The organism is Herbidospora mongoliensis (assembly GCF_001570545.1).
GTDB lineage: Bacteria > Actinomycetota > Actinomycetes > Streptosporangiales > Streptosporangiaceae > Herbidospora > Herbidospora mongoliensis.
Genome location: NZ_BBXD01000020.1, coordinates 229,196 through 286,866, shown reverse-complemented (window position 1 = coordinate 286,866; position 57,671 = coordinate 229,196). Strand labels below are relative to the sequence as shown.

At 70.0% G+C, this 57,671-nt stretch carries 52 protein-coding genes (2 of these 52 running past the window's edge); 9 read left to right on the top strand and 43 right to left on the bottom strand.

What is annotated here, in order from left to right; genetic code table 11:
* From AW272_RS30575 to argC, 10 genes are all read right to left on the bottom strand, one after another.
* A protein-coding gene (locus AW272_RS30575) for a tetratricopeptide repeat protein (RefSeq protein ID WP_066372552.1) crosses the window boundary here: on the bottom strand, positions 1 to 458 show its 5' portion. 397 nt of this gene lie to the left of the window's left edge; the window shows 458 of its 855 coding nt (coding positions 1-458); it begins with the start codon at positions 456 to 458; its stop codon lies off the left edge, out of view.
* 86 nt (positions 459 to 544) lie between these two features.
* Positions 545 to 1,804 carry a tyrosine--tRNA ligase gene (tyrS, locus tag AW272_RS30570; protein ID WP_066372550.1) on the bottom strand — a complete coding sequence of 420 codons (1,260 nt, stop codon included), beginning with the start codon at positions 1,802 to 1,804 and terminating at the stop codon, positions 545 to 547.
* 76 nt (positions 1,805 to 1,880) lie between these two features.
* Positions 1,881 to 2,486, bottom strand: a complete 606-nt coding sequence (locus AW272_RS30565) for a DNA-3-methyladenine glycosylase (protein ID WP_066372547.1) — start codon at positions 2,484 to 2,486, stop codon at positions 1,881 to 1,883.
* A complete protein-coding gene (gene argH, locus AW272_RS30560; RefSeq protein ID WP_066372544.1) occupies positions 2,468 to 3,916 on the bottom strand; it encodes an argininosuccinate lyase in 1,449 nt (482 codons plus the stop codon). The genes AW272_RS30565 and argH overlap by 19 nt, the downstream gene beginning before the upstream one ends.
* A gap of 32 nt (positions 3,917 to 3,948) precedes the next feature.
* The gene (locus AW272_RS30555) at positions 3,949 to 4,464 is read right to left on the bottom strand and encodes an arginine repressor (protein WP_066372538.1); all 516 of its coding nucleotides are present in this window, start codon (positions 4,462 to 4,464) and stop codon (positions 3,949 to 3,951) included.
* Complete coding sequence (gene argF / locus AW272_RS30550; RefSeq protein WP_066372536.1) at positions 4,461 to 5,378, bottom strand: ornithine carbamoyltransferase; 918 nt, start codon at positions 5,376 to 5,378, stop codon at positions 4,461 to 4,463. Before argF ends, AW272_RS30555 begins: the two co-directional genes overlap by 4 nt.
* Positions 5,371 to 6,543, bottom strand: a complete 1,173-nt coding sequence (locus AW272_RS30545) for an acetylornithine transaminase (protein WP_066372535.1) — start codon at positions 6,541 to 6,543, stop codon at positions 5,371 to 5,373. Before AW272_RS30545 ends, argF begins: the two co-directional genes overlap by 8 nt.
* Positions 6,540 to 7,421, bottom strand: coding sequence for an acetylglutamate kinase (gene argB, locus AW272_RS30540; RefSeq protein ID WP_066372533.1), 882 nt, complete (start codon positions 7,419 to 7,421; stop codon positions 6,540 to 6,542). Before argB ends, AW272_RS30545 begins: the two co-directional genes overlap by 4 nt.
* On the bottom strand, positions 7,418 to 8,569 hold the full coding sequence (gene argJ / locus AW272_RS30535; RefSeq protein ID WP_066372531.1) for a bifunctional glutamate N-acetyltransferase/amino-acid acetyltransferase ArgJ: 1,152 nt from the start codon (positions 8,567 to 8,569) through the stop codon (positions 7,418 to 7,420). The genes argB and argJ overlap by 4 nt, the downstream gene beginning before the upstream one ends.
* A gap of 31 nt (positions 8,570 to 8,600) precedes the next feature.
* Entirely contained in the window at positions 8,601 to 9,647 is a 1,047-nt protein-coding gene (argC, locus tag AW272_RS30530) for an N-acetyl-gamma-glutamyl-phosphate reductase (RefSeq protein ID WP_439649169.1), read from the bottom strand.
* Between the two features lie 161 nt (positions 9,648 to 9,808).
* Between argC and AW272_RS30525 the strand changes: the two genes are divergently transcribed.
* The 4 genes from AW272_RS30525 (at position 9,809) to AW272_RS30510 (ending at position 13,758) form a co-directional block, all read left to right on the top strand.
* Positions 9,809 to 11,446, top strand: coding sequence for a class I adenylate-forming enzyme family protein (locus AW272_RS30525; RefSeq protein ID WP_066372528.1), 1,638 nt, complete (start codon positions 9,809 to 9,811; stop codon positions 11,444 to 11,446).
* Positions 11,447 to 11,567: 121 nt separating this feature from the next.
* Positions 11,568 to 11,915: a nuclear transport factor 2 family protein gene (locus tag AW272_RS30520; RefSeq protein WP_066372526.1), complete on the top strand. Its 348-nt coding sequence runs from the start codon at positions 11,568 to 11,570 to the stop codon at positions 11,913 to 11,915.
* A 45-nt stretch (positions 11,916 to 11,960) separates the two neighbouring features.
* Positions 11,961 to 13,256: an MFS transporter gene (locus AW272_RS30515; RefSeq protein WP_245657801.1), complete on the top strand. Its 1,296-nt coding sequence runs from the start codon at positions 11,961 to 11,963 to the stop codon at positions 13,254 to 13,256.
* A 22-nt stretch (positions 13,257 to 13,278) separates the two neighbouring features.
* Positions 13,279 to 13,758, top strand: a complete 480-nt coding sequence (locus AW272_RS30510) for a RyR domain-containing protein (RefSeq protein ID WP_066372524.1) — start codon at positions 13,279 to 13,281, stop codon at positions 13,756 to 13,758.
* Here AW272_RS30510 and AW272_RS30505 read toward each other — a convergent pair.
* A complete protein-coding gene (locus AW272_RS30505; RefSeq protein ID WP_066372522.1) occupies positions 13,745 to 14,845 on the bottom strand; it encodes a helix-turn-helix domain-containing protein in 1,101 nt (366 codons plus the stop codon). The two genes, AW272_RS30510 and AW272_RS30505, sit on opposite strands and share 14 nt — an antisense overlap.
* A 117-nt stretch (positions 14,846 to 14,962) precedes the next feature.
* On the opposite strand from AW272_RS30505, the gene AW272_RS30500 reads away from it, so the two are divergent.
* Positions 14,963 to 15,448 (top strand): hypothetical protein, encoded by a 486-nt coding sequence (locus AW272_RS30500; RefSeq protein WP_157518890.1) that lies wholly within the window; start codon positions 14,963 to 14,965, stop codon positions 15,446 to 15,448.
* A 4-nt stretch (positions 15,449 to 15,452) separates the two neighbouring features.
* On the opposite strand, the gene AW272_RS30495 is transcribed toward AW272_RS30500, so the two are convergent.
* From AW272_RS30495 to AW272_RS30405, 19 genes are all read right to left on the bottom strand, one after another.
* Positions 15,453 to 17,486, bottom strand: coding sequence for an ATP-binding protein (locus tag AW272_RS30495; RefSeq protein ID WP_066372512.1), 2,034 nt, complete (start codon positions 17,484 to 17,486; stop codon positions 15,453 to 15,455).
* The gene (locus tag AW272_RS30490; protein ID WP_066372509.1) at positions 17,483 to 19,261 is read right to left on the bottom strand and encodes an ATP-binding protein; all 1,779 of its coding nucleotides are present in this window, start codon (positions 19,259 to 19,261) and stop codon (positions 17,483 to 17,485) included. Before AW272_RS30490 ends, AW272_RS30495 begins: the two co-directional genes overlap by 4 nt.
* A 293-nt stretch (positions 19,262 to 19,554) precedes the next feature.
* Positions 19,555 to 22,110 (bottom strand): phenylalanine--tRNA ligase subunit beta, encoded by a 2,556-nt coding sequence (locus tag AW272_RS30485; protein ID WP_066372508.1) that lies wholly within the window; start codon positions 22,108 to 22,110, stop codon positions 19,555 to 19,557.
* Complete coding sequence (pheS, locus tag AW272_RS30480; protein WP_439649168.1) at positions 22,110 to 23,246, bottom strand: phenylalanine--tRNA ligase subunit alpha; 1,137 nt, start codon at positions 23,244 to 23,246, stop codon at positions 22,110 to 22,112. Before pheS ends, AW272_RS30485 begins: the two co-directional genes overlap by 1 nt.
* 237 nt (positions 23,247 to 23,483) lie before the next feature.
* Positions 23,484 to 24,563, bottom strand: coding sequence for a sensor histidine kinase (locus tag AW272_RS30475; protein ID WP_066372502.1), 1,080 nt, complete (start codon positions 24,561 to 24,563; stop codon positions 23,484 to 23,486).
* Between the two features lie 108 nt (positions 24,564 to 24,671).
* Complete coding sequence (locus AW272_RS30470) at positions 24,672 to 25,463, bottom strand: TrmH family RNA methyltransferase (RefSeq protein ID WP_245657800.1); 792 nt, start codon at positions 25,461 to 25,463, stop codon at positions 24,672 to 24,674.
* A 69-nt stretch (positions 25,464 to 25,532) separates the two neighbouring features.
* The gene (rplT, locus tag AW272_RS30465; RefSeq protein ID WP_030456929.1) at positions 25,533 to 25,913 is read right to left on the bottom strand and encodes a 50S ribosomal protein L20; all 381 of its coding nucleotides are present in this window, start codon (positions 25,911 to 25,913) and stop codon (positions 25,533 to 25,535) included.
* A gap of 24 nt (positions 25,914 to 25,937) precedes the next feature.
* On the bottom strand, positions 25,938 to 26,132 hold the full coding sequence (gene rpmI / locus AW272_RS30460; RefSeq protein WP_066372499.1) for a 50S ribosomal protein L35: 195 nt from the start codon (positions 26,130 to 26,132) through the stop codon (positions 25,938 to 25,940).
* Positions 26,133 to 26,256: 124 nt separating this feature from the next.
* Positions 26,257 to 26,850 carry a translation initiation factor IF-3 gene (infC, locus tag AW272_RS30455; protein WP_275527333.1) on the bottom strand — a complete coding sequence of 198 codons (594 nt, stop codon included), beginning with the start codon at positions 26,848 to 26,850 and terminating at the stop codon, positions 26,257 to 26,259.
* 216 nt (positions 26,851 to 27,066) lie between these two features.
* The gene (locus AW272_RS30450) at positions 27,067 to 27,858 is read right to left on the bottom strand and encodes a shikimate dehydrogenase (protein ID WP_439649167.1); all 792 of its coding nucleotides are present in this window, start codon (positions 27,856 to 27,858) and stop codon (positions 27,067 to 27,069) included.
* Positions 27,859 to 27,862: 4 nt separating this feature from the next.
* Positions 27,863 to 28,873, bottom strand: a complete 1,011-nt coding sequence (gene mltG / locus AW272_RS30445; RefSeq protein ID WP_245657799.1) for an endolytic transglycosylase MltG — start codon at positions 28,871 to 28,873, stop codon at positions 27,863 to 27,865.
* 251 nt (positions 28,874 to 29,124) lie between these two features.
* Positions 29,125 to 30,216, bottom strand: coding sequence for an endolytic transglycosylase MltG (gene mltG / locus AW272_RS30440; RefSeq protein ID WP_066372485.1), 1,092 nt, complete (start codon positions 30,214 to 30,216; stop codon positions 29,125 to 29,127).
* Positions 30,213 to 30,701 (bottom strand): Holliday junction resolvase RuvX, encoded by a 489-nt coding sequence (gene ruvX / locus AW272_RS30435; protein ID WP_066372483.1) that lies wholly within the window; start codon positions 30,699 to 30,701, stop codon positions 30,213 to 30,215. The genes mltG (AW272_RS30440) and ruvX overlap by 4 nt, the downstream gene beginning before the upstream one ends.
* A gap of 1 nt (position 30,702) precedes the next feature.
* Positions 30,703 to 33,369 carry an alanine--tRNA ligase gene (alaS, locus tag AW272_RS30430; protein WP_066372481.1) on the bottom strand — a complete coding sequence of 889 codons (2,667 nt, stop codon included), beginning with the start codon at positions 33,367 to 33,369 and terminating at the stop codon, positions 30,703 to 30,705.
* Between the two features lies 1 nt (position 33,370).
* Positions 33,371 to 33,607: a hypothetical protein gene (locus AW272_RS30425; protein WP_066372479.1), complete on the bottom strand. Its 237-nt coding sequence runs from the start codon at positions 33,605 to 33,607 to the stop codon at positions 33,371 to 33,373.
* Complete coding sequence (locus AW272_RS30420) at positions 33,604 to 33,981, bottom strand: DUF948 domain-containing protein (protein WP_066372478.1); 378 nt, start codon at positions 33,979 to 33,981, stop codon at positions 33,604 to 33,606. Before AW272_RS30420 ends, AW272_RS30425 begins: the two co-directional genes overlap by 4 nt.
* 45 nt (positions 33,982 to 34,026) lie before the next feature.
* Positions 34,027 to 35,274 carry a replication-associated recombination protein A gene (locus AW272_RS30415; protein WP_083958853.1) on the bottom strand — a complete coding sequence of 416 codons (1,248 nt, stop codon included), beginning with the start codon at positions 35,272 to 35,274 and terminating at the stop codon, positions 34,027 to 34,029.
* Positions 35,275 to 35,345: 71 nt separating this feature from the next.
* The gene (locus tag AW272_RS30410; protein ID WP_066372474.1) at positions 35,346 to 35,795 is read right to left on the bottom strand and encodes a DUF2231 domain-containing protein; all 450 of its coding nucleotides are present in this window, start codon (positions 35,793 to 35,795) and stop codon (positions 35,346 to 35,348) included.
* 86 nt (positions 35,796 to 35,881) lie between these two features.
* A complete protein-coding gene (locus tag AW272_RS30405; RefSeq protein ID WP_066372471.1) occupies positions 35,882 to 38,995 on the bottom strand; it encodes a S41 family peptidase in 3,114 nt (1,037 codons plus the stop codon).
* A gap of 143 nt (positions 38,996 to 39,138) precedes the next feature.
* On the opposite strand from AW272_RS30405, the gene AW272_RS30400 reads away from it, so the two are divergent.
* Positions 39,139 to 40,005 carry a peptidylprolyl isomerase gene (locus AW272_RS30400; protein WP_066372468.1) on the top strand — a complete coding sequence of 289 codons (867 nt, stop codon included), beginning with the start codon at positions 39,139 to 39,141 and terminating at the stop codon, positions 40,003 to 40,005.
* Between the two features lie 200 nt (positions 40,006 to 40,205).
* Complete coding sequence (locus AW272_RS30395; RefSeq protein ID WP_245657797.1) at positions 40,206 to 41,021, top strand: SAM-dependent methyltransferase; 816 nt, start codon at positions 40,206 to 40,208, stop codon at positions 41,019 to 41,021.
* Between the two features lie 58 nt (positions 41,022 to 41,079).
* On the opposite strand, the gene aspS is transcribed toward AW272_RS30395, so the two are convergent.
* From aspS to AW272_RS30380, 3 genes are read right to left on the bottom strand one after another with little or no spacing between them, the layout of a single operon-like run.
* Positions 41,080 to 42,807 (bottom strand): aspartate--tRNA ligase, encoded by a 1,728-nt coding sequence (gene aspS, locus AW272_RS30390; RefSeq protein ID WP_066372463.1) that lies wholly within the window; start codon positions 42,805 to 42,807, stop codon positions 41,080 to 41,082.
* Positions 42,804 to 44,060 carry a histidine--tRNA ligase gene (gene hisS, locus AW272_RS30385; protein ID WP_066372461.1) on the bottom strand — a complete coding sequence of 419 codons (1,257 nt, stop codon included), beginning with the start codon at positions 44,058 to 44,060 and terminating at the stop codon, positions 42,804 to 42,806. The genes aspS and hisS overlap by 4 nt, the downstream gene beginning before the upstream one ends.
* Positions 44,060 to 44,740, bottom strand: a complete 681-nt coding sequence (locus tag AW272_RS30380; protein ID WP_066372459.1) for an MBL fold metallo-hydrolase — start codon at positions 44,738 to 44,740, stop codon at positions 44,060 to 44,062. The genes hisS and AW272_RS30380 overlap by 1 nt, the downstream gene beginning before the upstream one ends.
* Before the next feature lie 125 nt (positions 44,741 to 44,865).
* On the opposite strand from AW272_RS30380, the gene AW272_RS30375 reads away from it, so the two are divergent.
* Positions 44,866 to 45,729 (top strand): peptidylprolyl isomerase, encoded by an 864-nt coding sequence (locus AW272_RS30375; RefSeq protein WP_245657796.1) that lies wholly within the window; start codon positions 44,866 to 44,868, stop codon positions 45,727 to 45,729.
* A 42-nt stretch (positions 45,730 to 45,771) separates the two neighbouring features.
* Positions 45,772 to 47,010 carry a DUF349 domain-containing protein gene (locus AW272_RS30370; RefSeq protein WP_245657795.1) on the top strand — a complete coding sequence of 413 codons (1,239 nt, stop codon included), beginning with the start codon at positions 45,772 to 45,774 and terminating at the stop codon, positions 47,008 to 47,010.
* Positions 47,011 to 47,045: 35 nt separating this feature from the next.
* On the opposite strand, the gene AW272_RS30365 is transcribed toward AW272_RS30370, so the two are convergent.
* From AW272_RS30365 to AW272_RS30320, 10 genes are all read right to left on the bottom strand, one after another.
* Positions 47,046 to 49,235 (bottom strand): RelA/SpoT family protein, encoded by a 2,190-nt coding sequence (locus AW272_RS30365; RefSeq protein WP_066372637.1) that lies wholly within the window; start codon positions 49,233 to 49,235, stop codon positions 47,046 to 47,048.
* A gap of 184 nt (positions 49,236 to 49,419) precedes the next feature.
* On the bottom strand, positions 49,420 to 49,926 hold the full coding sequence (locus AW272_RS30360) for an adenine phosphoribosyltransferase (protein ID WP_066372446.1): 507 nt from the start codon (positions 49,924 to 49,926) through the stop codon (positions 49,420 to 49,422).
* A gap of 186 nt (positions 49,927 to 50,112) precedes the next feature.
* Positions 50,113 to 51,117 (bottom strand): protein translocase subunit SecF, encoded by a 1,005-nt coding sequence (secF, locus tag AW272_RS30355; RefSeq protein ID WP_066372438.1) that lies wholly within the window; start codon positions 51,115 to 51,117, stop codon positions 50,113 to 50,115.
* The gene (gene secD, locus AW272_RS30350) at positions 51,117 to 52,874 is read right to left on the bottom strand and encodes a protein translocase subunit SecD (RefSeq protein WP_369408788.1); all 1,758 of its coding nucleotides are present in this window, start codon (positions 52,872 to 52,874) and stop codon (positions 51,117 to 51,119) included. Before secD ends, secF begins: the two co-directional genes overlap by 1 nt.
* A 41-nt stretch (positions 52,875 to 52,915) precedes the next feature.
* The gene (gene yajC / locus AW272_RS30345; RefSeq protein ID WP_066372431.1) at positions 52,916 to 53,275 is read right to left on the bottom strand and encodes a preprotein translocase subunit YajC; all 360 of its coding nucleotides are present in this window, start codon (positions 53,273 to 53,275) and stop codon (positions 52,916 to 52,918) included.
* 241 nt (positions 53,276 to 53,516) lie between these two features.
* Entirely contained in the window at positions 53,517 to 54,614 is a 1,098-nt protein-coding gene (gene ruvB / locus AW272_RS30340) for a Holliday junction branch migration DNA helicase RuvB (RefSeq protein ID WP_083958823.1), read from the bottom strand.
* Positions 54,611 to 55,231: a Holliday junction branch migration protein RuvA gene (gene ruvA / locus AW272_RS30335; protein WP_066372428.1), complete on the bottom strand. Its 621-nt coding sequence runs from the start codon at positions 55,229 to 55,231 to the stop codon at positions 54,611 to 54,613. The genes ruvB and ruvA overlap by 4 nt, the downstream gene beginning before the upstream one ends.
* 118 nt (positions 55,232 to 55,349) lie before the next feature.
* Positions 55,350 to 55,880: a crossover junction endodeoxyribonuclease RuvC gene (gene ruvC, locus AW272_RS30330; protein WP_066372426.1), complete on the bottom strand. Its 531-nt coding sequence runs from the start codon at positions 55,878 to 55,880 to the stop codon at positions 55,350 to 55,352.
* A gap of 44 nt (positions 55,881 to 55,924) precedes the next feature.
* Positions 55,925 to 57,073: a GNAT family N-acetyltransferase gene (locus AW272_RS30325; RefSeq protein WP_066372424.1), complete on the bottom strand. Its 1,149-nt coding sequence runs from the start codon at positions 57,071 to 57,073 to the stop codon at positions 55,925 to 55,927.
* A gap of 108 nt (positions 57,074 to 57,181) precedes the next feature.
* Positions 57,182 to 57,671, bottom strand: the 3' portion of a protein-coding gene (locus AW272_RS30320) for a YebC/PmpR family DNA-binding transcriptional regulator (protein ID WP_066372422.1). It continues 290 nt past the right edge of the window; 490 of the gene's 780 nt are visible here — the last part of the coding sequence; its start codon lies beyond the right edge, outside the window; its stop codon occupies positions 57,182 to 57,184.

Here is a 57,671-nt window from a genome sequence, read left to right as displayed (position 1 = left end):
GCTTCCGCCGGGCGGCCCAGGGCGAGGAAGATCCGGCCGCGGACCGCGTGGGCGCTCGTGAACGCCGAGTCGAGCAGCAGTGCGCGTTCGGTGTCGGCCCAGGCGCCCTGGAGGTCGCCGCCGAGGCAGCGGGGCATCGCGCGGGCGGTGTAGGCGGCCGCGGTCAGGCGGAAGACCAGCGACTGCGTGGCGGCGATCTCCGCGGCGGCGTGCTCACCGAGGCGGCAGTACAGGACCGCGCGGCGGCAGTGGGCGGCGGCCAGGTCCTCTTCCGGAAGGTCTCCGGTCACCGCCACGGTCAGCTCCGCGAGCGCGGTGCGGTGATCGTGGGCGGTGCCGTAGGCGATGCCGCGGCGCAGCCGCAGGGCCGGGGAGGGGTCGCCGCCGGCGAGAAGGCGGTTGCATTCGACGAGCTCGGCCATCGCCGGGCCGAGCGTCGCCACATTTCGGTCGAACATGCGCTCACCTATCGTCGCTGGTGGGGAGGGGTGCAGCAACAATAGGCCGGAGCATGGAGAAGTTCTGTGTACGAATTCACACAGGACTAGGCGATCTCGACGCCCCCCAGCGTCTTCTTGCCGCGCCGGAGCACCAGGAAGCGCCCGTGCAGCAGGTCGTCAGAGCCCGGGACGAAGTCCTCGTCGGTGACCTTGACGTTGTTGAGGTAGGCGCCGCCCTCCTTGATGGCGCGGCGCGCCTCCGACTTCGACTTGGCCAGGCCGCTTTCGGCCAGGAGGTCGACGTAGGACGTACCGAGAGAGGCCTTGGCCTTGGGGACCTCGGCCAGGGCGGCGGCGAGCGTCGCGGCGTCGAGATCCTGGATGGAGCCCTGACCGAACAGCGCCTTGGACGCCTCGACGGCGCGGGTGACCTCGTCGGCGCCGTGGACCAGCGTGGTCAGCTCCTCGGCCAGCGCGCGCTGGGCCTCGCGGGCGAACGGGCGCTCGGCCACCGAGACCTCCAGCTCCTCGATGCGCTCACGGCTGAGGAAGGTGAAGACCTTGAGGAAGCGGATCACGTCGCGGTCGTCGGCGTTCAGCCAGTATTGGTAGAACGCGTAGGGCGAGGTCAGCGCCGGGTCGAGCCAGATGGAGCCACCGGCGGTCTTGCCGAACTTGGTGCCGTCGGACTTGGTGATCAGCTTGCCGGTGTAGGCGTGGGTGTGGGCACCCTCGACGCGCCTGATCAGGTCGGTTCCGGCGGTGATGTTGCCCCACTGGTCGCTGCCGCCGACCTGGAGCGTGCAGCCGTTGCGGCGGTAGAGCTCCAGGTAGTCGTTGGCCTGCAGGATCTGGTAGCTGAACTCGGTGTAGCTGAGACCCTCACCGGCCAGGCGCGCCGAGACGGACTCGCGGCCGAGCATGCGGTTCACCGGGAAGTGCTTGCCGATGTCGCGCAGGAAGTCGATGGCCGACATCTCGGACGTCCAGTCGAGGTTGGACACCATCGTGGCGGCGTTGTCGCCCTCGAAGGACAGGAATCGCTCCAGCTGGACGCGGATCCGGCTGACCCAGTCGGCGACGACGTCTTCGCTGTTCAGAGACCGTTCGGTGCTACGCCCCGAGGGGTCGCCGATGAGACCGGTGGCGCCGCCGACCAGGCCGATCGGCTTGTGGCCGGCCCGCTGGAAGCGGGTCAGGATGAGCAGGGTGGCCAGGTTGCCGACGTGGAGCGACGGAGCCGTCGGGTCGAACCCCGAATAGACCGTGACCGGGCCGTCTGCCAGCGCCTTGCGCAGCGCTTCGACGTCGGTGGTCTGCGCGGTCACATCGCGCCATTCGAGCTCATCGAGGATGTCGGTCACGGTTCCTGGCTTTCGCGTGAATAGGGCTGGTAGCCAAAACCCTATCGGCCGGTACGGGACCGCGTCGCCACGATAATCAGCGCCGGGGGACGTGAGCCCGGTAGGGCGACACCGTCGGATCGCCGTCGGCCCAGAAGCGCCAGGGCACATCGGCGCCGGTGGAGACACCGGTGCGCGGTCCTTCCATCACCTTGTCAGGTGGAACCCGCGAACCCTCGTACACGCCGATGTCTCCGGCGATGACGTCTTCGCCGTTGTGCTCCCGCCCGAACCCCATGGCTACTGCCAGCCGGGCGGGTCCCCGTGCCAGGTCGCGCGGCTTGACGGCCGGCCCGCGCCGCTCCGACGCCACGTCGAGCCCCTCGACGATCTCCCCCGCCCGCAGCAGCACCCCCGAGCCCGTTCCCGGCGGCAGGCAGGTGAAGTTGGCGCAGTAATGCATCCCGTACGTGAAGTAGACGTAGAGATGCCCCGGCGGCCCGAACATGACCGCGTTGCGCGGTGTCATCCCCCGGTAGGTGTGGGAGGCCGGGTCCTGGCCGGGGAGCCCGTAGGCCTCCATCTCCGTGATGCGCAGCGCGACCGGCCCATGGACGACCACCCTCCCCAGCAGGGAGGGCGCCACCTCATGGGCCGGCCGGTCGAAGAAGGACCGGTCGAGTTTCAGGCCCCAGTCGCCCATGCGGCCTGGGCGTCGACGAGTTCCCGCAGCGTGGCGAGCTGGTCGCGGACCCGGTCGGGCGCGGTGCCGCCGTGCGCCTTGCGGGCGGCCAGCGCGCCGGGCACGCTCAGCACGTCACGGACGTCGGGCGTGAAGTGCGGTGAGACCTTGAGGAGTTCCTCGTCGGTCAGGTCGCCGAGGTCCTTGTCGTTGACCTGGCACCACACGACGAGATGCCCGACGGCCTCGTGGGCGTCGCGGAAGGCGACCCCCTTGCGGACCAGCAGTTCGGCCAGGTCGGTGGCGAGGGCGAACCCGTCGGGCGCGCTCGACTCCAGCCGCGACTTGTTGACCCGCATCGTGGAGACGAGACCCGCGACCGCCGGCAGCACTAGGTTGAGCGTGTCGACCGCGTCGAACACGGGCTCCTTGTCTTCCTGGAGGTCCCGGTTGTAGGTGAGCGGAAGGCCCTTCAGCGTGGTCAGCATCGTCATGAGCGCGCCGATGAGCCGCCCTGACTTACCTCGCGCCAGCTCGGCCACGTCGGGGTTCTTCTTCTGGGGCATGATCGACGAGCCGGTCGAGTAGGCGTCGTCCATCTCGATCCAGCGGAACTCCTGCGAGGCCCACAGGACGATCTCCTCGCCCAGCCGCGACAGGTGGATGCCGATCATCGCCGCGTCGAAGAGGAACTCGGCCGCGAAGTCGCGGTCGGAGACGGCGTCCATCGAGTTGGGCGCCGCCGAGTCGAAGCCCAGCTCCGCCGCGACGGCGATCGGGTCGAGCGGCAGCGAGGAGCCGGCCAGCGCGCCCGAGCCCAGCGGGGAGACGGCCGCGCGCTTGTCCCAGTCGCGCAGGCGGTCGATGTCGCGGGTCAGCGGGTGCACGTGGGCCAGCAGCTGGTGCCCGAACGACACCGGCTGGGCGTGCTGGAGATGGGTCATGCCGGGGGCGGCCGTGTCGGCGTGCTCCTCGGCCTGGCTCATCAGGGCCGTCTCCAGTTCGACGACGCGGGACACGATGGTCCGCACGTGGTCGCGCAGGTAGAGGCGCAGGTCGGTGGCGATCTGGTCGTTGCGGGAGCGCCCGGCGCGGAGCTTGCCGCCGAGGCTGCCGAGGCGCTCGAGCAGACCACGTTCGAGAGCGGTGTGGACGTCTTCGTCGGCGATCGTCGGGCGGAAGTCGCCGGTCTTGCAGGCGGCCTCCAGATCGTCGATCGCGGCCAGCATGCGGCCCAGTTCGTCGTTGGTGAGCAGACCGGCCCGGTTCAGCACACGGGCATGGGCGCGGGACGCCATCAGGTCATACGGCACCAGCCGCCAGTCGAAGTGAACGCTCACCGACAGGCGGGTCAGCGCGTCGGCCGGCCCCCCTTCGAAACGGCCACCCCACAACCGCATCGGCTTCCGTTCCGAGCTCACCGCAAACGCCCACCCTTCGAATCCGTTCATATCCAATCGGCGACCTTAGCCGATGGCAGAGGTCACTGGTCTTTGTTGCGCGCCGTAAGGCGCAGGAACGCCGCCGCCAGCGCGTCGCCGCCCAGCGGATCCCGGCTGATCACCAGGATCGTGTCGTCGCCGGCGACCGTGCCCAGCACCGAGTGCCAGCCCGCGTGATCGATCGCGGAGGCCAGGAACTGCGCCGCACCCGGCGGGGTGCGGAGGATCAGCATGTTCGCCGACGCCTCGGCCGACACGAGGAGTTCCTCGGCGTGCCTGCGCAGCCGGGCCTCCGGCTGTTCGGTGAACAGGGTGGTCCGGTAGATCGGGATCCGCTCGCCGCCCTCGCCCGGGACCGCGTAGACGAGAGTGCCGTCGTCGGTGCGGAGTTTCAGGGCGCCCAGTTCGTCGAGGTCGCGCGACAGGGTCGCCTGGGTGACCTCGACGCCGCTCTCGGCCAGCAGGCGGGCCAGTTCGGGCTGCGACCTGACCTTGTTGCGGGTCAGCAGCTCGACGATCTTGGCGTGCCTGGCGGCCTTGGTGAGCGGGATGGTCATCGGGTCGCCAGCCAGTGGAGCAGGGCCTTCTGGGCATGGAGACGGTTCTCGGCCTCGTCCCAGACGGCGCTGCGCGGGCCGTCGATCACGTCGGCGGAGATCTCCAGGCCGCGGTAGGCGGGCAGGCAGTGCAGCACGATCGCGTCGGAGGCCGCCAGGGCGACCAGGTTGGCGTTGAGCTGGTAGGGCGTCAGGGCGGCGACGCGGGCGTCCTTGCCGTCCTGGCCCATGCTGATCCACGTGTCGGTGGCCAGGACGTCGGCCCCCGAGGCGGCGGTAAGCGGGTCGTTGAGGATCTCCACCGATCCCCCGGTCTCCGAGGCGATCCGCCTTGCCTCCTCGACCACCGAGGCCAGCGGCGCGTACTCCACAGGTGTCGCGATCCGCACGTGCATCCCGGCCGTGGCGCCGCCCAGCAGGTAGGAGTGGGCCATGTTGTTGGCGCCGTCGCCGAAGTAGGCGAGCGTGATCCCCGACAGGCCGCCCCGGCGTTCACGCACGGTGAGCAGGTCGGCCAGGACCTGGCACGGGTGGAACTCGTCCGTCAGCGCGTTCACCACCGGCACCCGGCTGGCCGAGGCCATCGCCTCGACGCGTTCCTGGCCGGCGGTCCGCCACACGATCGCCGCGCACTGGCGGTCGAGCACGCGCGCGGTGTCCTCGATCGGTTCGCCCCGGCCCATCTGGGAGGTGCCCAGGTCCATGATCAGCGGGTTGCCGCCGAGTTCGGCGATGCCGACCGCGAAGGAGATGCGCGTGCGGGTGGACGGCTTGTCGAACAGGACGGCGACCGTCTGGGGGCCCTCGAAGGGGCGGTGGCCGTACCGGTCCTTCTTCATGGCCTCGGCCAGGTCGAGGACCTCGGCCTGCTCGGCGGGCGACAGATCGTCGTCCCGCAGGAAGTGTCTAGCCATCTGCGGCCTCATCCAGGATCGACGGGAACGCGGTCAGGAAACTCTGGACCTGCGCTGAGGTGATCACGAGCGGCGGTGCGAGCCGGATCGCGTCGGGTTGCAGGGCGTTGACCAGGAAGCCGGCGCGCTGGGCGGCGGCCTGGACCTGGGCGCTCCTGTCTTCGGTGAGAACGGTGGCGAGCCACAGTCCCCTTCCCCGGACCCCCTTCAGCAGGGGGTGGGAGATCGCTTCGAGGCCTTCGCGCAGCTCGGCCGCGACCGTCCGCACGTGGTCCAGGTCGACGTTGTCCAGTACGGCCAGGGCCGCCGCGCACGACACGGCGTTGCCGCCGAAGGTCGAGCCGTGGTCGCCCTTCTCGAAGATCGTCCCGGCTGGGCCGAAGCCGATGCAGGCGCCGATCGGGAGGCCGCCGCCCAGGCCCTTGGCCAGGGTGAGGATGTCGGGCAGGTAGCCGTCGGCCTGGTGGGCGAACCAGTGGCCGGTGCGGCCGATCGCCGACTGGATCTCGTCGGCGACCAGGAGAGCGCCGTGGGAAGAGGTGATCTCGCGGGCCCTGGCCATGTAGCCGTCGGGGGGCGGGACGACTCCGGCCTCGCCTTGTGTGGGCTCCAGGAACACGGCTGCGCAGTCGCCGTCGACGGCTTCGGCCAGGGCGTCCGCATCGCCGTACGGAACAAATCGGACATCGAGCGGGAACGGCCCGAACTGATCGCGGATCGACGGCTTGCCGGTCAGCGACAGCGCGCCCAGAGTCCGGCCGTGGAAGCCCATCTCGGCGGCCACGAAGGAGGTCCGGCCGGTCTGCTTGCCGTATTTGATCGCCAGCTTCAGCGCGGCCTCGTTGGCCTCGGTGCCCGAGTTGGCGAAGAAGACACGGCCCGGCGCCTTCAGCAGGCCCAGCAGCTTCTCGGCCAGTTCGACCTCGCGCGGGTGCACGATCAGGTTCGAGGTGTGGGCCAGCGTCGCGACCTGCTTCGAGACCGCCTCGACGAGCGCCGGGTGGGCGTGGCCGAGCGAGCTGACCGCGATGCCGCCGAACATGTCGAGGTATTCGGTGCCGTCGACGCCCCAGACCACGGAGCCCTCGCCGCGCTCCAGCGCGACCGGGGGCACTCCGTAGTTCGGCATGAACGCCGCCTCGAACCGGTCGAACAGGCTGGTCATGGGGTGACTCCTTCGTCGGGCCGGACCATCGTGCCGATGCCCTCGTCGGTGAAGATCTCCGTCAGCAGTACGTGGGGCTGCCGCCCGTCGACCACATGGGCCTGGGGCACTCCCCCTTGGACGGCGTGCAGGCAGGCCTCCATCTTGGGGACCATGCCGCTGGACAGACCGGGCAGCATGGCCGCCAGCTCCGAAGCGGAGATCTGCCGGATGACCTTGTCGCTGGCGGGCCAGTCGGCGTACAGGCCCTCGACGTCGGTGAGGACCACGAGCTTGGCCGCGCCGAGAGCGGTGGCCAGCGCGGCGGCCGCGGTGTCGGCATTGACGTTGTAGATCTGTCCGTCGTCGCCGCGGGCGATCGACGAGACGACCGGAACCCGCCCGTCGGCCAGCAGAGCGTGCACCGCACCCGGGTTGACCTGGACGATCTCACCGACCTGACCGATGTCGACCGGGATGCCGTCGACGATCGCGTGCTTGCGGACGGCGGTGAACAGGTGGGCGTCCTCTCCCGACAGGCCGACCGCGAACGGGCCGTGCCGGTTGATCAGCCCGACGACGTCGCGGTTGACCTTGCCGACCAGCACCATGCGGACGACCTGCATGGCCTCGGGGGTGGTCACCCGGAGCCCGGCGGTGAAGTGGGACGCGATGCCGTGCAGGTCGAGGGCCGCGTTGATCTGCGGCCCGCCGCCGTGCACGATCACCGGGCGCAGCCCGGCGTAGCGCAGGAAGACGATGTCGTCGGCGAACTTCTCGCGCAGGTGTTCCTCGGTCATGGCGTTGCCGCCGTATTTGATCACGACGACCGCGCCCTGGAACCGGGCCAGCCACGGCAGCGCCTCGATCAGCGCCTCGGACTTCTGGAGCGGGGTCATGAGCTGTACGCCGAGTTCTCGTGCACGTAGTCGGCCGTCAGGTCGGTCGTGTGGATGGTCGCCGAGTGGGGCCCCGCCGACAGGTCGGCGATGACGTGGATGTCGCGCGGGCGCAGGTCGACCTTGCCGCGGTCGTCGCCGGCCGCCCCGCCCCGGCAGATCCAGATGCCGTTGATCGCGACGTTCAGCCGCTCGGGCTCGAACTCGGCCTGGGTGGTGCCGATCGCGGCCAGGACGCGGCCCCAGTTGGGGTCTTCGCCGTGCATGGCGCATTTGAACAGGTTGCTGCGGGAGATGGCCCGGCCGACCTCGACCGCGTCGGCGACCGACGCCGCCCCGACGACCTCGATCGCGATGGCCTTGGAGGCGCCCTCGGCGTCGACGAGGAGCTGGCGGGCCAGGTCGGCGCAGACCTCGGTGAGCTTCTTGGTGAACTCGGCCAGGTCGGGCTTGACCCCGGTCGCGCCGCTGGCCAGCAGCAGGACGGTGTCGTTGGTCGACATGCAGCCGTCGGCGTCGAGCCGGTCGAAGGTGACCTCGGTGGCGGCGCGCAGCGCGGTGTCGCACTCCTCGGAGGTCAGGTCGGCGTCAGTGGTCAGCACCGACAACATCGTGGCCAGGGCGGGCGCGAGCATGCCGGCGCCCTTGGCCATGCCGCCGACCATGTAGCCGGCGCCCCGGCGGAAGGAGATCTTGCTGACCGTGTCGGTGGTGCGGATCGCGTCGGCCGCCGCCACCCCGCCGTCGCGGGAGAGCTGCCCGGCCGCGTCGACGACCCCGGCGAGCAGCGCGTCCATCGGGAGGCGCTCGCCGATGAGCCCGGTGGAGCAGACCACGATCTCGCCGGCGGAGTCGCCGATGACCTCGGCGACCTTCTCCGCGGTGGCGTGGGTGTCCTGGAACCCGGCGGGTCCGGTGCAGGCGTTGGCGCCGCCGGAGTTGAGCACGACGGCCTTGACCCGGCCGCCGCTGACGACCTGCTGCGACCAGATCACCGGGGCGGCCTTCACGCGGTTGCGGGTGAAGACGGCCGCCGCCGAGCGCGAGGGTCCCTCGTTGACGACGAGGGCGAGGTCGCGGTGCTCGCCGGGCTTGATGCCGGCGTTGATCCCGACGGCCCGGAATCCCAGGGGGGCGGTCACGCTCATGACGGGGTCTCCTCAGCTCCAGAACCGGACATCACGGGCTCACCCCGGCGAAGGGGAGGCCAAGCTCTTCGGGCAGGCCGAGCGCGAGGTTGGCGCTCTGGATCGCGCCGCCCGCCGTGCCCTTCGTGAGGTTGTCGATCGCCGCGAGCGCGACGATCTTCCCCGCCCGCTGGTCGAGCGTGACCTGCAGGGCGGCCGTGTTGGCGCCCAGGGTCATCGCGGTCGACGGCCACACACCCTCGGGCAGCAGCGTCAGGAACGGCTCGTTCTTCACCGCTTCCTCGTACGCCTCCCGCAGCGACTCCGGCGTGGTCCCCGGCGCGGCCGGCACGACGCAGGTCGCCAGGATGCCGCGCGGCATGGGCGCGAGAGTGGGCGTGAACGACACCGTCACCGGTGCTTTGAAAACGGCCGAGAGGTTCTGCTCGATCTCCGGCGTGTGCCGGTGCACCCCGCCGACGCCGTAGGCGCTGACCGCGCCCATGACCTCGCTGCCCAGCAGGTTGGTCTTGGGCGACTTGCCCGCGCCGGAGGTGCCGCTCGCGGCGACCACGACGACGTCGGGCTCGGCCAGCCCCGCCGCGAAGGCGGGGAACAGCGCCAGCGTGGCGGTCGTCGGGTAGCAGCCCGGCACGGCGATGCGGGTGGCCTTCGCGAGCTTGTCGCGCTGGCCCGGCAGCTCGGGCAGGCCGTAGGGCCAGGTGCCGGCGTGGGTGCCGCCGTAGAACTCGACCCAGGCGGCCGGGTCGTCGAGCCGGAAGTCGGCGCCGCAGTCGACGATCAGGGTGTCGTCACCGAGTTGGGCCGCCAGTGCGGCCGACTCGCCGTGCGGCAGCGCCAGGAAGACGACGTCGTGGCCCGCGAGGGTCTCGCGGGTGGTCCGCTCGATGACCCTTCCGGCCAGCGGGACAAGATGGGGTTGGTGGGAGCCCAGCCGGGTGCCCGCGCTGGACGCGGCGGTGACCGCGCCGATCTCGATCTCCGGATGGCCGAGCAGCAGCCGGAGCAATTCGCCCCCGGCGTATCCGCTGGCGCCGGCGATGGCCGCCTTCATCCCGTCCCCCGTCACGTCTTGCATGTTCATGCAGTGGTTCACATTTTCTTGCTTCCTGAAGATTATGCATCGGTTGACATGATCATGCAAGCCAGGGTCCATTGTGCGGGATGACACCGAAGTGGTTCGAACGTTGTGAGGTGGTCCCTTGGACGCGTACCTACCGGTCGGTATCGTGACGTCTCGTGACGATCTCGCATGACCAGGCGCAGGCGGCGCTCACCGCCCCGGGGCAGCTCTTCGAGATGGCGGAGACTCCCGACGGCGGCCGGATCTGGAAGCACGCCCCGGCCACGTTCCGGGCCATGCTGGAGACCACGGCGTTCCACGGCGACAAGACTTTCGTCGTGTACGAGGACGAACGCCTCACCTACTCGGAGTTCTTCCACGCCACCGCGACGCTCGCCCACACGCTGAGCGAGTCGGGGATCGTCAAGGGCGACCGGGTGGCCATCGCGATGCGCAACTATCCGGAGTGGATCGTCTCGTTCGCCGCCGCGCTGTCGATCGGGGCCGTCGCGGTGCCGCTGAACGCCTGGTGGACGGCCTCGGAGCTGGAATACGCCCTGGCGGACTCCGGCTCGCGCCTGGTCATCACCGACGGCGAACGCGCCGGGCGGGTGGCCGGGACGGGCCTGCCGCTGATCGTCACCCGGCGAGGGGATTTCGAAGGCGGCCGCGACTGGGACTCCTTCGAGAAGCGGACCACGCTCCCCCCGGCCGAGATCTCCCCCGACGACCCGGCGACCATCTTCTACACCTCCGGCACGACCGGCCGGTCGAAGGGCGCCCTCGGGAGTCACCGCAATCTCGGGCAGGCGCCGATGACGGTGGCGTACGCGATGATGCGGGGCGTCGCCATGGCCGGCAAGGACCCGGCCGCCAGCGCGGGCCAGCGCCGCAACACCCTGCTCACCGTGCCGCTGTTCCACGTGACCGGGTGTTTCGCGGTGCTGATGACGACCCTGTTCACCGGCAGCGGCCTCGTGCTCATGTACAAGTGGGATCCCGGGCGCGCCCTGGAGCTCATCGAGCGCGAAGGCGTGACGACGATGAGCGGGGTGCCCACCAACGCGTGGCAGCTGATCTCCCACCCCTCTCTCGGCGAGCACGACATCTCCTCGCTGACCGCGATCTCCTACGGCGGCGCCCCCGCACCGCCGAAGCTGCTGGAGCGGATCACCGAACTGCTCCCGGACCGGGCCCCGACCAACGGCTACGGCATGACCGAGACGACCGCGCTGGCGATCTACAACAGCGGCCGCGAGTACGCCGCGCACCCCGACAGCATCGGCCGCCCGCTGGCGGTCGTCGACGTGAAGATCTGCGACCCCGCCGGAGTGGAACTGCCCCGGGGCCAGGTCGGCGAGATGTGCCTGCGCGGCCCGATCGTGATCATGGGCTACTGGAACCGGCCCGAGGCGACGGCCGAGGCGATCGTGGACGGCTGGCTGCACACCGGTGACCTCGCGCGGGTCGACGACGAGGGGTTCGTGTACATCGTCGACCGGGCCAAGGACATGGTGATCAGGGGCGGCGAGAACGTCTACTGCGCCGAGGTCGAGGCCGCCCTGTTCGAGCACCCGGCCATCGACGACGCGGCCGTGATCGGGATCCCCGACGACGAGCTCGGGGAGCGGGTGGGCGCGGTGGTGCGGATCACCAGTCCGGTCACCGCCGGGGACCTTCAGGCGTTCCTGCGGACGCGCCTGGCCGAGTTCAAGATCCCGACGACGTTCTGGTTCCACGACGAGGAGCTGCCGCGCAATCCCGGCGGGAAGATCCTCAAGACGGTGCTGCGCAGGCAGGTCCTGGGCGGGTGACCTAGGCTTTCGAACGGCGGGCTTACCGGCTGGGTCCTTGGCGCATGACCTGCGAGGTAATCGACGGTCCTCTCGCGTGGATGGGAACGTGAGGTCACTTCGACAGGAAAGGACCCACCCCATGACCGACTACGCCGCCATCGTCGACCGCAGCGTCATCGCCTGGAACGAGACGGACCCGGAGGCCCGCGCCAAGGCCGTCGCCGCCTCGTGGACCGAGACCGCCCGCTTCGCCGACCCCCTCGCCGACGTGACCGGCCACGACCAGATCAGCGCCTTCATCGGCCAGGTCCACCAGCAGTTCCCCGGCCTGCCCCTGACGCGTGGCGAGATCCTCGACGGCCACCACGACACGCTACGGTTCACCTGGACGATCGGGCCCGAGGGCGGCGAGCCGGTGGTCCGGGGTTATGACGTGCTCGTCCTCGACGGCGACCGCATCGCGCTCCAGTTGGGCTTCTTCGACTGAAAATCAGTTGCGTGTCTTTCGGGGAATCGACCACTCTGGCCGTTCGTGGTCAAAAGTTCGTTCGCCCTGCTGCGGCGCCTGAAGATGGACGTCAGCCCGCTCCGCTCCTCCCGCGATTTCCGCCTCCTGCTGGGATCGGCCGCGGTCACCATGTTCGGGTCGTTCATCACCCTGGTCGCGGTGCCGTACCAGATGAAGGAGCTCACGGGCTCCTACGTCGCGGTGGGTCTGGTGAGCGTGGCCGAGTTCGTCCCGATGGTCGTCTGCGGCCTGTGGGGCGGCGCCATCGCCGACTCGATGGACCGCCGCAAGATCATCATTTTCACGGAGATCGGCCTCTGCCTGACCGCGATCCTGCTGATGGTCAACGCCCTCCTCCCGAACCCCCAGATCTGGGTTCTGTACGTCGTGGGCGCCCTCACCGCCGGTCTGTACAGCGTGCGGGGTCCGAGTGAGCAGGCCACGATCAACCAGGTGCTCAAACTCGACCAGATGGGCGCCGCGTTCGCCATCCAGGGCCTGGTCAGAAGCGTGGGAGGGGTCGCCGGTCCGGCCCTGGGCGGCCTGATCGTCGTGTCGTTCGGCGTGGCCCTCTCCTATGGCATCAACGTGGCGACGTTCCTCATCTCGCTGATCATGCTGTTCCGGGTGGCCCCGATGGCCCGCCGGGCCGAGGTCAAGCAGCCGGCGTCCCTGGCCTCGCTCGTGGAAGGGGTCAGGTACGCCATCCGCCGCCCCGACCTGATGGGCACCTACGTGGTCGACATCGCGGCCATGTTCTTCGCGATGTCCAGCGCGCTCTACCCGTTCATGGCGGAACAGTTCGGCGGCGAACACGAACAGTTCGCGCTCGGGCTGCTCTACGCGTCGGCCGGAATCGGCTCGGTGCTGGCCTCGGTCACCTCGGGCTGGACGGCCCACGTGCACAGACACGGGCTGGGGGTGATCGTCGCGGCCCTGCTGTGGGGCGCGGCCGTCGCGGTGGCGTCGGTGATGCCCAACATCTGGCTGATGATCGTCTTCCTGACCCTGGCCGGTGGGGCGGACATGATCAGCGGCATCTTCCGGGGGACGATCTGGAACCAGACCATTCCGGACGAATACCGAGGGCGGCTGGCCGGGATCGAACTGCTGTCGTATTCCACCGGCCCGATGCTGGGCAACGCCCGCGCCAGCGCCATGGCGGAGCTGGGCGGGACCCGCTTCTCGCTGGGCGCGGGCGGGTTGCTGTGCATGGGCGGAGTGCTGGCGATGGCGGCGATCCTGCCGAAGTTCCGCAAGTACGACGCCCGCACCGACGAATACGCGGAAGCGCAACGGGTGGCCCGGGCTTCGGTGTGACCGTTTCGGCCAAGATGGATGGATGCCGGAGGCTTTGAGCGAGACCACCATCGACGACATGGCCCGCGCCGTCCACGAGCACTACCTGCGCGCCCGCCGGGCCGCCGGGGACGACGAGGCCGTGGTGGGATGGGACGAGCTGCCCCACCGGCTCCGGGACGACAACCGCGACCACGCCCGCGACGTCCCGCGCAAGCTGGCGGCGATCGGGTGCGCGCTGAGCCGGCGGCCCGACCTGGCTCCCGCGGTGCTGACCGACGCCGAGATCGAGCGGCTGGCCCGGCTGGAGCATCTGCGCTGGATGCGGGCCCGGGTGGAGGCGGGGTGGCGTCCCGGTGCGGTGCACGATCCGCAGGGGCGGCGGCACCCTGATCTCGTACCGTGGGACGAACTCACCGAAGAGGCCAAAGAGAAGGACCGTTCGACGCTGCGGACCCTCCCGGCGGTGCTGGCGGTGGCGGGCCTGCGCATCGTGCGCGAATCGGGGTTCAGCGGACCGTGAGACCGGTGGCGACCTCCGCTCGCAGGCCCTCTGCCAGGGGGTTGCCCGGCCAGCGGCGGAGGTCCTGGCCGAACAGGCGGAGTTCCGCGAGGGTGGAGGCCGAACCGCTGCGTCTGGCCATGTCCAGGCTGGCCCGGACCACCGCTCCGGCCTGTTCGAGGTCGCCCAGGTCGAGGTGGGCCCGGGCCAGGCGCGCGCCGAGGAGGCCGCGGGCGCGGTGACCGTCGGATGGGGAGCCGTCGATCGCGGCGCTGAGCTGGGTGACCGCGTCGGTGGCGCGGCCCAGGTCGAACATGGTCCAGCCGCTGGTGGCGGCCGCCTCGTCGGCGATCGTGGACGGGCCGACCGAGAAGGGGCCGGGGTCGTCGCCCGGCCGGGACAGCAGGGTGGCTCCCGCGTCCAGAGCGGCTTCGACGGCGCGGGCGGGGGCGGTCAGCGCCAGCGCCTTCGCCTCGGTCAGGGCGGCCAGGCCACGTATCCGAGAGGTGACGCCGCGGTGGCCTCGGACCTCGGCGGCCAGTGCCGCGGCCTGGCGGGGGTCGGCCAGGAGGAGTTCGGCGCGGCGTACCAGCGCGTAGGCCCGCAGGTCACGGGCGCCGCCCCGGCGGGCCAGGACCTCCGTGGCCTTGATGAGGTGGAGGGCCTCGGCGGTGTCGCCGGACTCCTGGGCCATCCAGCTGGCGTATTCCGTCAGGTGGGCCGCCACCCTGGTCACCGCCGCCACGCCGTCGTCGTCGAGGTTGGCGACGGTGCCGCGGACCATGTTGAGGACCATCCGAGCCGAATGACGGCGGCCGAGTTCCCGCAGGCGGAGCAGGGCGTCGCTGTACGCCGCCTCGTCGACCGCCGGGTCGGTGACGACGATCAGGCTGGTGGTCGGCTGCCGGTCGGCTCTGGCGGCGGCTTTCAGCGCGCCTCCCGCGCCCAGCACGGTGTCGAGATGGCCGGCGACTTCGGGGCTCGGGCGGCGTTCCCCTGATTCGAGGCGGCTCAGGTAGGACTTGGAGCAGCTCGACTCCTTCGCCAGGACGTTCAGCGATTTTCCCGCGCCGTTCCGGTAGACGCGCAGTTTCTCGCCGAAGGTCATCGCACCCCCTTCGCGGGTTGCCCATTCGTCGGGAGTCAACCTGGCAACCCGGCCACGTCCTCGACTTGACCGGCAAACTCAAGTCAAGGGTGACAGAAATCCCCAAACGGAGGCCAGATGAATCTCGTGCCACTCCAGGAGATCATTCACGACGCCCGGCGCTCAGGGGAGATCGCGGTGGGGCGGGAGGGGGAGATCTTCACGGGAGAAATGCCCGCTGATCAGCCTGTTTCCCGGGTCAAGCTCGGCGCTTTCGCGACGGACGGCCCGGAGGACGACGCCGGGTACGCGGGTTCGCACATGCCCAGAAACACGGTTTTCGTCGATCGGGCGGGCTCCCGTGGATGGATGTATTCCATTCAGACCGGCCGGGGCAGGGCGTATACGCTTTTCGCCTTTCTCGAAGGGCGTGATTATCAGGTGAGTCTCATGGCGCCGAAACTCGACGGGTTCACCGGGGCTCACATGTTTCCCGACGGTCGCATTCGTCTCGAAGACGGCGGCGATTCGGGGCTGGGGTCGTTGGAGGAGGCGTACGCGAAATCGGTCCTCTGGGCGGCCGGAATGGATGCCGTGCTGGCCGGCCATTCCTTTCCGTTCTGAGCCTTCAGGACAGCCGCTCCCGCACCTCGTCGAGCGACGCCGCGAACCCCTCCTCGAAAGCGCGCTCATAGCCTCCGTCTCCCAGCACCAGCCGGGCCCGCTCGGCGGTGGCCACGCGGGGTGCGGCGAGTTCGTCCGAGCCCATCGCGGTGAGGCCGAAGGTCAGCCACAGGCGCTCCGCCGCGCCGTGCATCCAGGCCGCCGACCGGGCGTCTCCCCGTGCCATGGTCACCGTCGCCAGGTGGTCGGCGCCCATCGCGACCCCGAGCACGTCGCCCAGCCGCCACTTCACCGTGAGCAGTTCGCGCCCGGCTGTGTCGGCGCCTTCGACGTCTCCCCTGGCCAGCATGAGCTGTGATCGGAACAGGTCGCCGAACGCCCGCATCCAGATCTCGCCCTTCTTCCGTGACTTCGCGTGCATGTCCTGGAGCACGCCCCACGCCCGTTCGAGATCTCCGAGGAAGATGAAGGCCATCGCCTGCCCGCCGTCGATCACCAGGTCGTCGATCGTCTCCGCCGCACCGGCGGCGGCGAGGTGCTTGCGGGCCTCGTACATGACCTCTTCGACCTTCTGCGGCGCTCCACTGAACAGGCGCACCCCACCGAGCCGGACCAGCGCGTGGCCCATCGCCTCTTCGTCGCCGATGCGGCGGGCCTCGGCGAGGGCCTGCTGGGAGCTGCGTTCGGCCAGGGCCATGTCGCCCTGGAAGACGGTGATCCAGCCGAGCACCCACAGCGCCCGTGCGTACGACGAACCCTCGCGCGGGCCGGCGGCCAGGGCGCGTTCGACGAAGTAGCGGCCTTCGCGCATCTGGCCGAGGGCGCCCCAGATGATCCAGCACGACGACACCAGGTCGAGGCAGGCGGTGCCGCCGTGGCTGATGCCGTGGTCGAGGGCGAGGCGGATCTCGGCCAGTTCCGCGTCGGCCCAGTCGGCCCATTCGATCTGGTTCGGGCCGTACCACTCCCGGTCGAGGCGCTCGGCCATCGCCCGGAAGTGGGCCAGGTGGGAGGTGCGCATCATGCGCTCCTCGCCCAGTTCGCGTAGCCAGTCGTGGCCGTATTCGCGGATGCCGTCGAGCAGGCGGTGCCGGTCGCCGGTGCGGGTGACGATCGACTTGCGGACCAGTTCGGCCAGCACGGGGGCCACTTCCGGCAGCCGGTCGTCGGCGCACACGGCCTGCGCGGTCTGTTCGTGGAACGACCCGGCGAACACCGACAGCCGGGCCCAGAGCAGGCGCTCCTGCGGGGTGCAGAGCTCGTGGCTCCAGCCGACGGCGGTCCGGAAACTGCGGTGCCGCGCGGGGCCGCCCCGGTATCCGGCCGTCAGCAGGTCGAAGGGGTCGGTCAGGCGGTCGGCCAGTTCTTCGGCCGACAGGGCGTGGAGGTGGCCCGCGGCGAGTTCGATGCCGAGGGGGATGCCGTCGAGGCGGCGGCACAGGCGTCCGACCGCCATCAGCGCGGTCTCCCCGGCCTGCCAGCCCGGCACCCGGTCGCGGGCCCGCTCGACGAAGAGGCGGACCGCGTCGTAGCCGAGCAGGTCGTCCGATTCGGGTTCTGGCCGGGCGAAGGGCGCCACTTCCAGGAGTTTCTCGGACGGCACGTCGAGCGGAACCCTGCTGGTCGTCAGTACCTGCAGCCCCGGCGCCGCGGCCAGCAGGCCGTCGACGAGGGTGGCGCACACGGCGACCAGGTGTTCGCAGGTGTCCAGGACGAGCAGCAGCCGCTTCCCGGCCAGGTATTCGGCCAGCACCCGCTCGTAGGGGCGGGTCGACTGCTCCCGCAGGCCCAGCGACCGGGCCACGACGCTGCCGAGGAGGTTGGCGTCCTGTTCGGGGGACAGTTCGGCGAACCAGGCCCCGTCGGGGTAGGCGGCGGCGCGGTCGGCGGCGGCCCGTAACGCGATGCGGGTCTTGCCGACACCCGGTGGGCCGGTCACGGTGACCAGCCGGGAATCGGCCAGCAGCGCGGCCAGCCGGTCGAGTTCGTCTTTGCGCCCGATGAAGCTGCTGGTCTCAGCAGGCAGATTGACGGTCACCAGGCCTCCCCTCCCCATGAATCGTCGAGGGCCAGCGCCACCGCGTCGTCGAATCCGAGGCCCGGCTCCGGCGTGATCGCGGGCCGGCGGTCTCTGATCTCGGCCAGTACGGGTGATCGCAGGCCGTCCATCCCCGCCCAGGCCTGGTCGGCGGCTGCCATCAGGGCGCTGTTCCGGGTCAGCACACCCACCAGTTCCACCCCGGCGGCCAGCGCGGCCGTGTCGCCGAACTGGCGGGCGACCGTCAGGGCGCCGCGGGCCGACGTCAGGGCGGCCGGCGGATCGCCACGCAGGAGTTCGGCCTGGGCGAGCAGGTGGTCGAGGTGGGAGCGGGTCCAGATCTCGCCGGTCGCCACGCAGAGGTCGCGGCCCTCGCGGAGCACGGTCACCGCTCCGGTCAGGTCGCCCATCCGCAGCAGCGTCGTGACGATGACGGTGTAGCTCGGCAGGAAGCCCGGGAACAGGTCGGCGTCTCTGCGGTGCCCCTCACGGGCGTCTCGGATCAGCCGCAGCGCTTCGGGGTAGGCGCCGCGCTGGGCGGCCACCCACGCGGAGACCTGGGTCAGGCGGGCCGGGCCCTGGTTCGTACAGGAATAGAGGGCCTCTTCGGCGGCGTCGGGGTCGCCGAGGGCGGCGTGGAGCCAGGCGGCGGTCCATAGCGCTTTGTCCCGTTCCGGGCCCGGGGAGCCGCCCGCCGCCCGGACGCGGGCGAGCTGGTCGGCGCCCTCCCGCTGGAGGCCGCAGCAGGCCCACAGGAACCACAGAGTGCCGGCGAGATCCTGGGCGTCGTCGGCTCCGTGAGGATCGGTGAGCCGGGAGTCGAGGGCCTTGATCAAGTTACCGCGTTCCAGGCGCATCCGCCGGTACCAGCGCAGTTGCCCGCCCTGCCACTCGGCTTCGGCCTGCCGGGCCAGGGTCCGGTAGTGGCGAAAGTGACGGTCTTCGGTGGCCTCTCGCTCGCCCGCTCTGCCGAGCCATTCGGCGCCGAACTCGCGGACGGTGGCGGGGAGATGGAACCGCACCACCCCACGGGTCTCCGACCGCACCACGAGAGACTTGTCGACCAGCGCGGCGACGGCCGGGGTCACGTCGTCGTCACCGCAGACGGCCTGCGCGGCCTCCAGATCGAACCCGTCGGCGAACACCGAGGTGCGGGCCCAGACGAGACGCTCCTCGGGGGTGCACTGCTCGTGGCTCCAGCCGATCGCGGTGCGCATCGCCGCATGCCGGAACGGGCCGTCGTGCTCGGGATCCCAGAGCAGATCGAGCAGCGGCCCGTCGGTCTCGCCGCGTTTCAGCGCCGCCGCGAGCAGCACCAGGGTCAGCGGCAGACCGTCGACCCTGCGCATCATCTCCGGTGGCGCCGTCACGCCGAGCCGGGCGAGCAGCTCGACGCGGTGCTCGGGTTCCAGTTCGCGCAGCGCGACCACCCGCTCCCCCGGGAGCGCCAGCGACTGACGGCAGGTCGCCAGGATCGCGAGCCCCGGCCGGCGCTGCAGCATCACCCCGATGTAGGGCACCAGCAACTCCAGCACCCGGTCACACCCGTCGACGACGAGGAACCCGTCGCCAGCCATCAGCCCGATCTCGGCCAGAGCCGAGGGCCCCGCGTCGGCGTCGACCACATGGGCGCCCCGTTTCGCCGCGACGACCCTGGCCAGCGCGGTTTTCCCGGCACCGGGAGGCCCGGTCAGCGTGACCAGACGGGTGCGCAGAAAAGCCTTCTCGATCCCCTCGACATCGGCGTCCCTGCCGACCAGCCCGTCTCCGGACACGACAATCACCTGCCTCCCCTAGGCCGAGCCATAGTAGGCCGGTGACGCGTCGCCTACAGAGCGCTCCCACCCTCCTGTGGAAAACACCTCTACCTCTGGGGATTTGTTTTGTTCCTCTACTTACAAACGCAGCGAGGTCCGGCACCCGAAGTTCTTCCGGGCGGGACCGGAGAATGAGTCCTTTTGCCTGACAGGGCGAGAAGCCAGGCGATGGATAGCCCCCCTTCCCAACTCCGCTGCCGGACGAGAAAGGGGCGCCGGGAGTACCCGGCGCCCCTTTTTCAGTGCAGGTTTCACACCCCGCGCAGGCGAGCCCCGACCCGCGCCGCGGCCGTTTCCACGGCGGCGTCGCGGGCGGCCGCGATCTCCTCGGCCGTCAGGGTCCGGTCGGCGGCGCGGAAGCGCAGCGTGTAGGCGAGGGACTTGTTCCCCTCGCCCGCCTGCGCCCCCTCATAGACGTCGAACAGGCGCACCGACTCCAGCAGGTCGCCGGCGCCGTCGCGCAGCGCGGCCTCCACCGAGGCCACCGGCGTGTCGGCCGGGACGATCAGCGCGACGTCCTGGGTCGCCACCGGGTAGGCGGAGATCGACCGGGTCTGGGCCGGGGCCGGGGCGGCGAGCCGGGACAGTTCCAGTTCCATCGCCGCCGTGCGCTTGGGCAGGCCGTAGGCCTCCACGACGCGCGGGTGCAGTTCACCGGCGTGCCCGACGAGCACGTCGCCCACGTAGAGGGCGGCGCAGCGACCGGGGTGCCACGGTTCGTGCTGGTCGGCGCGGATGTCGAGCGACACCCCTGCCTCCCCCGCGACCGCGCGGGCGGCCTCGATCGCGTCGGACCAGGTCGCGGCGCGGCCCTGGCCCCACCAACCCGACCGCTCGAACTCGCCGGCCAGGACGGCGGCGACGCGGACCGGCTGCTCGGGGAGCGCGGCCGTGAACAGGGCCAGCTCCTCGTCGGTCGGGCGGCGTTCCACCGTCAGGATCGGCGCGGTGTCGGGGGCGTCGGGGCGGGGGCGGTAGACCAGGCCGGTCTCGAACAGCGCCACGTCGGTGAAGCCGCGGCCCACGTTGCGGACCAGGGTCTTCAGCAGGCCGGGCAGCAGCGTCGTCCGCATGTACGGTTCGTCTTCGCTGAGCGGGTTGACCAGCCGGGTCGCCCGGCGCCGGGCGTCGTCGGCGGTCAGCTGCAGGTTGTCGAGGTCGCGGGCGCCGATGAAGGGGTAGGACAGCACCTCGACGTAGCCCGTCACGGCCAGGACCCGACCGACACGGCGGCGCAGACGCTGCGTCTCCGTCAGACCCGCGCCAGCGGGGGCGCCCGGCAGCACGGAGGGCAGCTCGTCGTAGCCCTCCAGCCGGATGACCTCTTCGGCCAGGTCGTTGGGGTCGGTCAGGTCGGGGCGCCAGCTCGGCGGGTAGACCGTGATCGGGTCGTCGCCGGTCACGGCCAGCTTCGCGGCCAGGTCGCCGCTGGTCACCACACCCGTGGCCGCCACACCTCGACCGCCCTCGGAAAAAGCCTCCACCACGCCGTCGACGACGCGGCAGCCGATCTGCTCCAGGCGGGTGACCACGGTCTCGCGCGAGTAGGGCACACCGGCGACCCGCGCCGGGTGGCCCGACGGGATGGTGATCGACACCGGGGCCACGTCGGCCTGCGCGTGAGTGACACCGGGCTCGGCGACACCGTCGCCCAGTTCGGTCAGCAACTGGACGGCGCGCCACGACGCGGCCAGCGGCAGCTCGCGGTCGACGCCGCGCTCGAAGCGCTTGGACGCCTCCGACACCAGGTTGTGCCGCCGCGACATGCGGGCGACGCCGGTGGCGGAGAAGTGGGCGGCCTCGATGACGATGTCGGTGGTCGACGCGGAGATCTCGGTCGACAGGCCGCCCATGGTGCCGGCGAGGCCGATCACGCCCGAGTCGTCGGTGATCAGGATGTCGTCTTCGGCCAGCTCACGGGTGACGTGGTCGAGGGTCTCCAGACGCTCGCCCGGCTGGGCGCGGCGCACCACGATGCCGCCCTGGATAGTGTTCCTGTCGAAGGCGTGGAGGGGCTGGCCGAGCTCCAGCATCACGTAGTTGGTGACGTCGACGGCCAGCGAGACGGGACGCATGCCCGCGCGCGTGAGCCGCACCCGCATCCACAGCGGAGACTCGGCGGCCGGGTCGAAGCCGGAGACCGCCCGCAGGACAAACCGGTCACACGCCGTCGGGTCGCCGATCTCGGCCGGGTGGGTGACACCCTCGGCCGCCGGGAGCTCCAGCGCGGCGGGGTCGCGGAACGGCACGCCGAACGCGGTCGCCGCCTCGCGGGCCACGCCGCGGATCGACAGCGCGTAGCCGCAGTCGGGAGTGATCTCCAGTTCGAGCACGTCGTCGCGCAGGCCCAGCAGCCCCACGACGTCGGCCCCGAGAGGGGTGTCGGCGGGGAGCAGCAGGATGCCGGGCGACGACTCGGCGATGCCGAGCTCGGCCTCGGAGCAGATCATGCCGTCGGACAGGCGGCCGTAGGTCTTGCGGGAGGCGATCTCGAACCCGCCCGGCAGGACCGCGCCGGGCAGCGCGACGGGGACCACGTCGCCGATGGCGAAGTTGGTCGCGCCGCAGACGATCTCGCGCGGCTCGGCCTCGCCGACGTCGACCAGGCAGTGGCGGATCGGCTTCTTGAAGCCGATCAGCTCCTCGATCTCGATGACCTGGCCCACGACGACGTTCTTCAGGTCGTGACCGTGGGAGGCGATGGCCTCGAGCTTGAGGCCGGCGGCGGTGAGCTTGTCGGCGATCTCATGGGCCGTGACCGGCGGGAGATCGACGTACTCCCGCAGCCACGAAAGCGGGACCTTCATCAGACCTCCATTCCGAACGGCAGGGTGAAGCGGATGTCGCCTTCGACCATGTCGCGCATGTCTTCTGCGTTGTGGCGGAACATCAGGGTGCGCTCGATACCCATGCCGAACGCGAACCCCGAGTAGACCGAGGGGTCGACGCCGCAGGCGATCAGCACCCGCGGGTTGACCATGCCGCAGCCGCCCCACTCGATCCAGCCCTCGGACTTGCAGGTCCGGCACGGCGGGTTGCCCGGCAGCGACGAGGCGCCGCGGCAGACGAAGCAGCGCAGGTCCATCTCGGCGGACGGCTCGGTGAAAGGGAAGTAGTTGGGCCGGAACCGGGTCGTGATGCCCTCACCGAACATGACCCCGGCGAACCGGTCGAGCGTGCCCTTCAGGTGGGCCATCGTCAGGCCCTTGTCGATCGCGAGGCCCTCGACCTGGTGGAAGACCGGGGTGTGGGTGGCGTCGAGCTCGTCGGTGCGGAACACCTTGCCGGGCGAGATGACGTAGACCGGCAGCGGGCGCTCCAGCAGGGCGCGGATCTGGACCGGCGAGGTCTGGGTGCGCAGCACCTTGCCCGACTTGACCGACTCGACGAAGAAGGTGTCGTGGTCGGAGCGGGCCGGGTGGTCGGGCGCGATGTTCAGCGCGTCGAAGTTGAACCACTCGGCCTCGAGCTCAGGGCCTTCGGCGACCTCGTAGCCCATGGCCACGAAGCAGTCGGCGATGCGTTCCTGCAGCGTGGTCAGCGGGTGGCGGGCCCCGCGCGGCGCGCGGTCCCACGGGAGGGTGACGTCGACGGTCTCCTCGACCAGCACCCGGGCGTCACGCTCGGCCTCCAGCTCGGTCTGCCGGACGGCCAGCGCCTCGGCGACGGCCTTGCGGGCCGAGCCGATCCGCTTGCCGGCCTCGGAACGGGCGGCCGGCGGCAGCGCGCCGATCTCCCGGTTGGCCAGCGCGATCGGGGAGCGGTCACCGGCGTGGGCCAGCCTGACCTGCTTCAGTGCGTCGAGATCTGCGGCCGAGGAGATGGCGGCGAGGGCATCGGCCTCCGCGCGCGCCAGCTCGTCGGCGTGCAGCGGTGTCACCTCGACCGGGTCGTAATCAGACAAGGGAACTCCGTATCCAGGGCCGGAATGGCGGCCCCTGATTCTATTGGCTGTGTTTGATGGCTGCGCCTCCGGCGCAGCGGGCCAAGCGCTCTGGATCCGGTGTCCTCCTGCGTCGCTCTGGTCGCTACGCTCCCGGCGCTCCTTCTCGGACACCGGCGCGCTTGGCCGGAGGTCTGGCCACATATCCACGTTTGGCCGCATAAAAGCCCAGCTTGCGCGTGTACGACTTCACAGAGGTGGCCATCGGTGGGAGGCGCCCACCGGGTGGCCTCGCCATCAAGCGAAGTCAGGTTGCCCGGTGGGCACGATAAATCGGAACTCGGCGCCGCCACCGGGGGCGCGCTCGACGCTGACGGTGCCGCCGTGGGCCTCGACGAGGCCCTTCACGATGAAGAGGCCGAGGCCGGTGCCGCCTCGGCGGCGGTCGTTGCCGCGCCAGAACTGGCGGAACACGCGCGAGGCCATCTCGGGTGCGACACCCTCGCCCTGGTCGCGCACGGACACGGCAACTCCCCATTCCACGGGTTCTACGACGATTGTCACCTTCCCACCGCCGTGTCGCACCGCGTTTTCGACCAGGTTGCCAAGGATTTGATCCATTTTGTCCTGGTCAAGCCACGTCTCAGGCAGGTCACCCGTGACCGTCAGCGAGAACCGGTCTTCGGGCTCCCCCGCCGCCACGCGACCCGCGACGATGCGCCGGACCCGGGCGGGGATGTCGACGACCTGCCGCCGGATCTCCAACCGGCCCGACTCGATGCGCGAGACGTCGAGCAGTTCGGTGATCAGCCGCGTCACCCGGTCGGCGTCGGAGTTGACCGTCTGCAGCATGACGAGCTTCTGGGCGTCGTTGAACCGGTCCCATTTGGCCAGCAGCGTGGCGGTGAAGCCCTTCACGCTGGTCAGCGGCGACCGCAGTTCGTGGGCCACGGTCGACACGAGGTCGGCCCGGCTCCGCTCCAGGCGGCGGCGGGCGGCCGCGTCGCGCAGGGTGATCACCACCCGGATCACCCGGCCCGCCCGTGCGGGCACCCGCATGAACGCCGCCGTCACCAGCAGGTCACGCCCGTCGAGTTGCAGGGGAAGTTCGACCTGGCGCGAACGGATGCACAGCCCGCCCCGTGGGTCGAGCCACTTCCACCAGTCGCGCCCCTCGGTGTCACGCAAGGGCAGCACATCGCCGACGTGACGCCCGGGTGAGGTCTTGCGATGAAGACCGGTCAGGCGTTCGGCCGCCTTGTTCACGGCCATCACGACACCTTCGCCGTCGACCACGACGACGCCGTCAGGAAGGGCGTCAATGGCGATCACACTCGACGGGTCGGCGACCCGTGTATGGGTGTTCTCGCCGCGCAAAGGACCCCTCCAGCCATGCTCCGCGAGTCGTCTCCGCCGACAATAGCGGGTTTCCAGAGCCCTTCGGCAGCCCGTCACCGCGCGGGTACGCGCCTATTACACGGAATGTCAGGTCTGCCGGAGAACTCTCGCGCTGGCGTACAGACACACTGCGGCGGCGGTGGCGAGGTTCAGGCTCTCGGCGCGCCCGTAGATCGGCACTCGGACGACCTCGTCGGCCAGGGCCAGCACCTCGGGCGGCAGACCCCACGCCTCGTTGCCGAACACCCATGCCGTGGGGGCCGACAGGTCGACGTCGTCGAGGGTCGCCTTGCCGGTGCCGTCGGCGGCCAGGATCCGCAGGCCGCGTTCCTTCAGCGCGGCCACGGCCTTGTCGACCGGCAGACCCGTCACGAGGGGCAGGTGGAAGATGCTGCCCGCGCTGGCGCGTACACACTTGCCGTTGTAGGGGTCGACGGACGCGTCGGTGAAGACCACCGCGTCGGCCCCGGCGGCGTCGGCCGTGCGCAGCACGGTGCCGGCGTTGCCCGGGTCGCGGACGTGCGCCAGCACGGCCACCAGCCGGGTCTCCTCGACCGTCGAGAGGGGCACGTGGACGAACTTGCAGACCGCCATCAGTCCCTGCGGGGTGACCGTCTGGGCGAGTTCGGCCATCACCTCGCCGCTGGCCCGGTGCACCGGCACCCCGGCCTGGACGGCCGCGCCGACGATGTCGGCATGACGGGCCTCGGCCTCGGCGGTGGCGAACAGCTCCACCGTCACGCCGGGCAGCGCCAGCGCCTCGCGGACCGCCTGGGGGCCCTCGGCGAGGAAGGCCCGGTCGCGGTCGCGGAAGGCGCGCTTGGTCAGCCGCCGGGCCGCCTTCACCCGGGGAGACTTGGTATTGGTCAGCTCGGTCACTCGATCACCCTCCAACATAGAAAAAAGGGCCCACCTCAGACGGTGAGCCCTTCTCAAGCAAAAGATCGCTTAGGCGACCGGAGCGTTCACGTCGGACGGGAGCGCCTTCTTGGCGGCCTCGACCAGCGTGGCGAAGGTCTGCGAGTCGTTGACCGCGAGATCGGCGAGGATCTTGCGGTCGACCTCGATGCCGGCCAGGCGCAGGCCCTGGATGAGCCGGTTGTAGGTCATGCCGTTCTGGCGGGCAGCGGCGTTGATCCGCTGGATCCACAGGCGACGGAACGCGCCCTTCTTGTCCTTGCGGTGCGCGTACGCATAGGTCATCGAGTGGAGCATCTGCTCCTTGGCCTTGCGGTAAAGCCGCGACCGCTGACCCCGGTAACCACTCGCCCGCTCAAGGACGACCCGGCGCTTCTTCTTGGCGTTGAGCGCCCTCTTCACGCGTGCCATGTTGTTCTGTCTCCCCGGGGGTCGTTACTTAGCGAGCAGCTTCTTGATCTTCTTGGTGTCCGCAGGGGACATCACCACGTCGTTCTCAAGCCTGCGCGTGCGGGTGGACGGCTTGTGCTCGAAAAGGTGCTTGCGGTTGGCCCGGCGACGGACGATCTTGCCGGAACCGGTCACCCGGAAGCGCTTCTTCGCACCACTGTGCGTCTTCATCTTCGGCATCTCAGCCGTCTCTCCCTCGTTGTTCCAAGCCGATCTCCCGGCCCCGCAAGGGACCGGGTCATCGGCGTTCCTGACTCGCAAGAGCCGCGAAGGGCTCCCAGTCTCTGCGTCCGCGAAGCGGCGTTTATTCCTCGACGGCGACGGGATCGATCGCCAAGTCGTCATCGGTGTCGATGTCGCTGTGGCCGGCCTTGGCTGCCGCCTTCTCGGCTTTGGCCTCGGCCTTCTTCTTGTGCGGGCCGATCACCATGATCATGTTTCGGCCGTCCTGCTTGGGCTGAGACTCCACGAAGCCCAGCTCGGTGACATCCTCAGCGAGCCGCTGCAGGAGCCGGAAGCCCAGTTCGGGACGCGACTGCTCACGTCCACGGAACATGATCGTGACCTTGACCTTGTCCCCCGCCTTGAGGAATCGCACGACGTGACCCTTCTTGGTCTCGTAGTCGTGCGGGTCGATCTTCGGCCGGAGCTTGATCTCCTTGATGATCGTGTGTGCCTGGTTGCGGCGGGCTTCGCGCGCCTTCATGGCCGACTCGTACTTGAACTTGCCGTAATCCATGAGCTTGCAGACAGGCGGGCGTGCCGTCGCCGCGACCTCAACGAGATCGAGGTCGGACTCCTGGGCGAGCTTCAGAGCATCGTGGATGGAGACGATGCCGACCTGCTCGCCGTTCGGGCCGACGAGGCGGACCTCGGGGACACGAATACGATCGTTGATGCGGGGCTCGGTGCTGATGGGACCTCCAAGGGACCTTCGCCTGGGTGCTCGACCGTGCCGGAAACACGAATAAGCCCCGGCACGTCACGCATGCGGGGCCACTGAGTCCGAGAACTCTACTGTGATCCTTGAACCCGTCTGCCTCGCGGCTGATCAGGTGGGAGGAAAACCTCCGCTTGCGCGTCCGGCACATGCCGGACCGATCGATTCACCACCCTACCATACGGCTGACCGCATGGCCTCCAGGGGAGCGGGCGCCCGCCCGGTCATCAGCTCGACCTGCTTCACCGCCTGGTGCAGCAGCATCGAGAGCCCCGCCACGACCGTACCGCCTTTTTCCTGTACGGCCGACGCGAGCGGGGTCGGCCAGGGCGAGTAGACCACGTCGAACACGGACCGCGCGCGGGCCGCCTCGCCGGCGAAGGGGTCGGCCGCCCCGGAGGGCAACGTGGAGATCAGCAGGTCGACCCCGGCGTCGAAGGACTCGAACCCCTCGACCGCCACCGTCGTCCCGAGCCGTTCGGCCACCTCGAGGGTCTCCCCGGCGCGGCGCGGATCGCGTACCACCAAAGTCACCTCACGGAGCCCGAGCTCGCGCAGGGCGCCCAGCGCGGAGGCGGCGGTTGCGCCGCCCCCGAGGATGGTCGCGCTCGACGGCGCCGGGACGCCCGCCTCGGCCAGGGCCGCGACGATGCCGTGCACGTCGGTGTTCTCGCCGTGCCTGGCGCCGTCGCGGAACAGCACGGTGTTGGCCGCGCCGACCTCGACCGCCAGCGGCGCCACCGTGTCGAGCAGCGGGAACACCACGCGCTTAAGTGGCATGGTCAGCGACAGCCCGGCCCACTCGGGCCCGCGACCGAGCACGAAGGCGGCCAGCTCCTCCTCGCGGCACTCGATCGCGTCGTAGGACCAGGTGGTCAGGCCCAGCGCCGCGTAGGCCGCCCGGTGGAGGGCGGGCGACATCGAGTGGCGGACCGGGAAGCCGAGGACGGCTGCTTTCGTGTTCACGAGGTCAATTCTGGGTGGCGTGGAACTTGTCCCGCAGGCGGACGAACTCGGCCTCGCTGGCGGTGAACTCGGTGATCCCGTTCTTGGGGTCGGTGGTCACGAAGAACAGCCAGTCGCCCTTGGCCGGCTTGAGCGCGGCCTCGATGGCGTGGTCGCCGGGGTTGGCGATCGGGCCGGGCGGCAGGCCCTCGACCCGGTAGGTGTTGTACGGCGACTTGCTCTCGGTCTCCTCGAAGGTGGCGGCGATGCCGTACTTGTTGAGGCCGTACATCGTGGTCGAGTCCATCTGGAGCTTCATCGCGGGGCTCCGCGCCATGCGGTTGTAGATGACCCGGGCCACCTTCCCCATGTCGTCGGGCGTGCCCGACTCGGCCTGCACGATGCTGGCGACCGTGATGATCTGCATCGGGGTGAAGCCCAGCCGCTTCGCCTCGGCGTTGAGGTCGAGCTTCTCGACGGTCTCGTTGTAGCGGTCGGTCATCTTGGTCAGGATCTGAGCCGGGGTGATGTCGGGCGGCAGCTCGTAGGTCGCCGGGAACAGGAAGCCCTCGGCCTTGCCCTTGGCGTAGGACGGCAGGCCGATGTCGCCCTTGGCGGCGTCGGCGAACTCCTTGGCCGGGATGCCGGTCGCCTTGGCGAGGGTGTCGTAGACCCGGGTGGCACGGTAGCCCTCGGGGATGGTCAGGCTGTCGCGCAGGCGCTTGTCCGGATCGAGCAGGGTCACCGCCGCGGCGGCCGACATCTGCTTGCGCATCTGGTAGTGGCCGGGCTGGAGCGAGCCGCCCTTGCCCGCCGCGTCGACGGCCTGGACGAAGGCGCGGGCGCTGGCCACGACGTCTTCCTTCTCCAGCTCGTTGGCGACGTCTCCGGCGGAGGCGCCCTCCTCGATCACGATGGTCACTTCGCCACTGCCCTGGCCGGTGTAGTCATCGGCCGTCACGGCGTCGTTGATCCACCGGTATCCCAAATAGCCACCGCCACCGAGGATGCCGACGATGATGACAATCGCGATCACGGACGCGAGAGCACCCTTGCGCCGGGTGCGCCGCCTGCGCCGTCGGCTTCGGGTCGCCTGCCCACGCGAACGTCGCGACGGCCCCCCCTCGTCGGGGGCGCCGAGCAAAGAGTCCATGTCGAGGTCGTTCATAGTGCGCTGGCCAATCTCTCGGTCAGACTGGCCTCGCGTCAAGCGATGCGCCAAACCGAGGGGGGATCAAGCTTCGGTATGGTATCGGCCCGGCGCGCGGACCGTCGGTCGTCGTCGGCCTAGTTCGTCCCGAGGTACCTGTTCAGCTCTTCCCGATATTTCACGAACTCGCCTTCGTTGTCAGTGAATTTGGTGATTCTACGGCCTGGATCGGTAGTAACAAACCAGTACCAATCACCCTTCGCTGGCTTCAGGGCTGCGAGAAGTGCCTGCTCACCCGGGTTGCTGATCGGTCCAGGCGGCAGACCGTCGATCCGATAGGTGTTGTACGGCGAACGCACCTGCGTGTCCTTCTCGGAGACGTTCAGGGTCCGGCGGTTCTGCGCGTAGAGCACGGTGGTGTCCATCTCCAGGCGCCCGCCCTTTTTGAGACGGTTGTAGATCACTCTAGCGATCTTGGGATAGTCGTCGTCGCTGCCGCCCTCGGCCTGCACGATGCTGGCGGTGGTGACCACCTGGAGGGGGCTCAGCCCCTCGCCCGACTCCATCCCGATGCGCTCGGCGACCCGTCCGAACTGGGCGGCCATGTCCCGCAGCAGGCTTTTGGCGGTGCTCGACGGCTCGACCTCGTAGGTCGCCGGGAACAGGAACCCCTCGGCGGTCTTGGCGTAGGACGGCAGCCCGAGGGTCTCCGGCTGCGCCGCCGCCTTCTCGAACTCGGCGACCGGGAAACCGGAGGCGGCCGAGAGTCGGACGTACACCTCCTTGGCCCGCAGCCCCTCGGGGATGGTCACCCGCCGGGACACCCGCGAGTCGCGGTCGAGCAGCCGGTCGAGCGCGACCGAGGCGGCCATGCCCTTGCTCAGCTTGTAGTCACCCGGCCGCAGACTGCCCGATTTGGCGCGGTCCTCCACCACCCGGACGAACGATCCGGGACTGGCCACCACGCCCGCCTTGGCGAGGGTCTCGGCGACCTGGGCCGCGCTGTCGCCGGAGCTGATGCGGACGATGACCGCACCCGTTCCCGGCCCTTCGAAGTCGTCGGGCCCGAGGAACGGACGGGTCAGGGTGAACAGGCCCACGATCCCGGCGGTCGCGACGCCGGCCAGCCCGGCGTAGACGATCTTCCGGGTCCGTTCGCGCCGCACGTCGTGGTCGACGGGTTCGGCCTCGTCCGCGAGCAGGAACGTGTCCCACTCCTGCGGGCTCACTGGACGGTCCCGGAGCTCGTTTCTCCACCGGATGGTGGGTCGAGGGGATGACCTGGTGGTTTTCCGGACGCGCGCTCGCCGTCGAGGGCGGCCTGGAGCAGCACGATGGCCGCCGCCTGGTCGATGACGTCACGCTGGTTCTTCGCCTTGCGGCCGCTCTGGCGCAGGTTCGCCTGCGCGGTCACGGTGGTCAGGCGCTCGTCGTAGAGGCGCACCGGCACCGGCGCGATGCGGGCGGCCAGCGCCGTCGCGAACTCGCGGGCGGCGCCGGCGGCGTGGGACTCCCGGCCCGACAAGGAGGTCGGCAGGCCGACGACGGCCTCGATGGCCTCGTATTCGGTGACGAGCTCGGCGAGCCGGTCGAGGTCGCCCCGGCCGCGCTTCACCGTCTCGACCGGCGTGGCCAGCAGCCCCGAAGGGTCGCTGCGGGCCACGCCGATGCGGACCGACCCAACGTCGACGCCGAGTCGTGTGCCGAATCTCATGTCACAGGCTTGAGCTGATCGCTTCGACAACCGCTCGCAGCGCGTCGTCCACGGCGCCCGCGTTCGTGCCGCCACCCTGCGCGACATCGTCTTTGCCGCCACCGCCACCCCCAAGTGCCTTGGCGGCCACTCCGACCAGACGGCCCGCCTTCAGCCCTCGGTCGCGCCCCGCCTCGTTGACAGCGGCGACCACGACGGGACGGTCCGAGGGGACACCGGCGACGACGACCACCGCGGCGCGATCACCGGGGAACCGGCCGCGCACATCGAGAGCGAGTTTACGCAGGTCATCGGGGGTGGTTCCATTAGGCGCGCGGTGTGTTACGACGGAAACGCCCTGGATGTCCGCGGCCCCGGACGACAGCTCCCCGGCCACCGCGAGCACCTGCGCCGAGCGCAGTTTCTCCAGTTCCTTCTCGGCGTTGCGTAGCCGGGTGACGATGCCGTCGACGCGCTCGGGCAGCTCCTCGGGACGCGCCTTGAGCGCCCCGCTGAGCTGGGACACCAGCACGCTCTCGCGGGCCAGGTGCCGGAACGCGTCGAGACCGACGAGCGCCTCGACGCGACGGACGCCCGCGCCGATCGACGACTCGCCGAGCACCTTGATCAGGCCGAGCTGGCCCGAGCTGGCGACATGGGTGCCACCGCACAGCTCGCGCGAGTAGTCGCCGACCTCGACGATGCGGACGACCTCGCCGTATTTCTCGCCGAACAGCGCCAGGGCGCCCATCTTGCGGGCCTCGGCCTGCGAGGTGTTCAGGACGTTGACCTTGAGGTCGTTGATCAGGGTCGCGTTGACCTCGTCTTCGACGTCGCGCAGCACGCTGACCGGAACCGCCCCGGCCGAGGTGAAGTCGAAGCGGAAGCGGCCCGGCGAGTTCTCAGAACCGGCCTGCGCGGCGGTCTCGCCGAGCGCGTTGCGGAAGCCCCGGTGGACCAGGTGGGTCGCGGTGTGGCTGCGCGAGATCGCGCGGCGCCGCTCGATGTCGATCGCCGCGTGGGCCGCGTCGCCGACCTTGACCTCGCCGGAGGTGACCTTGCCCCGGTGGACGACCAGGCCCGCGATCGGCGACTGCACGTCGACGATCTCGATCTCGCCGTTCTCGCTCCGGATCACGCCCTGGTCGGCGAGCTGGCCGCCGCCCTCGGCGTAGAACGGGGTGCGCAGCAGCACGACCTCGACGGTGGTGCCCGCGCCCGCGACCGGGACCGCCGCGCCGTCGACCAGGAGGCCGGCGATCTCGGTGTCGGTGGTCAGGTGGTCGTAGCCGAGGAACTCGACCTTGCCGGCCTTCTCCAGGATCTGGCCGAAGACCGAGATGTCGGCGTTGCCGGTCTTCTTGAGCTTGGAGTCGGCCTTCGCGCGGTCGCGCTGCTCGCCCATGAGGCGGCGGAAGCCCTCTTCGTCGACCTTCAGGCCCTGCTCGGCCGCCATCTCCAGGGTGAGGTCGATGGGGAAGCCGTAGGTGTCGTGGAGCTGGAACGCCTTGTCACCCGACAGGACCGGGGTCTGCGTCTTCCTGCTCTCGGCGACCGCCGTGTCGAAGATCGTGGTGCCGGTGCGCAGGGTGCCCAGGAACGAGGTCTCCTCGGCGTCGATCACGCCGTGGATCTGCGCCGCGTCGGCGATCAGGTCGGAGTATTGCTGGCCCATCACGCCGATGGTGGTGGCGGTGAGCTCGTGCATGTAGCGCTCCTCGCCCGAGCCCAGCAGGCGCAGGTTGCGGATCGCGCGGCGGAGCATGCGGCGCAGCACGTAGCCCCGGCCCTCGTTGGAGGGCAGCACGCCGTCGCCGACGAGCATGACGCCCGCCCGCAGGTGGTCGGCGATGACGCGCAGCGACACGTCGTCGCGCTCGCCCGCGCCGTAGCGGGTGCCGGTCAGCTCGGCCGCCCGGCTGAGGATCTTGAAGGTGGTGTCGATCTCGTAGATGTTGTCGACGCCCTGCAGGATCGCCGCCATGCGCTCCAGGCCCATGCCGGTGTCGACGCTCTTGGCGGGCAGCTCCCCGACCACGTCGAAGTCGATCTTCGTGCGGACCTCGCCGAGCGTGTACTGCATGAAGACGTTGTTCCACACCTCGAGATAGCGGGTCTCGTCGGCGATGGGGCCGCCCTCGCGGCCGTATTCCGGGCCCCGGTCGAAGTAGATCTCCGAGCAGGGGCCGCCGGGGCCGGGTACGCCCATGTGCCAGTAGTTGTCGGCCAGGTCGCGGCGCTGGATGCGCTCGGCCGGGACGCCGGCGCGCTTCCAGATCTCGATCGCCTCGTCGTCGTCGAGGTAGACCGTCACCCACATCTTCTCTTCGGGGAAACCGAACCCGCCCTTGTCGACGGGGTTGGTGAGCAGCTCCCACGCGAACGGGATCGCCTGCTCCTTGAAATAGTCGCCGAAGGAGAAGTTGCCGAGCATCTGGAAGAAGCTGGCGTGCCGCGTGGTCTTGCCGACCTCGTCGATGTCGAGGGTCCTGATGACCTTCTGCGCACTGGTGGCCCGCTTGTAGGGCGGCTTCTGCTGCCCGAGGAAGTAGGGCTTGAACGGGACCATGCCCGCGTTGACCAGCAGTAGCGTCGGGTCCTCTGCGACCAGGCTGGCCGAGGGCACGACGGTGTGCCCGCGCTCTTCGAAGAAGCGCAGGAAGCGGCGGACGATCTCTGCCGACTCCATTTCAGCGGCCATCCTTTACGTCGTAGTCAGTAGTTCTATGTCCGACTGTTCCGAGCCCATGCTGAGCTCGCAACTCGTTTTCCCTGGTCGCCGCCCCGGCACGGACGTCACCGGCGAAGTCGCGCAGGTGATCGGCGGTGCGCCGGGCGACGTGCTCGGGCTTGAGCGCTTCCAGCTTGCGCATCACCCACACCGCCAGCGAGGCGCCCAGGGTCATGTAGAAGAGGCGGCGGATCACGGCCGGCGCTCCACGGCCTTACGTCGGCCACGCCGCGACAGGGCGCCGCGGATGCCGTGGGCGATCGAGGAGATCTTGATGATCGGCCCGGTCACGACGGTCGAGGCCAGCCCGGTGATCTTCGCGACGTCGTCGCTGACCTCTTTCACGTTGGAGGCTATGGCCTCCACCGCGACGAGCTGGCGGTTGGTCTCGCTGACCGTGTAACTCATCTCGTTCAGCAGCGGCACGACCTTGTCGCCGAGCTCGTTGACGACCTTGGTGGTGGCGGTCAGCAGCCGGGCCAGCTTGATCAGCACGTAGGCCAGGAAGCAGACGAGGATCGCCCAGAACATGGCGGCGATCAGGCCGGCGACCTCTCCGGCGGAGAGCATGGGCGAACCTCCTTGGCGGGGCCCCTGCGGTGAATGGCAGAAACCCTATCGCGGATCGCCACGCAGAAAGGCGCGCAGCTTGGCCCATCGCTCCGCCACCGGCGCCTCGGCGCCATGGGTGGTCGGCTGGTAGTAGCGCCGGTCGCGCAGTTCCTCGGGCGCGTAGTCCTGGCGCACCACGCCGTGATCGAAGTCATGGGGATAGCGGTAGGTCTCCCCGTGTCCCAGCTTCTTGGCGCCCGGATAGTGGGCGTCGCGCAGATGGGCCGGGACCTGGCCGATGTTGCCGGCCCGCACGTCGGCCGAGGCCGCCCCGATGGCCTTCACCACGGCGTTCGACTTGGGCGCCAGCGCGCAGTGGATGACCGCCTGGGCCAGGTTGATGCGGCCCTCGGGCAGGCCGATGAACTCGACCGCCTGGGCCGCCGCCACCGCCACCTGGAGGGCGGTCGGGTCGGCCATGCCGACGTCTTCCGAGGCGAAGATGACGATGCGGCGGGCGATGAAGCGCGGGTCCTCCCCCGCCTCGACCATGCGGGCCAGGTAGTGGAGGGCGGCGTCGGCGTCGGAGCCGCGCATGCTCTTGATGAACGCGCTGATGACGTCGTAGTGCTGGTCGCCCTGGCGGTCGTAGCGGACGGCGGCCTTGTCTACCGCCTTCTCAACCACCTCGATCGTGATGTCGTCTGCCAGCAGCGCGGCGGCCTCGAGGTAGGTGAGGGAGCGCCGGGCGTCTCCCCCGGCCAGCCGGACGAGCTGTTCCCTCGCCTCCGGGTGGAGGGTGGCCTTCCCGTCGAGGCCGCGTTCCCCGGTGACCGCGCGGTCGAGGACGGCGCCGATGTCGTCTTCGGTGAGCGACTCGAGCGTCAGCAGCAGCGAGCGCGACAGCAGCGGCGAGATGACGGAGAAAAATGGGTTCTCGGTGGTGGCGCCGATGAAGGTGACCCAGCGGTTCTCCACCGCCGGGAGCAGCGCGTCTTGCTGTGCCTTGTTGAAGCGGTGGACCTCGTCGACGAACAGGACGGTCTGCCGCCCGGTCATGCCCAGTTCGCGGCGGGCGTTCTCGATGGCCGTGCGGACGTCCTTGACGCCCGCCGAGACGGCCGAGACCTCCACGAACCGCCGTTTGGTGACGTTGGAGACGACGTAGGCCAGCGTGGTCTTGCCGGTGCCCGGCGGCCCCCACAGAAACAGCGACATGGGGGCCTCGCTCTCGACCAGCCGCCGCAGCGGCGTGCCGGGGCCGAGCAGGTGACGCTGGCCGATCACCTCGTCGAGGGTGCGCGGGCGCATCCGCACGGCGAGCGGCTCGGGTGTGTTGTCGCGCGCGGCCGAATCGAACAGGCTCTCCACAAACCCCTAGCCTAAGCGCCCCAGACGGCGGTGGCGCCGGTGTGCCCGGCACGTACGACATAGAACGTGACGGCGAGTGCGCCGATGACGGCCAGCACCGAGAGCACCGTGGTCAGGGCCTTGTTCTGGGTCTTGTTGACCGCCCAGACCAGCGCCAGCGCGACGATCGCCAGGACGAGCGTGGTCAGCAGCAGCGGGAGCGCGAACGACTCGTGCTCGGCGACGGGCGCCGGGGCCTGGCCGCCGTAGCGCGACTCCTTGAGCGCCTCACCACTCATGCGGGCGACGAACACGCTGACCGGGGCGGCCAGGGCGAGCAGCACCAGCGCCCAGTCGAGCCGCGACCGGAACCGGGCCAGCACCGCGTAGGCGATCGCGACGGCGGCCAGCAGCGGGGTGAAGACCACGGCGGCGTGCACGACCAGCGGATGCAGGGGGAGGCCGAAAACGGAATCGAACATGCGGGAGACATCTCCTTCGTCATCCACTGATACCAGGGTGATCCCACGCAGGTTCCCAGACGGATCTGAGAGCAGGATGAGAGAGATCAGTTCCGCACCCGGCCGCGGAAGGGCCTGGTCGCGGGGTCGGGCGGCAGGCTGACCGGACGGCCCTCCATCGCCGCCAGCGCCTGCCGCACCCCGGCGTCGAGTTGCGGGTCGGCGCCGCGGGCCCAGTCGGCGGGGGTGATCAGCACCTCCTCGTCGGGCGTCGCGCCCCGGTTCTCCAGCTCCCAGCCGTAGTTCTCGATCCAGTAGGCGTAGCCGGGCACCCACATGTGGGTCCCGTCGCCCAGCCGGTGGGGCGCGGAGATGCCGATCACGCCGCCCCACGTGCGGGTGCCGATGACCGGGCCGAGCCCGAGCGCCTGCACGGCGGCGGTGATGACGTCGCCGTCGGAGCAGGTCTCCTCGTCGCAGAGCACCACGACGGGGCCGCGCGGGGCGTCCATCGGATAGCTCGTCGGCTCCTGGCGGCGCGACAGGTCCCAGCCGACGATCCGCCGCGACAGTTTCTCGATCACGAGCTGGGAGGTGTTGCCGCCCCGGTTGCCGCGCACGTCGACGATCACGGCGTCCTTGGCCAGCTCGTGGGACAGGTCGCGGTGGAGCTGGGCCCAGCCCGCCGGGCCCATGTCGGGCACGTGCAGGTAGCCCATCCGGCCGCCGGTCAGGCGGCGGACCCGGCGGCGGCGGTCGGTCACCCACGAGTGGTAGCGCAGCGCGCGGTCGTCGGCCAGCGGGACCACCGCCGCGCGGAAGATCTTGGCGCCCGACTCCACGGTCAGCTCGACGGGGTGGCCGTAGGCGCCCGACAGCAGGGGCGCGGGGCCGGTCACCGGATCGACGGGGCTGCCGTCGACGGCCAGGATCGCGTCGCCTGCGCGTACCCCCGAGCCCTGGAGCGGCGAGCGGGCCGAGGGGTCCGACAGCTCCGACGGGAAGATCCGCCGGACCCGCCACAGCCCTTCGGCGTCGGGCGCGAGGTCGGCGCCGAGCAGGCCGGTGAGCCGCCGCCAGTGGTGGCGGGCCGCCCGCACGTAGGCGTGCGAGGCGCCCAGTTCCCCCACCATCTCGCGGATCAGGTCGGCGAAGTCGTCCGCGCCGCCGATGCGGTCGAGCCAGGGCCGGTACGTCTCCAGCACCGCCCCCCAGTCCACCCCCGCCATGTCGGCGACCCAGAAGTAGTCGCGCATGATCCGGCCGGCCTCGGCGTAGGCCTGCCGCCAGCGGCGGTCGGGATCGGCCCGCACCCGGACCCGGTCGAGGTCGACCGTCACGCCGTCGCCGTTCTTGCCGGTCGCCGAGATCACCCGCACGTCGGAGCCGTCGCGCAGCACGATCTTGGAGCCGTCACCGCTGACGGAGTAGAGCCGCACCTCGGAGGCCAGCTCCTCGGTCTTGCGCTTGTCCAGGTCGAAGCGTTCCAGGACGGTCGCCCCGTCGGGATTGCGCTTCAGCCAGGTGAGACCGCCTTTGACCGGCCGCAGGCCGAAGTAGCGGGCCTCGGGCACCGGCAGCGGCACGATCCGCCCGTCGAGCCCGGCCAGGTCGACCGTCACCGTGCCGTCACCGGAGTCGCCTCCGTCGGCGGCCTTGCCCTCGACCGAGGGCGCGAAAGGCGAGGGCGCCCCGGCGGCCAGCGGCAGCAGGTAGGGACGGGTGCCGTGGGTGATCACCAGGTCGAAGGAGTGGGAGTCGCGGATCATCTCGAACCCGCGGCGCGACAGGAACACCAGGTTGCGGCCGTCGCCGGTGAAGGCGGGCGAGCTGTCGGTGAACCGGCCGTCGGTGACGTGGACGATCTCGGCGTCGTCCAGCCGCGCCAGCCGGATCGACGCGCCCCGCGCCATCGGGTGGCACCAGACGAGCCACTGGGACTTGGGGTCGAAGCCCAGGCCGCTGATGTGACCGTGTTCGGTGCGGGTGAGCTCGGTGACCTCGCCGGACTCCGGGTCGACCAGCAGCAGGCGGCCGTCGTGGGCGGCGACCGCGATCACCGAGCCGTCGGGGGCGGCCTCCATCGCCTCGACCCGGCCCAGCTCACCGGCCGCGATCGTCCGGGTGACCGCGCCGGGCACGCCGAGTTCGACGGCGTCCTCGCCGGGCGCGTCGGTCACCCAGGCGGCGGGGCCGTTGACCCGCTTGCCCGCATCGTCGTCGTCGGCGTCGTCGGCACGCTCCATCCGGCCGAGGACGATCGGCAGCCGGGCCCGGCCCCGCCCCGACAGGGTCCGGGTGGGGCCGTCTTCGTGGGTGACCCAGTGGACCGTCCCGGCCACCTCGACGGCGCTGGCCCGGCCGGTGGTGTCGCAGGCCAGGTCGTCGGGGTTCGACCGGGCCCAGTAGGCCTGGCGGCCCCGGCCGGCGCCGCCCAGGCGGACCTCCAGCGGTTCGGGGGCGGCGTCCAGGTCAGGCAGCAGCCAGAGGCCGCCGGCGCGGGCGTACACGACGCGGGTGCCGTCGGTGGCGGCCTGGCGGGCGTAGAAGTCGTCGTGATCGGTGTGCCTGCGCAGGTCGCCGCCGTCGTACGCCACCGAGTAGAGGTTCCCCGTCCCCTCGTGGTCGGACAGGAACGCGATCCGGCCGCCGACGAGCATCGGCGAGGCGAGCTGGCCCTCGTGACCGGCGAGCAGCCGCCGCCCGTCGAGCCACAACCGGCCCATGCCGCCGCCCCGGTAGCGCTTCCAGTGGGCGGGGTCGTGGCTGGCCGACCCGGTCAGCAGCAGCGTGTGGCCCTCGCGCAGGTCGAGGGCGCCGACCGGCCCGAACGGCAGCCGCTCCCCCGGCCCTCCGTCGAGCGGGACGGTCCGGGCCCAGGTCCAGTGCCCGAAGGGCTGGTCGTGGGAGCTGCCCGCGACGACGGTGCGGGCGTCGAGCCAGCCGTGCACCCGGGTGTCGAGGTCGGCCCAGTGGGTGAGCCGTTCGATCTGGCCGCCCTCGACCGCCGCGACGTGCACCTCGGCCGGCATGAGCCCGCTCGCCCAGGCCACCCTGGCCCCGTCGGGCGACAGGCGGGGATGGGCGGCGCCCACCCGTTCGACAGTCAGACGCCAGGCCCGCCCGCCGTCGAGCGGAGCGATCCACACGTCGTCCTCTGCGACGAACGTCAGAAGATCACGATGGATGTGAGGAAAGCGGAGGTACGACCCACTAGGCACCCCGACAATGCTAATCCCAGCCCTGGTTAAGGCAAGATCGTTACCAAAGTGACCCCTGTGGCTGCGCTTACGCGAAGGCAACACGATCACGGATAGAGTGACGCGAAACTTCAGCAATGGACGAATAAAGGGAAGGCAACGCAGTGACCGACACAAATCGGCAGAAACCCCTGGCCCTGGGCCAGGCCCGTCGCGTCCGGTTGGGGGTCGGTGCGGTGATCCTCTCGCTCGTCGCGATGACGGGCTGCTCCAGCAGCGGGGCGGACACCAAGGAGAGTGTGGCCGGCGAAGAGACGGCACCGGCGACGCCCGTCCCGTCGGTCACGGCGATCCCCTCGGAGCTCGCGCAGCCGACGGCGCCCCCCTCGCCGGTGAACATCGCCGACGTCAAGTGCGACTACCGCAAGGACGACTCCGGCGCCCCCGCCAAGTTCGTGGGCATGCCCCCGGCCAAGCCGGCGAAGGCCGCGCTGAGCGCCAAGAACATGACGATCAAGACCAACCAGGGCGACATCGTCATCGAACTGGTGCCCGAGTCGACGCCGTGCGCGGTCAACTCGTTCTACTTCCTGGCGAAGAAGAACTACTTCGACAACACCCTGTGCCACCGGCTCACCACGACCGAGAGCAACGGCATCGACCTGCTCCAGTGCGGTGACCCGCAGGCCAAGGGCGACGGCAAGAACAAGAGCGACGGCACCGGCGGCCCCGGCTACCTGTTCGCCAACGAGAACCTCGGCCCGCCCTACACGCGCGGCGTGGTCTTCCTGGCCCAGGCCGGTGACGCGGCCAACTCCAACGGCAGCCAGTTCGCCATCTCCTACAGCGACGAGGCGGCCCAGCTCCCCGCGGAGTACACCCCCTTCGGCGTGGTGACGCAGGGCCTCGACGTGGTCGACAAGATCGCCGCGGGCGGTCTCATCAAGAACGAGGACGACATCCTGGCCGACGACGGCGGCTCCAACGCGCCGAAACTGAAGGTCCAGATCAAGGACGTCGTGATCAAGTAAGTCCCCCGGTCACCGGAAGGGCGGGTCCGCGAGGATCCGCCCTTCCGCGTTTTTGGGACCACGAATCCCAACAGAACCCCTAGAATCTCGCGAAAGGCAGTACCTTAAGCAGATTTCGGACGCTGGGAACGACCGCGTCCGGTGTCCGCTGGGCAGATACCAGGCGCAGAATGCCACCCCCTGACCGGAGGCGAACCACGTTGTCCGAGCACGACCCGGCACCGTCGTGGGTCATCGACCCGCACAAGCCCAGCGTCGCCCGGATGTACGACTACTACCTCGGCGGCAAGGACAACTTCGCCGCCGACCGGGAAGCTGCCGACGAGATCCTCGCGCGCATGCCGTACGTCCGCGAATTCACCCGGGAGAACCGCGCGTTCCTGTCCCGGGTCGTACGCATGCTCGCCGCGGAGGGCATCCGGCAGTTCCTCGACATCGGCTCAGGCCTGCCGACCCGCGAGAACACCCACCAGGTCGCCCAGTCGGTCGCCCCCGACGCCCGGGTCGTCTACGTCGACAACGACCCCATCGTGCTGGCCCACGGGCGCGCGCTGCTGGCCAAGAACCCCAACACCGCCGTCGTCCAGGCCGACCTGCACGACCCCAAGGCCATCCTCGACCACCCCGAGGTGACGGCCCTCATCGACTTCTCACAGCCGGTGGCGATCATGCTGCTGGCCATCGTGCACTTCGTGCCCGACGACGCCGAGGCGTCCCGGATCTTACGGGAGCTGCGGGCGCCGATGGTGCCGGGCAGCTACCTGGTCATGTCGCACGGCCACATGGGCGAGGTCGACGACGACCTCCAGGAGGTCGTGTACAAGACGTACCGGCAGACCACCAGCGGGAACATCACCGCCCGCAGCGCCGCGAAGGTCGCCACCTACTTCGAGGGCATGGAGCTGCTGGAGCCAGGAATCGTCCAAGTGGGGGTCTGGCGACCGGAGATCAAGGGGCTGGCCGACGCCGACCCCACGAAGGCCGGATTCTTCGGGGCCGTCGGAGTGCTGAGGTAAAACACTGTTTGGTCGAAACGCGAAGGGCCGGTCCGTTGCGGACCGGCCCTTTACCTTGCTAGGCCTTGGGCGTGGCGTCGACGCCCGCTTCCTTGCGCTGCGCCGGGGTGATCGGCGTCGGCGCGGCCGTCAGCGGGTCGAAGCCGGAGGCGGTCTTCGGGAAGGCGATCACGTCGCGGATCGACTCACCGCCCGCCAGCAGCATGCAGACCCGGTCCCAGCCGTAGGCGATGCCTCCGTGCGGCGGCGGGCCGTACTTGAACGCCTCCAGCAGGAAGCCGAACTTGCTCTCGGCCTCCTCCTTGGAGATGCCCAGCACGTCGAAGACCCGCTGCTGCATCTCGGCCCGGTGGATTCGGATCGAGCCGCCGCCGATCTCCATGCCGTTGCAGACCATGTCGTAGGCGTAGGCCAGGGCCTCGCCCGGGTGGTCCTGGAAGTTGTCGTTCCATTCGGGCTTGGGGCCGGTGAACGGGTGGTGCACGGCCGTCCAGCCGCCCTCGCCGTCGTCTTCGAACATGGGCGCGTCGACGACCCATAGGAACGACCACTGCGACTCGTCGATCAGCCCCTTGCGGCGGCCGATCTCCAGACGGGCCGCGCCGAGCAGCTCACGCGAGGAGTGCCGGGCGCCGGCGGCGAAGAAGATCGCGTCGCCGACCTCGGCGCCGGTGGCCGCGCGCAGCCCGGCGATCTCGGTCTCGGACAGGTTCTTGGCCACCGGGCCGCCGAACCCGTCTTCCTGGACGAGCACGTAGGCGAGCCCGCGCGCGCCGCGCGACTTCGCCCAGTCCTGCCAGCCGTCGAGCTCCTTGCGGGTCTGCGAGGCGCCGCCGGGCATGACGACCGCACCGACGTACTCGTTCTGGAACACCCGGAACGTGGTGTCCTTGAAGAAGGTGGTCAGGTCGACCAGTTCCTGGCCGAACCGCAGGTCGGGCTTGTCGGAGCCGTAGCGGGCCATCGCGTCGGCGTAGGTGATCCGGGGCAGCGGGGAGGGCAGCTCGTAGCCGAGCGTCTCCTTCCACACCCGCCCGATGATCGCCTCGCCGAGCTCCATGACGTCGTCCTGGTCGACGAACGACATCTCGATGTCGATCTGGGTGAACTCCGGCTGCCGGTCGGCCCGCAGGTCTTCGTCGCGGAAGCACTTGGTGAGCTGGTAGTAGCGCTCCAGCCCGGCCACCATGAGGAGCTGCTTGAACAGCTGGGGCGACTGGGGCAGGGCGTACCAGTTGCCCGGCTGGAGCCGGACCGGCACCAGGAAGTCGCGGGCGCCCTCGGGGGTCGAACGGGTCAGGTTCGGCGTCTCGACGTAGACGAACCCGCGCTCGTTCATCACCTCGTTGACCAGGTAGGTCGCCTTCGACCGGATGCGCAGCGCGTCGCCGAGCTGCTGGCGGCGGATGTCGAGGTAGCGGTATTTGAGCCGCGCCTCCTCGGACACCCCCGCCGCGCCCTCGATCGGGAACGGCAGCGGGGCTGCCTCGCTCAGCACCTCGACCTGGGTGGCGACGACCTCGATGCCACCCGTGGGGAGGTCGGGATTCTCGTTGCCGTCGGGCCGCACCCGGACCTCTCCGACGACCTTCACGCAGTATTCGGAGCGCAGGCCGTGGGCGTCGTCCTCCTCGCGGAAGACGACCTGGGCGGAGCCGGAGGAGTCGCGCAGGTCGATGAAGACCACGCCGCCGTGGTCACGGCGCCGGGCGACCCATCCGGCCAGCGTCACCTGTTGGCCGGCGTGCTCGGGGCGCAACGTCCCGGCCTGGTGGGTGCGGATCACAAGAGTTTCCCTTTCAGGGTGTCGACGATCGAGGCGAGGGACACCTCGGTCTGTTCAGCGGTTTCCAGATCCTTCAGCTGTACGGCCCCCGCCTCCAGGTCGCGCTCACCGATGATCAGCGCGTATCTGGCCCCGGACTTGGACGCCGCCTTCATGGCGCCCTTGAGCCCCCGGGACCCGTAGGCCATGTCGGCCGACAGCCCCGCGCGGCGCAGCTCGGTGAGCAGCGTGAACGCACGACGACGGGCCTCCTCGCCCAGCGGCACGGCGTAGACGCCGACCGACGAGACGGCCGCCGCGGCGACCTCCTCGGCCTCCATGGCCAGCACGGTGCGGTCGAGGCCGAGCCCGAAGCCGATGCCGGGCAGCGGCGGCCCGCCGATGGACTCGGAGAGCCCGTCGTAACGGCCGCCCCCGCCGACCGCCGACTGCGCCCCCAGCAGCGGGTGGTCGAACTCGAAGGTGGTGCGGGTGTAGTAGTCGAGGCCGCGCACCAGGCGCGGGTTGTCGGTCCACGGGATCGACAGGTCGGCCAGCGAGGTGCGCACCTGGTCGTGGTGGGCCTTGCAGGAGGCGCACAGGTGGTCGGTGACCAGCGGTGCCCCTTCGAGCTGGGCCTGCACCTCGGGCCGCTTGTCGTCGAGCACCCGCAGCGGGTTGATCTCGACGCGGGCGCGGGTGGCCTCGTCGAGATCGAGGGCGCGCAGGAAATCTTGCAGCGCGGCCCGGTAGATGGGACGGCACTCGGCGCAGCCCAGGGTGTTGAGCAGCAGGGTCAGCCGCCGCAGCCCCAACTGCTGGTACCAGTCCCAGGCGATGGCGATCGTCTCGGCGTCGACCAGCGGGTCGTCGCTGCCGATCGCCTCGAGGTCGACCTGGTAGAACTGCCGGTAACGCCCGGCCTGGGGCCGTTCGTAGCGGAAGGCGGGGCCGACGGCCCAGACCTTCACGGGCAGCTGGCCGTGGTGCAGGCCGTTCTCCAGCACCGACCGCAGCACTCCGGCGGTGAACTCGGGACGCAGGGTGAGCGAACGCCCGCCCCGGTCCTGGAAGGTGTACATCTCTTTGGTCACGACGTCGGTCGACTCGCCGACGCCGCGCGCGTAGAGCTGGGTGTCCTCGAAAACCGGCAGTTCGAGGTAGCCGTAACCCGCTTGGGTCACCGCGGCGGCGAAGGTGTCGATCGCCCGCCGGAACGCCGCCGAGCGGGGCGGCGCGTATTCGCTAACGCCCTTGGGCGCCTGGAAGCTCATCACAGTCCTCGTGTCGGGCCGGGCGCCCCGTGCTCCAGATCTTTCAGGAACGGGTTACTGGTGCGCTCGCGGCCGATGGTCGTCTGGGGTCCGTGACCGGGGAGAACCACCGTTTCGTCCGGCAGCGTCAACGTCTTGGCGAGACTGACGAGCATGGCCTGGTGGTCGCCGCCGGGCAGATCGGTGCGGCCGATGGAGTCTTTGAACAGCAGGTCTCCGGCGAACATCACCTGTTCGCGGTCGAGCCTGAAGGTCACCGACCCCCCGGTATGGCCCGGTCGGTGGTCGACGACCAGTTCCAGGCCGGCCAGCTCCAGCACGGCGCCGTCGGTGAGCTCGCGGACGTCGTCGGGCTCGCTGAATTCCAGCCCGCCGAACAGTTGCTTGCTCATGGCGCCGAAGCCGCGGCCCGGATCGCTCAGCAAAATCCGATCATCTGGATGAATCCAGGCAGGAATTTCACGAGCGCCGCAAACCGGACCGACCGACCACATGTGGTCGATGTGCCCATGGGTCAGGACCACCGCGACCGGCTTCAGCCGGTGCTCGCGGATCAGCTCGTCGAGGCCCTCTTCAGCGTTCTGACCTGGGTCGACGACTACGCATTCCTCGCCCGCGGCGGGCGCGACGACGTAGCAGTTGGTCTGGAACGACCCGGCTGGGAACCCTGCGATGAACAACGGAGCGGCCTCGATGTCTCAAAGGATTGAGCGAGCGAATGTAACCGAAGGGTACCGGTGCGGGTCGGCGGGCTGCGAACCAATACCTGTGTGCCGATACGATTCGCCCACCTCAATAGTCATTCTTGGACAGTCGGGAGGACGAAGTGGTCACCGGGAAGGACCGGCAGAAGCAACTCGCGCGCGAACACCACGAGCGCCAGCAGGCCGCGCGCGTTCAACGTGAACGCACGCAGAAGCGCACCGCCGCGATCGGGACCACCGCCGGCGTCGTGGTCGTCGTCGCCGGCATCGTCGCCGCGGCGTTCTTCCTGACGGGAGGGAACGACGACGACCCGGCCACCGCAGCGGCGTCCGCGCCGGCGTCGGCCAACCCGTCCGACCCCGCCGCAGCGGCACCCGCGCAACCGTTGCCCTACGACAAGGGCACCGGCAAGTGCGACTACGTGACCGATCCGGCGGGCGCGGCCAAGGACGTCGGCAAGCCCGACCCCAAGGTCGCCGCAGCTCCGGCGGTCATGAAGATCAACACGAACCTGGGCGTCATCGAGGCCGACCTCGACGGGGCCAAGGCGCCCTGCACCGTCGGCTCGTTCACTCACCTGGCGAGCAAGGGCTACTTCGACAAGACGAAGTGCCACCGCCTCACCACCGAGGGCATCAAGGTGCTCCAGTGCGGCGACCCGACCGCCACCGGCAGCGGCGGCCCGGGCTACCGCTTCGTGGACGAGAACCTCGAAGGCGCCAGCTACAAGCGCGGCGTCCTGGCGATGGCCAACAGCGGCGCGAACACGAACGGCAGCCAGTTCTTCATCGTCTACGGCGATGAGACGGACACCCTGCCCGACCAGTACACGCCCTTCGGCACGATCACCAAGGGCCTGGACCTCGTGGACAAGGTGGCCAAGGCCGGTGCCGAGGGTGGCGCCGACGGACCGCCGAAGCAGGCCGTGGACATCAAAGACGTGACAATTACCGGCAAGAGCTGACGTAATACAACCAAGGGCTAAACGCCCTGGAGGCTGATTCGAGTGCGGGAGGACACGGTGACCACCGACCCGTGGGGCCGGGTAGACGACGACGGCACCGTCTACGTGCGTACGGCTGAGGGAGAACGGGCCGTCGGGTCCTGGCAGGCCGGCGAACCGGAAGAGGCGCTGGCCTACTATCACCGCAAGTTCGACGAGCTGGCCGGCCAGGTTCAGCTGCTCGAACAGCGGGTTAAGGGCACCGATCTGCCGCCTGCCCAGGCGGAGGCCGGCATCGTGAAGCTGCGCGAGGCGATCACCGGGGCGAACGCGGTCGGTGACCTCGACTCGCTCAGCAACCGTCTTCAGGCCCTGACCGAGATCGTGGGCAAGCGCCGCGAGGAAGTGAAGGCGGCCCGCGAGGTCGCCCGCGGCCAGGCCAAGGAGATCAAGGAGCGGATCGTCGGCGAGGCCGAGCGCATCGCCGAGGACGCCACTCACTGGAAGTCCGGCGGCGAGCGGCTGCGCCAGCTCGTCGAGGAGTGGAAGGCCGCCGAGCGGATCGACCGGGCGACCGAGGCGGCGCTGTGGAAGCGCCTGTCCACGGCCCGCACGGCCTTCGCCAAGCGTCGCAAGGCCTACTTCTCCTCGCTCGACGAGCAGCGCGACCAGGTGCGTTCCGACAAGGAGCGCATCGTCAGCGAGGCCGAGGCGCTGTCGTCCTCGACCGAGTGGACCGCCACCGCGGCGGCCTACCGCGAGCTGATGAACCGCTGGAAGGCGGCCGGCCGGGCCTCCCGCGAGTCGGAAGACGAGCTGTGGAACCGCTTCAAGGGTGCCCAGGACCTGTTCTTCCAGGCCAGGTCCGCGGTGTTCACCGAGCGCGACGCCTCTTTCGCGGCCAACGCCGAGGCCAAGGAACTGCTCCTGGTCGAGGCGGAGAAGATCCTTCCGGTGACCGACGTCCGCACGGCCCGGGGCCTGCTGCGGTCCCTCGTCGAGCGGTGGGAGGCCGTCGGGCCGGTGCCGCGCGAGCAGCGCGACCGGCTCGAGGGCGGGCTGCGGAAGATCGACGACGCGATCCGCAAGGCCGAGGAGACGGAGTGGAAGCGCTCCAACCCCGAGGCCCGGGCCCGCGCCCAGGACACGGTGAACCAGCTCCGCCGCACGATCGAGCAGCTTGAGACCCGTCTGGGCAAGGCCCAGCCGGGCAGCAAGCAGGCCAAGGAGGCCGAGGAGGGCATCGCGGCCCGCCGCTCCTGGCTGGAGGAGGCCGAGCGCACGCTCGCCGAGTTCTCCTGATGTGTTCTTGAAACGGCGGCGCCTGACCGATTCGGTCAGGCGCCGCTGGTCACCCGGTAGACGTCGTAGACGCCCGGGATGTTGCGCACCGTCTTGAGCACGTGGCCCAGGTGCTTGGGGTCGCCCATCTCGAAGGTGAACTTGCTGACCGCCACCCGGTCGCGTGAGGTCGTCACCGACGCCGACAGGATGTTCACGTGGTGGTCCGACAGCGTGCGGGTCACATCTGAGAGCAGGCGGGGCCGGTCGAGCGCCTCGACCTGGATCGCGACCAGGAACACCGAGTCGTCTCCGGGCGACCACGCCACCTCGACGAGCCGTTCGGTCTGCTCCTTGAGCGATCCCACGTTGGCGCAGTCGACCCGGTGCACCGACACCCCGTGACCCCGCGTCACGAAGCCGATGATGTCGTCACCCGGCACGGGCGTACAGCAGCGCGAGAGGCGTACCCACACGTCGGGGTCGCCCGCCACCATGACACCAGCGTTGGTCCCGGCCCTGGGAGTGCCCTTGAGCCGCGTGGGCAGCGCCGCCTCGGCGATGTCCTCTTCTGCCCCTTCAACCCCTCCAAGGGCCTGTACGAGCTTCTGGACGACCGACTGGGCCGCGATGTGACCCTCGCCCACCGCCGCGTAGAGCGCCGACACGTCGGGATAGTGCAGGTCTCTGGCCAGGGCCAGCAGCGCCTCGCCGGACATGAGCCGCTGGAGCGGCAGGCCCTGCTTGCGCATCGCCCGCCCGATGGCCTCCTTGCCGGCCTCGATCGCGGTCTCGCGGCGCTCCTTGGAGAACCACTGGCGGATCTTGTTGCGGGCCCGGCCCGACTTGACGAACTTCAGCCAGTCACGCGAGGGCCCCGCGTCGGGCGACTTCGAGGTGAAGATCTCGACCGTGTCGCCGTTGCTCAGCCGCGACTCCAGCGGCACCAGCCGCCCGTTGACCCGGGCCCCGATACATCGATGGCCGACCTCGGTGTGGACGGCGTAGGCGAAGTCGACCGGGGTCGCGCCGTCGGGCAGCGCGATGACCTGGCCGCGCGGGGTGAAGACGAACACCTCGGAGACCGACAGGTCGAAGCGCAGCGACTCGAGGAACTCGCCCGGGTCGGAGGTCTCCTTCTGCCAGTCGAGGAGCTGGCGCAGCCACGCCATGTCGTTGACGTCCTTGACCTTGCCCCCGGTGCCGGGGCCGACCATCTCCTCTTTGTACTTCCAGTGGGCCGCGACGCCGTATTCGGCGCGGTGGTGCATCGCGTGGGTGCGGATCTGCAGCTCGACCGGCTTGCCCTCGGGCCCGATGACCGTCGTGTGCAGCGACTGGTACATGTTGAACTTGGGCATCGCTATGTAGTCTTTGAACCGCCCGGGCACCGGGTTCCACCGGGCGTGGATCGTTCCGAGCGCGGCATAGCAGTCGCGGACCGTGTCGACCAGCACCCGGATGCCCACCAGGTCGTAGATGTCGTCGAAGGCGACGCCCTTGGCGATCATCTTCTGGTAGATCGAGTAGTAGTGCTTGGGACGGCCCTTCACGGTCGCCCGGACCTTCTGTTCCCGCAGGTCGGTGTGGACCTTCTCGATGACCTCCTGCAGGAACAGGTCACGGCGCGGGGCCCGCTCGGAGACCATGCGGGCGATCTCGTCGTAGCGCTTGGGGAAGAGCATGGTGAACGCGAGGTCCTCCAGCTCCCACTTGATCGTGTTCATGCCGAGGCGGTGGGCCAGCGGCGCGAAGATCTCCAGCGTCTCGCGGGACTTCTGCTGCCGCTTGTGCTCGGGCATGTAACGCATGGTGCGCATGTTGTGCAGCCGGTCGCCCAGCTTGATCACCAGCACGCGGATGTCGCGGCTCATCGCCACGACCATCTTGCGGACCGTCTCGGCCTGGGCGGCGTCGCCGAACTTGACCTTGTCGAGCTTGGTCACCCCGTCGACCAGCAGCGCGATGTTCTCGCCGAAGTCGGCCCTCAGCTCGTCGAGGCCGTAGGCGGTGTCCTCCACGGTGTCGTGGAGGAGGGCCGCGCACAGGGTCTCGTCGTCGGTGCCCAGCTCGGCCAGGATCGTCGCCACGGCCAGCGGGTGGGTGATGTAGGGGTCGCCGCTCTTCCGCTTCTGATCGCGGTGGTGGTAGGCCGCCGTCTCGTAGGCGCGCTCGATCAGCCGCAGGTCGGCTTTGGGGTGAGTGGCCCGCACCGTCTTGAAGAGGGGCTCGAGGACGGGGTTCATCGCACCCCACTGCCCGCCGAACCGGCCCAGTCTGCGCCGGACGACCGGCCCCTTCTCCGGGGGCGCCGTCTCGTTGGGCGCGTCGGGAACCGGCACGCCGGGTGTCTCGACGGGCGCGTTTCCGGGGGCCACATCACGGGGCACTCAGACTCCTCACATTCGAGTCCAGATCACTCAGTGTAGGTCAAACGGTAACCAAGGCTCTGACATCGAGACCGGGCAGCCTCTCCCTACCGGGGAGGAAGGACAGCTCCATCAGGAACGTCACGGCGACCACCTCGGCGCCTGCGCGCCGCACCAGGTCGACCGCGGCGGCCGCGGTGCCGCCGGTCGCGAGGACGTCGTCGACCACCAGGACCCGCTCGCCCGGGGCGAACGCGTCGGCGTGGACCTCGATCGTCGCGGAGCCGTATTCCAGATCGTAGGACGCCTCAAGCGTTTCGGCGGGCAATTTGCCCTTCTTGCGTACAGGCACAAATCCCGCGCCCCTCCTGATGGCCACGGGAGCGGCCAGGATGAAACCCCTGGCCTCGATGCCGACCACCTTGTCGAAGGTGAACCCTTCGGCCAGGTCGTCGACGACCACGGTGAACGCGGCCGGGTCGGCCAGCAGCGGGGTGATGTCCTTGAAAAGGACACCGGGCTGCGGATAGTCGGGAATGTCCCTGATCAGCGAGATCCAGTCGGTCACCTGCCAACTTTAATGGCTAGTCAAAGCGCGGCGGCTGGCCGTGGCTCTCGCCCAAAACTTGCCTCAAAGACACGAACACCCCGCAGGCTCCCGATCTTCCCGGATGCCTGCGGGGTGTTCCGTGTCTATTGGGCAGATTCCCAACGCGAGCCACGGCCGGCCTTCGGCCGTCCGCGTCTCGCTTTGCTACTTCTTGGCGTGTTCCTTCTTCTCCTTGGAGGCCTGCTTGGCCTCGGAGGCGTCGCGCTGCGCCACCCTCTTGGCGAGGGCGATCCACTGCGGTTCGCGTTCCTTCAGCGACACCAGGATCGGGGTCGCCACGCACAGGGAGGAGTAGGTGCCGACGATCATGCCGACGAACAGGGCCAGCGACAGGTCCTTCAGCACACCGGCGCCGAGCAGCGTGGTCCCGATGAACAGGATCGCCGCCACCGGCAGGATCGCCACCAGCGAGGTGTTGAGCGACCGGACCAGGGTGTGGCTGAGGGCGTTGTTGGCCGCCTGGGTGTAGGTCATCTTCGCCGACGTCTTCAGCGGCGTGGTGACCTCCTTGATCATGTCGAACACGACGACGGCGTCGTAGAGCGAATAACCGAGGATCGTCAGGAAGCCCAGCATGGTCGCCGGGGTGACCTCGAAGCCCGACCAGGCGTAGACGCCGGCCGTGATCACGAGGTCGTGGATGAGCGCGACGACAGCCGCCAGCGCCATCCGCCACTCGAACGCCATGCTCAGGTAGAGCATGATCGCGATCATGAAGACGATGAGGCCGATCCACGCCTTGTTGGAGACCTCACCACCCCACGTCGCGCCGATCACCTGGGAGCTGACGTCGTCGACCTCGAGGCCGTACTTGCCGGCGACGGCCTGCTGGACCTTGGTGACCTCGGAGCCTTCGAGGCTCTCGGTGGTCACCCGCCAGTTGGGGCCTGCCTCCTGGACGATCACCTGGTGGGGACCGGCCGCGGAGACCACGTCGCGCACCTGCTCGACGGAGGTGCCCGGAGTGCGGGTGAAGTCGAACACCGAGCCGCCGGTGAACTCCACGCCCAGGTTGAGCGGCTTGATGAACAGACCGGCGATCGAGACGATCAGCAGCGCGAGCGACAGGGAGTACCAGAGCTTGCGCTTGCCGACGAAGTCGATGTCGATGTCGCCGCGGTAGAGGCGGCGCGCGAGGCTGGCTGCCATCACGCCTCCTGAAGGGTCGAGGTGGACGACGGGTCGGTGCGCGCCATGCGCTCCGCGTCGAGGCCGGACAGACGGTGGCCCTTGGCGAAGAACTTCATGCCCGCCACCTGCGACATGAGCGGCTTGGTGAACAGGAACACCACCACGACGTCGATGACCGTGGTCAGGCCCATCGCGAAGGCGAACCCGGCGACGTCGCCGACGGCCAGGAAGAAGAGCACCAAGGCCGCGATGAACATGACCGCGTCGGCCACGAGGATCGTGCGGCGGGCCCGCTTCCAGGCCACCTCGACGGCCGTGCGCAGGCTGCGACGGCCTTCCTTCATCTCGTCTCTGATGCGTTCGAAGTAGACGATGAAGGAGTCGGCGGTGATACCGATCGAGACCACCAGGCCGATGATGTGCGGCAGCGACAGGCGGAAGCCCGCGTTGGCGCTGAGCACCACGACCGACAGGTAGGTCACGAGCGTCGCGACCAGGAGGCTGGCGATGCCGACCAGGCCCAGGCCCCGGTAGTAGAGCAGCAGGTAGAGCATGACGATCACGAGGCCGATGCCGCCCGCGATCAGACCGCCGCGTAGCTGGTCGGCGCCGAGGGTCGAGGAGACCGAGACGGTCGAGCTGACCTTGAACTTCAGCGGCAGCGCGCCGTACTTGAGCTGGTCGGCCAGCTCGGTCGCCGTCTGCGAGTTGAAGCTGCCGGAGATCTCGGTCTTGCCGCCGGTGATGCGGCCGTTGGAGACCGGGGCCGTGACGACCACACCGTCGAGCACCGCGCCGATCTGGTTGCGCGGGGCCTGGCTGGAGAAGGTCTTGTTCGTGAGCTCGGACCACTTCGTGGCGCCCGCGCTCTTGAAGTCGAGGTTGACGACCCACTCGCCGGTGTCCTGGCGCAGGCCGGACGAGGCGGTGCTGATCTCCGAGCCCTGCACGGCGGCCACGTCGAGGATGTACTTCGCGGTGCCGCTTTCGTCACAGGCCACGAACTGCTTGGCCGGGTCGTCGAGCACACCGGCGCCCTTGTTGTTGGCCGTGCACTTCAGATCCTTGAACTGCTGCAGGACGGCCGGGTCGATGCCCGACAGATCCTGACCCGCCAGCGGGTCGTTGCTCTGGGCGTTGGGGTCGGGCGCGGGCTGCGTCGTGACGAGCGGTGTGGCGGCCGGGCTCGGCTGGGCGTTGGCCTTGTTCCCCTTCTTCTCCCCCGACGGCTGGGCGCTCGCAGTGGGCGAGGGCGCCTGCAGGGCCTTCGAGACCGCCCTGCCCGCCGGACTGGCGGCGGGTGAGGCGACGGCGGCTGACGGCGTGACGGCCGGCAGCGAGCCCGACGGGGCCGGTGAGGCCGCGTCGCTGGGCAGCGCGGCCGGCTGCTCCTGAGCCGGGCCGACCGCGAGCACCTGGCGGAAGCGGAGCTCGGCGGTCGTCGCCACGAGCTTCAACGCCTCCTCCTGACCGGTGCCCGGGATCTGGATCAGGATGTTGTCACTGGCCCTCGCGACCTGGGCGTCGGAGATGCCCTGCCCGTTGACGCGGTCACGGATGATGTTGACGGCCCGATCGAGGCTCTCTTGCGAGGGCGCCTTGTTGTCGAGGGTCACGGGCGAGAGCGTGACAGTCGTGCCGCCCGCGAGGTCGAGACCGAACTTCGGGATGTACGCGTTCTGCAGGACCACGGCCGCGCCCATGGCGGCGATGATCGCCAAAAGAAGCAGGAGCGTGCGTCCCGGCTTGATCTGGCTGCTGGTCGGTGGGGCCACTGGTGGTCAGTCTTTCGTCAAGGGGTCTTCAATGAGGGTACTCAGGACTTGCGGGTGCTGGAGTCTCCAGTCTCCGGGCTTTCCGCGACGTTGTCGCCGTCGGTCGTCTCATCGGTGTCGTGCTCGTCGTCGATCGGCGCGTCCTCGACGAGGACGCGGCCGATGGCCGCCTTGACCCAGCGGGTCTCGACGCCGGGCGCCACCTCGAGGATGACATCGTCGTCGGCGAAACCGACCACCAGGCCGAAAAGACCCGTGGTGGTCATGACGCGGGATCCCACGCTGAGCGAGTTCTGCATCGCGACGGCCTCCTGCTGCTTCTTCCGCTGCGGGCGGATGAGCAGGAAGTAGAAGACCACGAATAGCAGGACGATCGGGAGTAGCTGCGCAAGCCCTTCCACGGGGCTCTCCTTCGTTGAAGAGATGACCGGCCATTCGCCGGAGGTCACACAAGGTTTGACACCGGTCAGGGACACACGCTCGGCACGTCACCTTACACAGCGAGCCTAGCCACCCAGCCAAGCCACGCAGTGTAGGCGAGCTGTCAGAAGCCCGGCAACGAACCCACGATCCGCCGCGCGGGAAAGTTCCGTTTTACCGCCTATTGCAACCATTCCGTGATCCCTACGGCCCTTTCCGGCATCACTGAGGGTTATCGAAGGCGACGCCGGCACCGAACGCGTCGGGCGGCGGGACGAGCCCGAGGTGCAGCCACGCGGCGGCCGTCGCCACCCGTCCGCGCGGGGTTCTGGCCAGCAGCCCCTGCCGGACCAGGAACGGTTCGGCGACCACCTCGACGGTCTCGGGCTCCTCGCCGACGGCTACCGCGAGTGTCGACAGCCCGACGGGACCGCCGCCGAACTTGCGCAGCAGCGCGTGGAGGACCGCCCGGTCGAGCCGGTCGAGGCCCTCGGCGTCGACTTCGTAAAGATTCAGCGCGGCGGCGGCGATCTCCCGGGTGATCAGCCCGTCGGCGCGGACCTCGGAGAAGTCGCGGACCCGCCGCAGCAGCCGGTTGGCGATGCGGGGGGTGCCCCGGGACCGGCCCGCGATCTCGGCGGCCGCCTCGTCGGGCAGGTCGAGGCTCAGCAGCCGGGCCGAGCGGCGCAGCACCGTCTCGAGTTCGGCGTCGTCGTAGAAGTCCATGTGGGCGGTGAACCCGAACCGGTCGCGCAGCGGAGCCGGGAGCAGGCCGGCTCGGGTGGTGGCCCCGACCAGGGTGAACGGCGCGACGTCGAGCGGGATCGCGGTCGCGCCGGGCCCCTTGCCGACGATGATGTCGACCCGGAAGTCCTCCATCGCGAGGTAGAGCATCTCCTCGGCGGGCCGGGCCATGCGGTGGATCTCGTCGATGAAGAGCACTTCGCCGTCGGTCAGCGTGGACAGGATCGCGGCCAGATCGCCGGCCCGCTCCAGCGCCGGCCCCGAGGTGACCCGCAGCGGGGCCCCCAGCTCGGCGGCGATGATCATGGAGAGCGTCGTCTTGCCGAGCCCGGGCGGCCCGCTCATCAGGACGTGGTCGGGCGGCCGGTTGCGCCGCAGCGCCCCTTCCAGCACCAGGGAGAGCTGCTCGCGCACCCTCGGCTGCCCGATGAACTCCGCCAGCCGCTTGGGCCGCAACGCGGCCTCGATCAGCCGCTCGTCACCCACCGCGTCTGCGGAGGCGAGCTCCCGCTCGAAGTGGCCCTCGATCTCGACCTCGTAGGAGCCGTCGGTGGTCCCGGGGAATGAATCGTTCATCGCACGCTCAGCGCCCGCAGGGCGGCCTTCAGCAGCGGGGCGATCTGGGGCTGGCGGCCGGCGGCCAGATCGGCCTCGGCGTCGGGGGTCACCACGGCGAGCGCGTCGTCGGCGTCACGAGTCGAGTAGCCCAGCCCGACCAGACCCGAGTGCACCTGCTCGCGCCACACGGCCTCCCGGGCGGGCCCGTTGATCGCGGCGTTGACGACCTCCTCCGGGGTGCCGAGCTTGCCCTTGAGTTCCAGGACGATCCGCTGGGCGCCCTTCTGCCCGATCCCCGGCACCATCGTGAGCGCCTTGAGATCACCGGAGGCGACCGCGATCCGCAGCGCGTTGGGAGAGTGCACGGCGAGCATCGCCAGCGCGAGCCGGGGCCCGATGCCACTGGCGGTCTGCAGCATCTCGAACACCACCCGCTCGTCGTCGGAGGCGAACCCGTAGAGGGTCAGCGACTCCTCCCGGACGATCAGCGAGGTCGACAACCGGGCGGCCTCGCCCACCCGCAGCAGCCCGAGGGTCCCGGGCGTGCAGTGCACGAGGATCCCCACTCCCCCGACCTCGACCACGGCCGCATCAGGGGCGAGCGCGCTGACCTGGCCGGACACCGAGGCGATCATCAAAAGCTCCTAGAAATACAAGACGCGGACCGGGCGGGGCCGCCGAGGCCCTCACACCCGACACGACCCGAATCGCCGACCACCGCGAACCGCGCCCGCGAGCCGCTCACCACCGAGGTCACCGGAGGCCCCGCTCGGTGCGGGCCGTCGCCACCGCCGTCGCCAGCCGGTTCTGCATGCCGCCGCGCCACACGTGGCAGATCGCGAGGGCCAGGGCGTCGGCGGCGTCGGCGGGTTTGGGCATGGCGTCGAGGCGGAGGATGCGGGTGACCATGGTGCCGACCTGCTTCTTGTCTGCCGTGCCGCTGCCCGTCACCGCGGCCTTGACCTCGGACGGCGTGTGCAGCGCCACCGGCAGGCCGCGACGGGCGGCGCAGAGGATGGCGAGGGCGGCCGACTGGGCGGTGCCCATCACGGTGCGGACGTTGTGCTGCGCGAACACCCGCTCCACGGCCACCGAGTCGGGCGCGGTCTCGTCGAGCCACTTTTCGAGGCCCCGCTCGATCGCCACCAGCCGGGCGCCGATGTCGTCGTCGGCCGGGGTGCGGATCACGCCGACGGCCACCAGGCGGACGGGAGCTCCGGGGCGGCCCTCGACGACGCCGACGCCGCAGCGCGTGAGCCCGGGGTCGACACCCAGCACCCGCACCGGCGGCCCCCTTCCAGTCCGAACATGTGTTCGGCGATCTTACACTAGAAGTAGTCGAGCAGGTACGGCTTCGCCGCGAACACCGCGTCCAACGTGTCGTCGAACTCCGCAGGTCCGGTCAGTCCGCCCGACATGCGAAGAGTGGCGGCGGGGACACCGGCGTACAGGGCGGACAGACCGTTGATCGTGAGGGCCGGGCCTCCCCCGCGGCCCGGGGACAGGGCGCCCGAGCCGGCCGCGACCTCCAGCAGCCAGGCCCCGCTGTTCGCGGGGCGGGCCGGGTCGGTCAGTTCGAGGGGGACCGAGGCGGTCACCGCCGGGGAGTAGCCGCGCCGGGCGATGGCGTCGGCTGCGTCCACGAGACGGAACATCCAGCGGGTAGAGGCCACGACGTCCTTCGAGCGCTCGCGCAGCAGCCACAGGATCGGGTCGTCGGGCGCGATGGTCGCGGTCACCCGCTGGGCAACCGACGAGGAGGTGCCCACCAGGCCCCACAGGGCCCGTGCGGTCGCCTCGGAGGCGGCGACGAGGTTGTCGACCTCGATGTCGCCGCCGGACCATCTGTAGATCACATAGCCGTCGTCGGCGAGGTAGCAGAAGTCGTCGTCGTCGGCCAGCCAGACCCGCCAGGTCTCCGCCTCGTAGCAGAGCGGGCCGGAGGCGCGGCTCGCGGCGTGGAGGCGGCCGATCAGCGCCACCAGTTCGCCGGCGTCACCGGGGCCCATGCGGCGCAGCTTCACCGGCTCGCCGGGCGCGACGGTGCGCAGGAGCTCCGTCGGCAGGGTCGCGATCGAACGGGTGCCGGCGTGCTCCCAGCCCATGCTGCGGTAGATGGGCGTGGTCGCCGGATAGAGCACGGAGACCGCGTTGCCGAGGTCGGCGCACCGGTTCAGGGCGGCGCCCATCACCAGACGGCCGACGCCCCGGCCCCGGTCCTCCGGCGCGACGGTGACCCCGGCCACGCCGCCCATGGGCTGCGGGCGGCCGTGCCACCACTGCGTGTAGGGGTTGATCCGCGCGGTGGCCACCAGGCGGGCGCCGTCGACGACGCCCAGGTAGCGGCCCTGGGCCACCAGCGGGGTGACCATCTTGCGCCACATCGCGGCGTCGCCCGCCGAGAGCGGCCCGAAGGCCCGCTTGCGATTGTCGAGCACCGCGTCGAGATCGTCTTCGCCGAGATCACGAATGTCCACGGAACCACAACCTACGCAGGCCTTACGGAACCACGCAAAGCGAGACACAGGCGGCCGAAGGCCAACTGTGGCTCGCGCTGTGAATCTACCTTGAGAACACAGCCTGTTTCAGGCGTCCAGGGCGGCCAGGATCTCGTCGGAGACGTCGGCGTTGGCCCAGACGTTCTGGACGTCGTCGCTGTCTTCGAGCGCGTCGATGAGCTTGAAGACCTTGCGGGCGGCGTCCTCGTCGACCGGGACGTTGATCGACGGCACGAAGCTGCTGTCGGCCGAGTCGTAGTCGATGCCGGCCTCCTGCAGCGCCTTGCGGACCGGGACCAGGTCACTGGCCTCGGTCACGATCTCGAACGACTCGTCGAGGTCGTTGACCTCTTCCGCGCCCGCCTCCAGGACCACTTCGAGCACCTGGTCCTCGGTCAGCTCGACCCGGCCGGCCTTGGTCTCCGACACCAGCTTGGGCACGATGATGACGCCCTTGCGGTTGAACATGTAGGAGACCGAGTTGGGGTCGGCCAGCGAACCGCCGTTGCGGGTCAGCGCGACCCGGACCTCGGAGGCCGCCCTGTTGCGGTTGTCGGTCAGGCACTCGATGAGCACG

What these genes read in the sequence shown, in the direction of transcription:
- AW272_RS30420 (WP_066372478.1), bottom strand. Translation starts at nt 33,981, where the DNA reads ATGCTCTCCGCCGGAGAGGTCGCCGGCCTGATCGCCGCCATGTTCTGG.
- AW272_RS30545 (WP_066372535.1), bottom strand. Translation starts at nt 6,543, where the DNA reads ATGACCAGCCTGTTCGACCGGTTCGAGGCGGCGTTCATGCCGAACTAC.
- argH (WP_066372544.1), bottom strand. Translation starts at nt 3,916, where the DNA reads ATGAACGGATTCGAAGGGTGGGCGTTTGCGGTGAGCTCGGAACGGAAG.
- AW272_RS30565 (WP_066372547.1), bottom strand. Translation starts at nt 2,486, where the DNA reads ATGGGCGACTGGGGCCTGAAACTCGACCGGTCCTTCTTCGACCGGCCG.
- ruvX (WP_066372483.1), bottom strand. Translation starts at nt 30,701, where the DNA reads ATGAGATTCGGCACACGACTCGGCGTCGACGTTGGGTCGGTCCGCATC.
- AW272_RS30555 (WP_066372538.1), bottom strand. Translation starts at nt 4,464, where the DNA reads ATGACCATCCCGCTCACCAAGGCCGCCAGGCACGCCAAGATCGTCGAG.
- AW272_RS30365 (WP_066372637.1), bottom strand. Translation starts at nt 49,235, where the DNA reads ATGAACCCCGTCCTCGAGCCCCTCTTCAAGACGGTGCGGGCCACTCAC.
- AW272_RS30505 (WP_066372522.1), bottom strand. Translation starts at nt 14,845, where the DNA reads ATGACCTTCGGCGAGAAACTGCGCGTCTACCGGAACGGCGCGGGAAAA.
- ruvA (WP_066372428.1), bottom strand. Translation starts at nt 55,231, where the DNA reads ATGATCGCCTCGGTGTCCGGCCAGGTCAGCGCGCTCGCCCCTGATGCG.
- argB (WP_066372533.1), bottom strand. Translation starts at nt 7,421, where the DNA reads ATGACCCCGCTCCAGAAGTCCGAGGCGCTGATCGAGGCGCTGCCGTGG.
- argC (WP_439649169.1), bottom strand. Translation starts at nt 9,647, where the DNA reads ATGCAAGACGTGACGGGGGACGGGATGAAGGCGGCCATCGCCGGCGCC.
- secF (WP_066372438.1), bottom strand. Translation starts at nt 51,117, where the DNA reads ATGGCAGCCAGCCTCGCGCGCCGCCTCTACCGCGGCGACATCGACATC.
- argF (WP_066372536.1), bottom strand. Translation starts at nt 5,378, where the DNA reads ATGGCTAGACACTTCCTGCGGGACGACGATCTGTCGCCCGCCGAGCAG.
- rplT (WP_030456929.1), bottom strand. Translation starts at nt 25,913, where the DNA reads ATGGCACGCGTGAAGAGGGCGCTCAACGCCAAGAAGAAGCGCCGGGTC.
- AW272_RS30410 (WP_066372474.1), bottom strand. Translation starts at nt 35,795, where the DNA reads ATGTTCGATTCCGTTTTCGGCCTCCCCCTGCATCCGCTGGTCGTGCAC.
- AW272_RS30510 (WP_066372524.1), top strand. Translation starts at nt 13,279, where the DNA reads ATGCCGGAGGCTTTGAGCGAGACCACCATCGACGACATGGCCCGCGCC.
- AW272_RS30415 (WP_083958853.1), bottom strand. Translation starts at nt 35,274, where the DNA reads ATGCGCCCGCGCACCCTCGACGAGGTGATCGGCCAGCGTCACCTGCTC.
- AW272_RS30500 (WP_157518890.1), top strand. Translation starts at nt 14,963, where the DNA reads ATGAATCTCGTGCCACTCCAGGAGATCATTCACGACGCCCGGCGCTCA.
- rpmI (WP_066372499.1), bottom strand. Translation starts at nt 26,132, where the DNA reads ATGCCGAAGATGAAGACGCACAGTGGTGCGAAGAAGCGCTTCCGGGTG.
- AW272_RS30520 (WP_066372526.1), top strand. Translation starts at nt 11,568, where the DNA reads ATGACCGACTACGCCGCCATCGTCGACCGCAGCGTCATCGCCTGGAAC.
- ruvB (WP_083958823.1), bottom strand. Translation starts at nt 54,614, where the DNA reads ATGAACGATTCATTCCCCGGGACCACCGACGGCTCCTACGAGGTCGAG.
- argJ (WP_066372531.1), bottom strand. Translation starts at nt 8,569, where the DNA reads ATGAGCGTGACCGCCCCCCTGGGATTCCGGGCCGTCGGGATCAACGCC.
- hisS (WP_066372461.1), bottom strand. Translation starts at nt 44,060, where the DNA reads ATGAGCTTCCAGGCGCCCAAGGGCGTTAGCGAATACGCGCCGCCCCGC.
- AW272_RS30485 (WP_066372508.1), bottom strand. Translation starts at nt 22,110, where the DNA reads ATGAAGGTCCCGCTTTCGTGGCTGCGGGAGTACGTCGATCTCCCGCCG.
- alaS (WP_066372481.1), bottom strand. Translation starts at nt 33,369, where the DNA reads ATGGAGTCGGCAGAGATCGTCCGCCGCTTCCTGCGCTTCTTCGAAGAG.